We start from the raw sequence: 57,671 nt of genomic DNA on the forward strand, positions 1-57,671 counted from the left end.
TCAGGGGGGTTGGTAAGCATTGGTTTTTTTATTCCCTTATCTTACCGTATCATTTGATTGCCACTAAAACTAGATTTCATTAATCCACTTCTTTCCATAAAATGGGCTCTAAGTCCTGTGCTTTATTAACAGAAAAAGAAGGTTGATTAAACTGCTCTTTATCAAACGCAATATCGCCGCCATTGATAGCCGGATCACCATGCTGTATACCTTGAAAATCAAATAACTGATTATCACACAAATGAGACGGCACAATATTTTGAGTCGCACGAAACATTGTTTCAATTCTTCCTGGAAATCGCTTATCCCAATCATTGAGCATCTCTTTAATCACCTGACGCTGTAAGTTAGGCTGTGAACCACATAGATTACATGGAATAATCGGGAACTGTTTAACCTCAGCATATTTGGCGATATCTTTTTCCTTACAATAAGCCAATGGACGAATAATGATATGCTCACCGGTATCATTCATTAATTTCGGTGGCATCGCTTTCATTTTTCCGCCATAAAACATATTTAAGAATAAGGTCTCGAGAATATCATCACGATGATGACCTAAAGCGATTTTGGTTGCACCTAATTCGGTCGCCGTACGGTATAAAATACCGCGGCGTAAGCGTGAACATAGCGAACAGGTGGTTTTTCCTTCAGGAATTTTTTCTTTAACAATACCATAAGTATTTTCTTGGACGATATGGTAGTTAATGCCCAATTGTTCAAGATAAGTGGGTAATACATCTTCAGGGAATCCAGGTTGTTTTTGATCTAGATTGACAGCAATCAACTCAAAATCAACCGGCGCGCTTAGCTTTAAACTGATTAATAAGTCGAGAAGGGTATAACTATCTTTGCCTCCCGATAAGCACACCATAATACGATCGCCATGTTCAATCATATTAAAATCAGCGATAGCCTCTCCAACTTGGCGGCGCAATCGCTTATGAAGTTTGTTTTGATTATAAAGATTCAATTTTTAACCTATTGATTTATTTGCAAAAAATATTTTTTGGTAAACAATGCTCTATTCGTGAAATAATATAATCACTGAAAGGGGTTAATAAAAACCAGCTTAGTACGATACAGACTATCGCCAACGATCCTACATACACATCAGTAAACCAGTGCGCACCCGCCATAATTCTTGGTAATGAAAAAATGATGACAATCATCGCGGCTTTAATAAAGGCATTACGTCCAAAATAGCGGCCCATAAATGCGGTAAAAATCATAAGCATCATACCATGATCGCCAGGAAAACTATCCGAAGACGCATCTTTTGTACCAAAATGGGTCAATTGAGATACACGATGAATATGGTCAAAAAATAGCGTTGGACTCGCGTGATCAAAAGGAATAAAACGACCAAGTTGTTTAATTATAATCGCCATTAATAACATGGTAATGCCAATACAGATCATATGGCGTTTCTCTGAACAGCTTTGTCCACGAAAATAAGTCAGATAAAGTAGACCCATGGCAGCAAATGAAATAACATCAAATAAGCGATGGTTAGTAATAGCCACAAAATAAAGATAGAGCGTTGATTTATCTAAAGGGGCATTAAAAAAATGAAAAACCATGGAATCGATATGAAACCAAAATCCGCTATGACCTGTTAATTGGTAACTGACTAATAAAGCAATTCCAATTAGATTAAATAAAATTATTTTGGTTAAGTTTTGCATCTGCTTACTCCATGATACTTAATTGAACGCAATCTTAAAACATTGGCTATTCAGCACGACTCATATAACGTTTTTCAGCGATATGAATTTTAACTCTTTCTTCATTGTTAATATATTCAGGTACTTGTACGACAAGACCGGTTGATAAAGTAGCTGGCTTGGTTCTAGCACTGGCTGACGCCCCTTTTATTGCGGGTGCGGTTTCAATAATTTGGAGCTCAACGGTCTGTGGTAATTCTAATGCGATGATCTGATCATCAACCAGTAACACGGAGATTCCTGGCATGCCACCCTCTGGAATAAATTGCAGCTCATCTTCAATCTGCTCTTTTTTGAAAATATAAGGTGAATAGTCTTCATCATCCATAAAATTATATTCATCGCCATCAATATAGGAAAAAGTCACAGGGCGACGATTAAGTTGTACGGTGTCAAGGATATCATCCCCTTTAAAACGCTCTTCAACTTTTAATCCCGTTTTGACATCAGAAAAGCGCATTTTATAGAGGGTACTTGCACCACGCGCGCTTGGACTCTGTACTTCAATTTCTTTAACTAATAGTAATTTGCCATTATAATGAATGGCATCACCACGTTTAATTTCATTTGCTTTTGCCATAGTGTTGTCTCGTATACAATATCAAGTTAATCAATAAAATAATAATTTTAGCTGGTCATTTTAACGCTAAGTTGCTATTGTCTCCATCATTATTTTTGCTAACTTGATAAAAAACAATGAAATGTCGTGATAATTGTGGGGCTTGTTGTATTGCACCGTCTATTTCAAGTCCACTCCCTGATTTGCCTAATGGTAAGCCTGCCAATATGGCTTGCCCCCATTTAGATGATAACTACCGTTGTCAATTGTTTCATCATCCAGAACGACCAAAAGTGTGTGGGCAATTACAACCAAATTTAGAAATGTGTGGTACTGATCGAACCTTTGCCCTAAGATTTCTAGCTGATTTAGAACAACAAACTGCGCCGTAAGTAATTGAAAATAATTGTCCAATTTTGGCAGATTTTTGGTACAATCTGCGGTTTCGAAAAACTAAAGCTGATTTTTTACTATGCAAAAGAAATTAAAACGCGATTTAAAAGCGCGACATCTCACGATGATTGCCATCGGTGGATCTATTGGTACGGGGCTTTTTGTTGCTTCGGGTGCGACTATCGCCAAAGCAGGACCGGCGGGTGCTTTACTTTCCTACATGATAATTGGTTTGATGGTCTATTTCCTAATGACTAGTTTAGGCGAATTAGCCGCTTTTCTACCTGTTTCTGGAACTTTTGCAACTTATGGTTCTCGTTATGTTGATGAAGCATTTGGATTCGCAATTGGGTGGAATTATTGGTATAACTGGGCGGTAACAGTGGCGGTAGATTTGGTTGCCGCACAATTAGTTATCTCCTATTGGCTCGATACATCGACGATTTTATTTCATTTTTATGGTTTTAATATCAACGTCGGCTTTTTGTGTAGCTTTGTGTTCTTAGCTGCTATTTTCCTCCTTAATTATATTTCAGTGAAAGGTTTTGGTGAAGCAGAGTTCTGGTTTTCTTTAATTAAAGTTGTAACCGTTATTTTATTTATTGCTGTTGGTACCTCAATGATTTTTGGTATTTTAAGCGGCGGTGAAAGAGCGGTATGGCATAATTGGATGATCAATGAGGGACCTTTTGTTGGTGGTTTTTCATCAATGATTGGGGTGGCTATGATTGTTGGCTTTTCCTTTCAAGGTACTGAACTGATTGGTATTGCCGCTGGTGAATCAAAAGATCCAGAAAAAAATATTCCCAAATCAATGAAACAAGTGTTTTGGCGTATTTTGCTCTTCTATGTATTGGCTATTTTTGTGATCAGCTTGATTATTCCTTGTGACGATCCTAATCTGTTACGTAATGAAAAATCCGATATTAGTATTAGTCCATTTACGTTAGTATTCCAAAATGCAGGTTTACTATCAGCAGCAGCTATTATGAATACAGTCATTTTAACCTCTGTATTATCGGCGGGTAATTCTGGTCTATATGCTTCAACGCGCATGTTGTACGCATTGGCAAAAGAAGGCAAAGCGCCTAAAATATTTACGCGTTTATCCACATCTGGCGTACCACGTATGGCGTTACTTGCGACAACGTTTATCGCTATGTTATGTTTCTTAACATCAATGTTTGATAATAAAGACGTCTACATATGGTTACTAAATTTATCAGGTATGACTGGTTTTATTGCTTGGTTAGGGATTGCAATTAGTCAGTATCGATTCCGTAAAGGACTAATGATTCAAGGCTATGATTTATCAACCTTACCTTATAAAGCAAGTGGTTTCCCATTTGGTCCAATTTTTGCCTTTATTTTATGTTTGATCATTACCTTGGGGCAAAATTATGAGGCATTTTTAGCGGATAAAATTGATTGGTATGGGGTAATTGCCACCTATATCGGTTTACCACTATTTTTTACAATCATGTTTGGTTATAAACTGATCAAAAGAACCCGATTTGTTCGTTATAAAGAGATGAATTTTTCACGGGAATAAGTTTAATGTTGTAATGGCTAAGTAAAAAAGGCGAGTGTAAGACTAGCCTTTTTTATTAGAAAAGTGTTGTGGTATGACTGTATCAATGATGACTTGTTTAGCATTTTCGCTTAGATTTTTTCCTGTCCAAGTTTTAAATTGAGCTTCGGCTTGCCCAATAAACATATCAAGTCCAGAAATAGTTTGCCAGCCAGCTTTTTCGGCCTCTTGAAGGAAAACAGTGACATAAGGGGTATAGACAATATCATAAGCGATACCTGTTCTACCTTTAAATCCATCATAGTTATAAGCGGTTTGAGTTTGAAATTGTCCTTGCATGCCAAGTGGTGTGGCATTGATGACCAATTGCGCTTTAAGTGTGTAGCGCTTATCCCATTCAATTACCTTTAAATTAAATTGTTGAGCAAGCAACTGTGCTGATGTCGCATTTCTATTAGAGACAGTGATATCGGTGTAACCTAAACGTTGTAATCCAACAATAATTGCACGCGCAGCGCCACCCGCACCAAGTAATAACACGTTGTCTTGTGCAGTAGCCCTAGGAATATTCATTAATGGTGCCATAAAACCACGTACATCGGTATTGTCACCACATAGAAGTTCCCCTTCACGATATATTAAGTTCACCGCCCCTGTTTCTTTAGCCTCTAATGTTATTTTATCGAGAAAGGGGATAATCGCTTGTTTATGGGGAATGGTGACACAGCTTCCTTGAATATTGAATAAACGCATTGCTTCAACAAAAACAGCTAATTTTTCGGGTGGTGTTGACCATGGTAATAGTACAGCAGGAATACCAAGATCATGAAAGGCGGTGCTATGCAATAAAGGACTTAAACTATGACCAAGCGGATAGCCGATAATGCCATATAATGTCGGTAATGTAATCTGATTCATAACAATACTTTTATCCCCTATTTCTAAATATAATTTGCCTATTTTAACGTGATGCTCGTACTATTTTTAGCGCAATTTATTGTTACTGAATTATAATCTATTAAATGCTAAATAAAGTAAATTAAATTTAAAATGGATCAGCATTAAATAAATTGTTATGTGTTAAATTTTATTGTATCCCGCTAGGAAACAATAGATAGACTTTAAGCGTAATGTAATGATTTAAGTCATGAAAAAGTATATTTATCATGATATCTCACACTAAACAGTGAACATTATTGAGTATTGATACGTTACTCTATTTCACATTACAAATAGCTCGGTTTTATTTTGCTAACAATAATCAATAACGTAATATGCTATCTATATTAATGTCAATGTTGACATTAACGCTGTCTTTTAGGGGAATTAAACTATGAAAAAAAACCATGCCCACGCTATAGCAGGATCGATCTATGCTAACTATATTATTCAAAGTATTGCAGTGATTGTGGTCATGCAATTTTCATTTGTACTAACTCAACAATTTGATACAACGATTGAAGGTTTAGGTAAAATTGCTTCGGGTATTGGAATGGGTAAAATCTTATTTATGTTTGTATCGGGTTTACTTTCTGACCGCTATGGGCGTAAACCGTTTATTTTGATTGGTATGCTATGTTATGTTCTATTTTTTGTAGGATTAATATTTTGTACTAATATTCATCTCGCTTTTTTATTAGCTGTTCTTGCCGGTGCGGGGAATGCTGGATTAGATACTGGATCAATGCCAGTATTAACTGAATGTTTTCCACAATCAGCTGGCTCCGCAAGTATTTTAATTAAAGCTTTTATCTCAATAGGGAGCTTTATTCTACCCTTCATTGTCACCTATGTTTATGATTATCAGGTTTGGTATGGCTGGATTTTTCTCGCTTTTGCGATCTATATGCTGATCAATATGCTGTTTCTATTGCCTAAATCGTTTCCATCAACAGCCAATGTTATTTCACCAGTCAATAACGGAATGAAGGATAATGGCAGTTATTTTATTGGCAAACCCAAATTATCTGTTGAAGGTATACTTTTAGTGTTAATGGGATTTACCACCTCAGCGACATTCGTCGTTATTATGCAATGGATGCCTGAAATAGCTAAGCATGCTGTTAGCATGGCAGAAACCGATGCGCAACAATTAATTAGTTATTATAGCCTTGGTTCGATTATTTCGGTTTTTTCCATGGCTTATATCGTGAAAAAATGGCTAAAACCAATTCAATGCGTTATTATTTTGCCATTACTATCGTCGATAATATTAATAATTTTTTTATTAGATATGACACCATTCATGTGTAGATTTACGGCATTCACAATGGGGTTCACGGCGGCGGGAGGCGTGCTACAATTAGCTTTAGTTGTTATGCAACAACTATTTCCATCACGTAAAGGTGGCGCTGTGGGGGTGATGTATACGCTAAGTGGGCTAGCGTTTGTGGTTACCCCAAACGTTGTACCCAAATTAGCGATAATCGATGTACGTTATGCAATTATCTTTGATTTGATAATGGCACTATTAAGTGTCATATTTGCCCTTATTGTCTATTCACGGTTTAAAAAAGTAATTGATATGCAAAAGATTTAATCTAAATCAAACTCATTATAAAAAGTGCTTAGTATGGCCAGTCAGTGGCTGGCATTGAATGTATAAATATTATGATACAGAATGCAATTTTTTAGTCAGTGCTTTAATTTACTCATGATAAACAGAAATGGTGAATTAACCGTTTTAGTAGTAAGTCCGTTGGTGTAATAAAATCTAAAGCCATAAACTCATCGGGTTGATGGGCCTCTTTGATTGAGCCAGGTCCTAATACAATTGTCGGGGCAATTGCATGGAGATAAGGCGCTTCAGTACAATAATTCACCGTTTCTGCTTGCTGACCAACTAACTGTTCAATGGCTTTTAGTGCGGAAGTATTCGTACGACATTCATAACCTGGTGTAGGGCTATGTTCATAAGCTAAACTTAGTCGATTTGGCCATTGTTGCATAATCGGTAATAAAGTTTGCTGCAATAAAGCGTGAAGCTCATCTAATGACATGCCAGGTAGAGGACGGATATCAATAACTAATTCACAGCAACCACAAATACGATTGGCCGCATCACCACCATGTATATGGCCTAGATTTAATGTAGGATAAGGAATAGCAAAACTGGTATTATGATAACGTTGTTGTAATTGTTGGCGTAAGCGCAACAGATGTGAAATGACTTCATTCATAATTTCTATGGCATTAATCCCTTTACTCGGATCGCTAGAATGCCCAGAACGACCAATAATTTTAATAACATTGGCAACATGTCCTTTGTGAGCGCGGATGGGGATAAGTGAGGTGGGTTCACCAATGATAGCGCAATCAGGTGCAAGCGACGAGGTTTTAGAAAAATAGATCGCGCCCGCCATGGTGGTTTCTTCATCTGCAGTCGCTAAAATATGGATAGGCTTTTTCAGCTTATTTAGCTCAATATGGTTTAATGTTTCTAATAAGAATGCAAAGAAGCCTTTCATATCTGCTGTACCTAAGCCGTACAGTTTACCATCACTTTCGGTCAACTTGAATGGATTTTTTTGCCACTGATCTACATCAAAAGGCACCGTATCAGTATGCCCACTGAAAAGTAACCCACCCGTTCCATGACCGTAACTAGCGAGGAGATTAAATTTGTTACGTGTATCGGGGACGGCATTAATCGTGACAGCAAAATTTAATGCTTCAAACCAAGTGGCTAATTTATCAATCAGTAAACGGTTACTTTGATCGAGGCTTGGATCGGTAGCGCTAATCGTTGGTAGACTAATAAGTTCACTATAAAGCGTTAAGAACGATGGAATGGCCATACTATTGCCCAGTAATAGTAAATAATGATCAATATTAAATACCATAATTCGTCATGATTATAATTATAAATTTTTATAATAACTAAAAAATAAAAACTTTTATTAATTTGCATAATTTGTCATTTGTTATATTTTTTGATAATTGATTAATAGAATAAGTTATCTTGCTAACATCCTATACTGATAAAGTACAATAAATATTATTTGTCTCAATTTTTAGATTCACCAAACAAATTAAAATGAAATTAAATTCATTTTAAGTGAATAAAAATTCATTTAGCATTTGAAAAAATAAATTTAATCGTTTATGCTATAACGCATAATAAATAGTTATTAATTTAAATGGGTAATTTTTATGTTAAGAGCATTAATTATCGGAGCAAGTGGTTACGCTGGGGCTGAATTAGCTAATTACTTATCTCATCATCCTGAAATTGAAATAGCTGGACTTGTTGTTTCTGAAAATAGTGCCGATAAAAATAAATTACTTTCAAATAACGATTTGTACCCCCAACTAAAAGGCAAAGTGGATTTACCACTTATCGGTAGTAGTGATTATTCTACACTAGGTCATAATATTGATATCGTTTTTTTAGCTACTGATCATGCTGTTAGTCATGATATTGCCCCTTATTTTTTACAGAAAGGTTGTGTCGTTCTTGATTTATCTGGTGCATATCGAGTAAATCAAGCCGAATTTTATACGTCTTATTACCATTTTACCCACCAGCAATTATATTGGCTATCACAAGCGGTTTATGGACTTGCAGAGTGGAATGCTGAAAAAATAAAACAAGCTCAACTTATTGCTGTACCAGGTTGTTATCCGACGGCTGCGCAACTAGCGTTAAAACCGCTGTTAACAGAAAAATTACTCAACACCAATTATTGGCCTGTCATTAATGCGATTAGTGGCGTGAGCGGCGCAGGTCGTAAAGCAAATTTAAAAAATAGTTTTTGTGAAATAAGCTTACAGGCTTATGGTTTATTTTCGCACCGTCATCAACCCGAAATCGCCGCACATTTGGGACAAGATATTATTTTTACACCTCACCTTGCTTCTTTTAAACGCGGCATTTATGAAACCATAACTTGTCAGGTCAATCAGGGTATTACACGTGATGATATCTTAACCGTTTTTAATAACTATTATGCGCATAAACCATTAGTTAGAGTTTATTCGGAAGGGTATCCCGCCCTCAAATCGGTTATTGGCTTACCTTATTGTGATATTGGTTTTGAGCTTGATCAGCAGCACCTGATTTTAATTGCAGTAGAAGATAATTTGTTAAAGGGCGCGGCTGCTCAAGCTGTGCAATGTATGAATATTCGTTTTGGTTTTAATGAGACATTATCACTTTTATAAGAGAGAGAATCGATGACCCCTTTAGTGATTAAACTTGGCGGAGTAATACTGGATAATCCTGATGCCATAACTAATTTATTTACAGCGATTCAACAAGTTAAACAACGTTATTCTCGCTCCATTATCCTTTTGCATGGAGGAGGGTGTAAGGTTGATGAAATGATGCATAAATTATCTTTACCAGTAGTGAGACGAAATGGATTAAGAGTTACCCCTGAAGATCAAATTCAAGTTATCGTTGGTGTGCTTGCTGGTAGTGCCAATAAAACATTATTGGCGGAAGCCATAAAACAGCACCTGCCTGCGGTAGGGCTTTGTTTAGCTGATGGTGAGACGACACAAGTGCAGAACATTGACGCTAGTCTTGGTCATGTCGGGGAGGCAAAACCGGGTAATCCCTTATTTATCCAAAAATTATTGGCGGACGGGTATTTACCTATTATCAGTTCAATTGGAATTACCAATGAAGGCCAAATGATGAATGTTAATGCCGATCATGCTGCAGTTTGCTTAGCACAAACGATGGATGCCGATTTATTGCTATTATCAGATGTTGCAGGCGTACTTGATGCAAATAAACAACTTATCAAACAGTTAACTGAATCAAAAGCCAAGCAGCTTATAGAGCAAGGCGTCATTACCGACGGCATGGCTGTAAAAGTGAATTCCGCTTTTGGCGCAGCCAAAGCCCTCAAACGCCCGGTTAATATTGCCAGTTGGCGGCAAGTTGAGACATTAATCACCCTATTTGAAGGCAAAGAGGAAGGGACGCGTATTATAGTATAACGATATTTAATCGTTAGTTTATTTATTATCTTAGTCATTTTAACTCGTCGTTATCTTATCGTTTAATCAGAACCAATAAGGATCTAACATGAAAAAAGGTGGAATTAAAAAAGTCGTTCTTGCATATTCAGGGGGATTAGATACATCGGCCATTATTCCTTGGTTAAAAGAGAATTATGATAATTGTGAAGTGGTGGCTTTTGTTGCCAATGTCGGACAAAATCCTGACGAATTGATAGATGTAGAACAAAAAGCATTAATATCTGGCGCTTCATCATGTTATGTTGTTGATTTACGTGAAGAGTTTGTCAAAGATTATGTTTATCCCGTATTAAAAACAGGCGCTTTATACGAAGGTAAATACCTATTAGGTACGTCAATGGCTCGACCTATTATTGCTAAAGCACAAGTAGAAATCGCACTGAAAGTGGGCGCTGATGCGGTTTGCCATGGTGCGACGGGTAAAGGTAACGATCAAGTTCGATTTGAAACAACTTATGCGGCTTTAGCGCCACAATTAACTGTTATTGCGCCTTGGCGAGAATGGCAACTTCGTTCACGTGAAGCATTAATCGATTATTTGAAACAACGTAATATTCCAACGACGGCCACTCTAGAAAAAATCTATAGTCGTGATGAAAATGCGTGGCACATTTCAACCGAAGGCGGTGTATTAGAACACCCTTGGAATGCCGCTAATGCTGACTGTTGGGCTTGGACAGTCGCACCTGAAGATGCACCTGATGAAGCTGAATTCGTTACCATTGGTATTGAAAAAGGGGAGGTTGTTTCAGTAAATGGTCATAAACTTTCTCCTTATGCTTGCGTGGCCACCCTAAATAAAATAGGCAGTAAACATGGAATTGGGCGAGTTGATATCATCGAAAATCGTCTAGTTGGCATTAAATCGCGCGGCTGCTATGAAACACCCGGTGGAACGATTATGATGGAAGCCTTACGTGGACTTGAACAGCTGGTATTAGATCGGGACAGCTTTAAATGGCGTGAACAACTTGGATTAGAAATGGCGTATGTGGTTTATGATGGTCGTTGGTTTGCCCCATATCGTAAATCATTACAAGCAGCCGCAGAATCATTAGCTGAAGATTTAAGTGGTGAAGTTGTGCTTAAACTCTATAAAGGTAGTGTAGTTGCGATACAAAAACAGGCGAATAATAGTTTGTATAATGAAGAATTTGCGACATTTGGTGAAGATGAGGTTTATGATCACCGCCATGCAGGTGGTTTTATTCGCTTATATTCTTTATCTTCACGTATTCGGGCAATTAATACCAATAATCAGAAGCGTAGTTAAGCTGGATCTGGTTATTCCAGATCACGGGTAATACTTTTCTGGTATAAATAATAAGGGCGCTAAGCGCCCACTTAGTTCCAATTATGGCAATTAATATTGAGGTTTTTATGGCATTATGGGGTGGGCGTTTTACACAAACCGCAGATAAACGATTTAAACAATTCAATGATTCATTAGTTATTGATTATCGTCTAGCTAAGCAGGATATTATTGGCTCAATTGCTTGGACAAAGGCACTGGTCACGGTGAAGATACTTACATCGGATGAACAGAGAAGTTTACAACAAGCATTAGAGCAGGTATTAAAAAGTATAGAAACGAATCCAGCGCAAATTTTGCAAAGCGATGCAGAAGATATTCATAGTTGGGTTGAACAAAAACTGGTAGAGCAGCTTGGCGATTTAGCTAAAAAACTTCATACGGGGCGTAGCCGTAATGATCAAATCGCTACAGATATCAAATTGTGGTGTAAAGCAGAAATTATCACACTTCTTAAAGCCATAAAAGCGCTGCAAGCACAATTAGTGCTCACAGCAGAAAGACATCAAACCGCGGTCATGCCTGGTTATACCCATTTACAACGTGCCCAACCCATTACCTTTGCTCATTGGTGTTTAGCTTATTTTGAAATGTTACAGCGAGATAGCACACGTTTAGACGATGCCTATCAACGCTTAGATGTTTGTCCTTTAGGTTGTGGCGCATTAGCTGGTACTGCTTATCCGATAGACCGTGAGCTTTTAGCTGATTGGCTTGGTTTTGCTAGTGCAACTAATAATAGTCTTGATTCCGTATCCGATCGTGATCATATTATGGAGCTCCTTTCTTGCGCTGCAATGAGTATGAATCATTTGTCACGTTTTGCGGAAGACTTAATTATGTTTAATAGTGGTGAGGCAAATTTTATTTACCTTTCTGATAAGGTTACCTCTGGTTCTTCATTAATGCCTCAGAAAAAAAATCCGGATGTATTAGAGCTGATTCGAGGTAAAAGTGGTAAGGTTTTCGGCGCACTTAGTGGTGCGATGTTAACCTTTAAAAGTTTACCCTTAGCTTACAATAAAGATATGCAAGAAGATAAAGACTATCTGTTCAGTGCTCTTGATAGTTGGCAACAATGTTTAGAAATGGCAAAGTTAGTACTGGAAGATATAGAAATTAATTATTCACGCTGTCGAGAAGCCGCTTTACAAGGTTATTCTAATGCCACTGAATTAGCGGATTATCTCGTTGCTAAAGGCGTACCATTCCGAGAAGCCCATCATATCGTGGGAAAAATAGTGGTTTATGCAATTGGGAAACAAAAAGCGCTAGAAACGTTGACGTTAGATGAATTTAAACAGTTTTCAGTTAAAATTGATGCAGATGTCTATCCAATATTATCTTTAGCATCTTGTTTAGCTAAACGTAATGCGAAAGGCGGGGTTGCGCCAGAGCAAGTCTCTTATGCTATCGAACAAGCAAAGCAAAAATTAAGATGAATTATATAAATAGAAGCAATAACATTATCCAATATATTGCTTCTATTACCGAAAAATTAATCTTTTATTTCGGTAGCTAAAAATTCTTGCATTAATCTATCAAAAGGTAATTTCCTACTGATAATCACTAATTGTGACCGTTGTTGTTCATCATCTTGCCAAGCCTTACCATAATCAAAACCAACCACCTTATGTACGCCTTGAACAATTAATTTGGCTGGATTGTCTTTAATTGCAAGTATGCCCTTGTAACGCAACATATCATTACCGTGTATTTCAATCAGACGTTCAACAAATTGTCCCACTTTTTTTATATCAACGCAGCCCGCCTCAAAAAGGTAAGAATAAATATCATCATGTGGTGATATAGTCGACGAAGTATGCATAATCGGTTGATAATTTGCTATTTGCTGATTTGGATTAGCAATAATAAAGAAGCCTTTATTAATGGTCAATTCCTCACTTAGTTGAAACGCGTGAATATCTAACCAATGTGCTTTAGCGATTTCGCCATTAACGGCAACAAATAATATTGCTTTATTATTGATAAGTTGGAGTCTTGATAATACCGTATGCAATTGTTGTTCGGTGAGACGATCCGATTTGGTCAAAATCAATCTATCAGCAAAGCCAATTTGTGAACGAACAACACGATGTTGCGCCAATTGTTGCAAAATATGCTCACCATCAATTAATGTGACTACTCCATCGAGTTCGAAGGTATTGCGGATTAATTCATCGATAAAAAAAGTTTGCAAGATTGGCGCGGGATCAGCTAATCCCGTTGTTTCGATAATTAATCGATCAAAAGATAACGTTCCATTTAAACGTTTCTGATTGAGTTGATGTAGCGCCGTTGTTAGCTCGCCTTGCACACTACAACAAATACAACCATTAGTCATCTCCATAATTTCAATATTGCTTGCTGTTGGTAATAAACAACTATCAATATTAATTGGACCAAACTCGTTTTCAATGATCAGAATTTTTTCGGTTGTTTCTTGCGTTAATAAATGATTAATAAGTGTGGTTTTCCCCGCACCTAGAAAACCAGTTAAAATGGTTACCGGTAATAAATCGTTTTTCATTATTTAATCCATCAGCTAACAGCAGCGAGTGCCGCCTTTGCCACTATAGCGCGCGTCCTGTCTTTCTTTAAAAAATTCTTCATAAGTCATGGGTGTTTGTTCTGGATGGGTCAATTTCATATGTTGAACATAGGTATCATAATCTGGAATACCTACCATCAACTTTGCGGCTTGACCTAAATATTTTCCTGCTTTAGCTAAATTTTCAAACATGTCTTAACCTTTTATTCATCCCTAATACGGTAAAAGCCGTCGTTATTATGGCGACTAGTCTCTACAATGACACTATGATATAAACCATTCAACAAATGGCGATAGTTAGGTTAAGCATAATAAACTTAAAGATTGGTCAATGGAAACGTTTATCTTCTGATATGCTAATAAAATAAACAACAGCATATCTTAAATAGCATTAAGAAGTGGAATATAACAAAAACTTTATCGCCATATATTGAATAAATATCATTTTTTATATTAACAATCGTACAACATAAATAAGTAATGAAAAAAATTTATAAGTAAATTATTGTTAAGTTTAATTTTACTGATGATATCAATCGGAAAAATCGATATACTTATGACAATAAAAATAATGTTTAAAGTCTTGAAGGATTAAATTATGAATATTCGTGATTTAGAATATTTTGTCGCACTGGCAGAACATCGTCACTTTCGTAAAGCTGCCGATGCGTGTAATGTCAGTCAGCCAACACTTAGCGGGCAGGTTCGTAAGTTGGAAGATGAGCTCGGTGTAATGTTACTCGAAAGAACAAGTAGAAAGGTCCTTTTTACTCAAACAGGTTTAATGTTAGTTGAACAGGCGCGTGAAGTATTACGTAACGTACAAATCTTTCGTGAAATGGCAAGCAAACAAGGCGAAGAGATGTCAGGGCCAATGCATATTGGTTTAATACCAACGGTTGCACCTTATCTATTACCTCATATTATTACGATATTGCATGATGTTTATCCTCAATTAGAAATTTATCTGCATGAAGCTCAAACCAATATTATTGTTTCCCAATTGGAACAAGGTAAATTGGATTGTGCGATACTTGCTGCAGTAAAAGAAAGCGAACCTTTTATTGAATTACCGCTATTTGATGAACCTATGTGTTTAGCTGTACCACAAAATAATCGATTAGCAACAGAAAACGTGATCAAATTATCCCAACTTAAAGGTGAAAAATTCTTAATGCTTGAGGATGGTCACTGTCTACGTGATCATGCTATGGGTTATTGTTTTCAAGCTGGCATTGATGAAGACAAACGCTTTCGCGCCACCAGTTTAGAAACCTTACGCAGTATGATTTCGGCGGGGCGTGGAATTACCTTATTTCCTGAACTTGCGGTGCCTAAAGAACGCATACGCGATAATGTGTGCTATATTCCTTGTGTGGATCCGGTGCCTGTTCGTACTATTGAACTTATTTATCGACCTGGATCTCCGTTACGTTCGCGTTATGAACAATTAGCCAAAACCATTAAAAAAACGATGCCAGCCGTTTTAGCCGAAAGACATATTGAAGTGTGAAAAAAGTAAAGCTTAAAAATGCTTCTGTTGGGACAGGTATTCGGGCCCAACAGAAGGAGCGTACACGACGTTCATTAATTGAGGCGGCATTTAAACAGCTGAACGCAGAACAAGGATTTGCGAGTTTAAGTTTACGTGAAGTAACCCGAGAAGCAAATATTGCGCCAACCTCTTTTTACCGCCATTTTCGTGATATGGATGAGTTAGGTTTGGCCATGGTTGATGAAAGTGGCTTAACCTTAAGACAGTTAATGAGACAAGCGCGCAAAAGAATAAAAAAAGGTGGAAGTGTGATTCAAACTTCTATCACGACGTTTATCGAATTTATTGATAAAAATCCTAAAGTTTTCTTATTATTATTACGCGAACGCGCAGGAACCTCTGCGGCATTCCGTTCTGCTATTGCACGTGAAATTCAACATTTTATTGTTGAATTAGCCGATTATCTTGATGAAGCTAATAATATGCCGCGTCATTTTAATGAAGCACAAGCCGAAGCCATGGTGACTATTGCGTTTAATTCAGGGGCTGAGGCACTCGATTTTGAACCTGAAAAACGGCAGAAATTAATAGATAAACTTATTTTTCAATTACGAATGGTATCACGTGGTGCTTATTATTTATATCGACGAGAACAAGAATGCCAACTAAGTAAAGAGAAAGAGTAATTAACTAATCTGTTATCGAAAGTACATTATTAATTTGTTATTATCTCTTGTTAATTTATGAAGGTGCGAGACTTTCGTTCATTCGGTCACAGATTACCCTTACATTCGATTATGCTACATGATTAAATATCATTAAAAACATTAATTAATAAACATCGTTTTAAACCATATTGATGTTAAATAGTTAATTGCAAGCGGTTAATGATAGTTTATATATTTGTACTTCGATAAGTATAAAATAAAGCAAAACTAGGCTCAGGTTTATAATCGATAATTTAAGGGAAGATGATGAAGTGATTGAGCCAGACTTACCGACCGACGTCATGGTGTGTGCTGGGTATATTGATTGTAATGATAAAACCTTAGTTCTTGCTGGTGTCAACAGTGCAGCCCGCCTTGAGAATGGAGAGTGGGATATCTTAATTGATTGTTTTGAAGGTGAAGAGAATTCAGATAATCAATAATGCATTGAGCAAAATAATAATATTATATCGTTATGGTTGTTGTTAACTAATAGATAGCTCTAATTGACGGTTATAACAGTATAAGCTTTGCTAGATTATCAAAAGACATTAGCTTACATTGATGATTTTCTCACTTGCCACCGAGTTTTAAATGGATAGAGCCTAACATTGAGTTGTATTGCATTGTGTGCTTTTACGACCATTAATTTGTTGTCTTTTTTGACCTATCTTTCATTAATATTTTCTATATTTCATAAATAAAATTATTAAGCAAGTAAATAAATGGAAATAATTTTTTAAAATTGATATAATTATCGAAATTTCATTATGTTAATAAGGATTATTATGATACCTCAATTGAATTTTTGGGGAGGTTTTATGTTATCAATGATTTTTCTCTGGTGGGTGTATTTGATTATTTTTGTAGTCGGTATCGTTATTATTTTTATAAATAAACATATTTTTTTTAAGGTGCTTGGTGGGCTAATAGCAATGTTTCCAGTGAGCTGTTATTTTGTGATGTTTATTCTTTATTTTATTTATTAAGCCGTAAAACCTCGTCGTTCATGGCGAGGATGTAAGGCTTAAGCGACGGAGTCGTTTCAATACTTTAAATTGGAGTATGTTGCTGTTCTATATATTGTCTAATAATAGCAATAGGAGCACCGCCACAGCTAGCCGCAAAATAGGATGGAGACCATAAAGAGCCACCCCATAATTTGTTTTTAATTTGAGAGTGATATTTTTTTCTAATCATTCGGCTAGAAACGCCTTTTAGGCTGTTAACCAGTGAAGATAACACAACTTTAGGAAGATAATTAACTAACAAATGAACATGATCATCTTCTCCGTCAAATTCGATAAGTTCTGCTTCAAAGTCTAAACATACTTTTTCAAATATCGGTTTTAAATCATTAATCATATTTTTAGTAAATACATCCCTACGGTATTTAGTAACAAACACCAAATGAGCATGTATGTTAAAGACACAGTGTCTTCCGTGCCTAATTTCATCTTGTATATTCATAGACCAATAGTATAATGGACGTATGATAATACGCAAAGCGTTTAAATTTGAACTAATGGCCAACGGTGAACATATCCGTAAACTTAAGCAGTTTTGCGGATGTTCTCGTTTTGTTTTTAATCAGGCTTTAGCATGGCAAAAAGAGCAATACGAACAAGATAATACACTCAAGTTCAGTTATACTAAAATAGCTAATTTACTGCCTGAGTGGAAGAGACAGCATGAATGGTTAAAAAACTGTCATAGCCAAGTATTACAGCAATCATTAAAAGACCTTGAAAGTGCCTACCGTAATTTTTTTCGTAAACAATCAGATTTCCCTAAGTTTAAGAAAAAAGGAGTTAAAGAAAGTATTCGTTTTCCTCAAGGTACAAAATTAGACGAAAATAATAAGCGTATTTTCATTCCTAAAGTTGGTTATATTCGTTACAGACAAAGTCAATTAATTGTTGGTACTATAAAGAATGTCACAGTCAGTTTAGTTTGTGGTAAATGGTTTGTCTCTATTCAGACTGAATATGAACAAGCAGAGCCAATACATTGCTCAATGACCGAAATCGGTATTGATATGGGAATTAGCCGTTTTGCGACATTAAGCAATGGTACTCACTTTGAACCATTGAATATATTCAAGCAAAACCAATTGAAACTAAAAAAATTACAGCAACAACTTAGTCATAAGAAAAAATTTAGCCAAAATTGGCTAAAATCGAAACGAAAAGTATCTAAACTTCATCATCAGATAGCGAATACCAGAAAAGATTACTTACACAAAATCTCTCATGCAATCAGCCAAAACCACGCCATGATATACATAGAAGATTTAAAAGTCAGTAATATGTCAAAATCAGCCAAAGGTAGTCAAGAACAACTTGGTCGAAATGTCAAAGCTAAATCGGGATTAAATAGAACGATACGCGATCAGTCATGGTATGAATTTCGACGTCAACTTGAATATAAAAGCTATTGGCGCGGGGGATTGGTATACAGTTACAAGCCAAACTTGTCCTTGTTGTTCTCATGTAGCAAAAGATAATCGTAAAACACAAGCCAATTTTGTATGTGTGAGTTGTGGTTACCAAGAAAATGCCGATATAGTCGGTGCATTAAATATACTCAGGGTAGGACATACCCAAAGCGTCTGTGAAGTGAACGATGCAGTAATGTCGTCATCAGCAGAAACCCATCAAAGCGAGTTAGCCATAAACTAACCACAGTAGAAATCCCCTTCCTTTAGGACGGGGAGGATGTCAATTTCAATAGTTAACGCCTACTATATTGTTTAATATAAAAAATTTAGTTTTTTCGCCAGCGGGAACACTAATATCGAAAAAAGAGTAGACTTAGAAGTAAAAAAATTGGAATCAAAATACCTATTGACCATTTCATATACCCAAAGAAATTTGGCATGGCAATATTATGCTGTAATGCAATATTTTTTATCATAAAATTGGGTGCGTTTCCGATATAAGTTAATGCGCCCATAAATACTGATCCCATGGATATTGCAAGTAAAGTGGTGGCTTTACTTGTCATCAGAGTGACGGGATCACCTGAAGCAAGATTAAAAAAGATTAAATAAGTTGGCGCATTATCCAGAAAACCTGATAAAGTCCCAGTTAACCAAAAATACATCATATTAATTGGCTGTTGATCGGTATCAGAAACTAATGATACGAGTGGCGCCAGCGCACCGTTTTTACCTGCCTTTAATATCATTAATACGGGTGAAATAGTAATAAAAATACCTATAAATAATTTCGCCACCTCAGTAATGGGAGCCCAATTAAAATGATTTTCTTGTCTAAATTGTGAGGGGGTAATATACAGCGATATAAGGGTAATCAGTAATAGTAAGCTAGCTTGAATGATTGTCGTTAGCGGAATCAGTATTCCCCAAATAGTTAATGCAGGAGCACTGGTCCAGATACCAGTGAAAAATACACAACCAATAATCGCAACCAGCAAGACCATATTCTGTTTCCCTTGAATTTCAATCGTTGCCGTTATCGTACTAGGTCTGTCTTTTATGGTACGTTGCTCTTTTTGATAATAATAATGATCAATACGATAGAAAATAGTGAGCAACAACGTAGTACAGATAACGACAGGTAATGCCATTGTTTTAATAGTCCAAGAGAAATCAATACCATTTAAAAAACCGATAAATAAAGGCGGATCACCTAATGGAGTGAGACCACCACCAATATTAGCAACTAAAAATATAAAGAAGATAATGATATGGCGCTGATATCGTCGCTGTTGATTAGCACGAATCAATGGTCTTATCATTAGCATTGCTGCCCCAGTTGTTCCCATCATTGAGGATAACAACGTTCCTATCGCTAATAATATTGTATTGTGTTTCGGTGATCCGACTAAGTTACCCGCTATGACTATTCCTCCAGAAACAGTAAAAAGTGCGAGAAGTAGTAGAATAAATGGAATAAATTCCTTCAGTATGGCATGAGCGACAATATGTAACGAGGAATCAATTCCAGCATAGTAACTCAATGGCAGTAAAAAAAGTGCCGTCCAAGTTAGAACGATTTTCCCAAAATGATAATGCCAAATTTGCGGGCAGATTATTGGTAGTAAGGCGATAGAAAATAAAATCCCTAAAAAAGGGATGGTCCAATACAATGATAATGCTGTACCGCTAAAATTAGCGGCAGTGGCTAAATTAGGTAAAAGTAAAATAAGCAATAAGAATAAGCGTAGCATAATGTTAAAAATTCGTTATTTTAGTATTAATAAAATTATCATAACAAATGCGTAGTCTAAATAGAAAACTAGCACTATTATCTAATTTAGTATAACATTTGATGTCTTTTGAATGTGATGAAATAGTAATAATAACATATAGTGAGGATATAAATGCGGCCTAATAATACTTTATGGTCTAGAAACTGCTTTACAACGTTAATTGTAACTATATTTATAATATTAAGTTTATTTTTTTCTCAATTTTCGGTTTGTGCAAATGAAGCTGATCATAAGATAGTCCTTAATGATAACTTAACCATTGCGGTAGTGAATGAGAAAGTTAATACCTCAACAATCGATGAAAACAAATATCAAAATAAACCATTAAAAGTACTTGATGTCTCAGAAGTTATCATGGATGGCGCTAGTACGTTAGTTATTACTTTCTCCATTCCATTAGATAAATCACAAGATTTTTCAAGTTTAGTCAATTTAGTTGATAAGAATAAAGGTAATGTCGATGGTGATTGGGAACTCTCGGATAATCAATTGGAATTACGGCATCGTTATTTGGAACCTAATCGTGAATTAACACTCACTATAAATAAGCGGTTAAAAGCCATCAATAATGCACTTCTTTATATTAATTATAAGACGACATTAACAACCCAAAAAAGAGAAGCCGTAGTTGGATTTGCAAGTACTGGATCGTTAATTCCTGTTGGTAGTGTCATTGGTTTACCTGTCATGACATTAGATGTCAATTTGGTTGATGTTAATTTTTACAAAATTAAATCGAACTATTTATATGAATTTCTCGCCCAAATGAGTAACGTCAATAACTCAGACTATTGGCTTACCTCTAACGCATTAAAATATACCGATCTAGTTTATACAGGACGGTTTGATTTAGAAACAAAACCAAATGTTCAAGAGACGGTATTATTAGATTTATCAAATATTGAAGCTCTGCAACAAGAAGGATTTTATTTTGCGGTAATGAATGTTGCTGGTACCTATAAATATAGTAATCCAGTTACGATGTTTTCCATTAGTAATATTGGTGTCTCAGCACATTACTATGCCAATAAATCCATCGCTTTATTCACGCAATCACTGGATGATGGAAAACCTATTACTGATGTTGAAATCAGATTGATTGGTAAAGATCAGCGTATAATTAATGCGGGTAAAACAGATAAAGACGGCTTTTTATCTTTTAATCCCAATACCAATGAAAATAATTTTATTCTCGTTGCAAGTAAAAATGGGCATAGTTCTTTTATTGAATTAGGACGTAATGCGCTTGATTTAAGTGAATTTAATATTACGGGTAATAAATATTATGATAAACAACTGGTCTTATTTGGTCCACGTAATCTATATCGTCCGGGCGAAACGGTTTTTCTCAATGCTTTATTACGTGATGCGGATGGTAAACCTGTTGCCAATCAACCTATTAAAGTTGAGATAGTCAAATCGGATGGTGAAGTTGTTTTAGACTATGTTTGGCAACCGATAAAAAATCAAGAAGGGTTTTATCAAACCCAATACATACTACCTAAAGATGCTTCCACGGGTAAATGGGCATTTCGTTTTAATACGGGTGATGATAATAAACATTATAGCTATTTTATGGTGGAAACCTTTTTGCCTGAGCGGATGGACTTAGATTTAAGATCGACCTCATCGCAACCTATCTTAAATAAAGATGACGTTACCTTTAATGTAAAAGGTTGGTATCATTACGGCGCACCAGCTAATGGTAATGAGCTAAATGGACAAGTATTCGTCAAGGCCCAACGTCAAATTGTAGGTTTAAAAGGATTTGAAATAGGACAGATTGATGATGAATCATTGAATCAATTTATCACCAATGTGGATCAACTTTTAGATCACGAAGGTTTGACTAAAGTTAAAGTAAAAAGTAATGATTGGGGAAATATTAAATCCCCAGCTAGCGTCGTTCTACAGGCGAGTTTACTTGATACAGGCGGCAGGCCTATCACCCGATATGCCTCACAAGTCATCTGGCCCGCACAAACTATGCCAGCAATTCGAGCATTATTTTCAACTAAAGATTTTTATGATTGGTCTGAAAACCGTTATGTGTCCCGTCCGACGGTGGATAAAGGCGCTATTGCTCAATTTGAAGTCATTAATGTAAATACTAACGGTCAGCGCGATAAGCAATCTGATTTTACCGCACGTATTATTAAAGAGCGCCGTGATTACTATTGGGTTTGGTCAGAAAATGATGGTTGGAAACATCATTATTCAGAAAAACAGTTTACCGTTTTTGAAGAGAAGCTCAAGTTTAATGACGGTTCAGCTCGTGTCGCTTTTCTTGCCGACGATTGGGGTTCATATCGCATTGAAGTGAAAGATAATAAAACCAATGTTGTTTCAAGTATGCGTTTTTGGAGTGGTTATTTCTGGAGTGATAATACCAATGGTACAGGATCTGTTAGACCAGATCAGGTGAAATTAAGTATTGATAAATTATCTTATAGTCCTGGCGATACGGCCAAAGTATTGATTGAGGCACCCGCTGCGGGAACGGGATATTTGGCTGTTGAATCGAATGATGGCGTGTTATGGTCGAAAGCTATTGATGTACCAGATGGTGGCATTGAAGTAGCGGTGCCTGTCGATAATTGGCAACGACATGATATTTATATTAGTGCCATTGTTGTGCGTGGTAATAGTAATGAGCTACCAACTGAAAACAATCAAACCATTAAACGGGCTGTTGGACTAATCTATTTACCGTTTAATGTCGAACAACGCCGTTTAGATTTAACTATTGAAGCTCCAGAAAAAGTTGAGCCAGAGCGTGCAATAGCGATCAAAGTTAGCTTGCCTAAAAAACAGTTAGATATAAGTAAAAAAGTGACAGTTTTATTATCAGCCGTTGATACTGGCGTGTTAAATATTACCAATTTTAGGACGCCTGATCCATTTAGTGGATTTTTAGGGCGTAAGCGTTATGAAGTGGATCAATATGATGTTTATGGAAAATTGATCGAACAAAAAGGACGCTATGCTAAGTTACGTTTTGGCGGCGATAGCGATAACTTTGCTTCATCAACCATGATCAGTAATGGTTCGCTCTCCGATGCAACGATCATTGCCCAACAATTAGAATCTATTCAATTAGATGAAAACGGTGAAGGTATTATTCACTTAACGTTGCCTGATTTTAATGGTGAACTGCGTTTAATGGCTCAGGTTTGGGATGAATCACGGTTTGGTAAGGCAGAAAAATTAATCAAAGTTGCTTCACCTATGATAGCTGAACTATCCATGCCTCGCTATTTATCGGGGGGCGATCAAAGTCAGCTTACATTAGATTTACGTAATTTATCCTTAGAGAATCAAACTATTACTGTTAATCTATCGACTGAAGGGTTGATAAATTTATCCAGTGAAAATCAATATACAATGACATTCGGTGTCGCTGAAAGAAAGCTATTACCAATATTAATTCATGCGGAGCATGGTGTTGGAGAAGGGATAGTGAAAGTAAGCATTGACGGGTTAAATAAGGATCAAAACACCTTAAATCCTTTAGAACGTCGTTGGCAAATTAATGTGCGCCCTGCTTACGCGCCAGAACAACGACATTATGATTTTATTGTTAATGAAGATAAAAAGTGGCAGTTACCAGAGCAAGCGGTGGATGGACTATTAGCCAATACTATTACCGCTCAGTTAGCACTATCTAATCATTCTGTGATTAATATTGCCCAATATATAAAAACATTAAAATCTTATCCGTATGGTTGTTTGGAACAAACTATTAGTGGTCTGTATCCCTCACTGTTTATTAATAGCCAACAATTACAAGCTTTGGGTATTTCTGGCGAAACTGATGAGCTACGTCGTCGTAATATTGATATAGGCATTGAGCGTATATTTAGCATGCAGCGCAAAAACGGCAGTTTTGGGCTTTGGTCGAAAGAGAGTGATGAAGACTACTGGCTAACTGTGTATGCTGTCGATTTTTTATTGCGCGCTAAAGAATATGGTTATAATGTCAATACTAAAGCACTAACAAAAGCCTTGGATCGTATAGCGGCTTACCTTTATGATCACTCCGCCTTTGATAGTTTACAAAGTAGTTATTATGCTCAGAATAGCGAATACTTAATTTTCTCTGTTAAGACCTATGCGGCAATGATTCTTACCCGTGAAGGCAAAATCACACCTGCGGTACGTAATGAACTTAATCATCTCTATATTAGTATTAGTAATGAAACCGATCATAAGTTAAAAGCCGCCTTGCCAGCTATTCAATTAGCTATTGCCTCTAAATATGCGGGTTACAGTAAATCAGTAAATAAATTAACTACTATTGCCCTTAATCATATTCTTGATACCAAAGCCAGCCATTATGGATTTGGCGATTATGGTAGTCCGATTCGTGATAATGCATTAATCATCTTTTTGTTGTTAGACAATGGGTTGGAATTAGGTGAGGTCAATAAATTATTACCTGTACTAGCTAATGATCTCAATGTTACTGATTATTTATCTACACAAGAACTCAATGCGGTGTTTTTAGCTGGTTGGTTGGCCAACTATAGACAGACATCAGAGACATGGATAGCAAATATAAATAATGAGATGTTTAAACAACGCAATACATTAATTAGGTTATTTGATATAGAACAAATTAAGCGGGGTGTCACTATTCACAATCCACAGCAAAACCTTGCTAACTTATATGGACGTATTGATATTACCGGTTATTCTACTCAACCACCGGTCGCGACATCGGATGATGATACATTAACTATCACACGTACTTATTATGATCTTAAAGGAAATGTGACTAGTATTGACTCATTACAATCAGGTGATTTAGTCTTAGTGCTGCTAGATGTGAAAGCCAAACGTCGTATTGCAGATGCATTAATTGTTGATATGTTACCGGCTGGTCTCGAACTAGAAAATCAAAATTTGGAAGGAAGTAGTGTGAATATCATGGCTATTCCAGGTATTGCCAATTTATTAAAAGATGAAAATAGTTATGATATCAAATATCAGGAATATCGCGATGATCGCTATGTTGCCGCCGTAGATATTAAACAATCTATTAATAATGATGATTACAGTAAAAAAATATTTTATTTGGTACGTGCAGTAACGCCTGGGAAATACTTAGTACCTGCGCCAACCGTAACCTCAATGTATAATCCATCATGGTTTGCTATAGGGAAAACGTCAAATTTAATGGAAATAACCCGATCCAAATAAGCAACTTGGTTTAAATGATTAACGCTATCCGTTTTAGTGACGGATAGCGTTAATGCTATGATAAAACATCAATGAGAGTACGGTTGTGAAACTAAAGAAAATAAGAAAGTTAAGTGGGATTATTATAATACTACTATTAAGTTTTTTTATTTTATTTCTGATCCTAGATAAATGTTTTCCCTTACCGATAAAAACCTTTAGAACAACACAGACTGTTTTAGCTGAAGATGGGCAACCACTATGGCGTTTTGCTGATGAAAACGGCATTTGGCGTTATCCAGTGACATTAGAGGAAGTGCCTGCGTTTTATATTCAAGCTTTATTAACTTATGAGGATCGTTGGTTTTATCATCACTATGGCGTTAATCCGTTATCAATCGCTCGTGCAATATTTCAATATGTAAAAAATCAACGTATTATCTCTGGAGGTAGTACGCTCACTATGCAAGTGGCTCGGATTATCGATCCGCATCAAAAAACATTCTTAGGCAAATGGCATCAAATTTTTCGGACTTTACAATTAGAATGGCACTACTCAAAAGATGACATTTTAACTTTTTATCTTAATCACGCCCCTTATGGGGGAACGTTAGAAGGTATTGGTTCGGCTAGTTGGGCTTATTTAGGTAAATCGCCTTCCCACTTAACCTATGCCGATGCCGCGTTATTAGCGGTATTACCACAAGCACCAAGTCGCTTAAGGCCCGATCGTTATCCTCAACGAGCACAAATTGCACGTAATAAAGTATTAGATCGCTTAAAGAGATATAAAGTTTGGCCAGAAAAAATCATTGATGATGTGCAGCGAGAACAAGTATGGACTTTTCCACGAAAAACCCCACAGTTAGCGCCTTTGTTAGCGCATAGATTACATCTACAATATCCAAATACGCCTATTATTCAAAGTACTATTGATATTTCGTTGCAAAGTACCCTTGAGGATATGGCAATAAATATGGAGGGGCGTTTACCTCCTAAGGGCTCAATGGCCATTTTAGTGGTTGATCATACTAATATGAAAGTAAAAGCCTATGTTGGTTCAATCGACTTCAATAATAATCAGCGTTTTGGGCAAGTAGATATGATACAAGCTTGGCGCTCTCCCGGCTCAACCTTAAAACCTTTTCTATATGGGCTTACTATGGATAGTGGTATGATACATTCAGAATCACTATTACAAGATATCCCTCGTCTGACAGCCGATTATCGACCAGCTAATTTTGACACGGGCTTTAATGGACCCGTAAGTGTCTCAGAAGCATTAACCCGTTCATTGAATATACCTGCTGTACAATTGTTAGAACTTTATGGAAGTAAGCGCTTTACAGCTAAACTACATCAAGCGGGATTAACGTTAAAATCATCTGGTAAAACCCCCAATCTTTCATATATTTTAGGTGGGGCCTCGGCGCGGTTAGATCAATTAGTGGCAGCGTATAGTGTCTTTGCTCGACAAGGGCAAGCCAGTCGATTGCGGTTTACCCCTGATGAACCACTATTGAATAAACCTATGTTATCTGAAGGTGCCGCTTGGATTATTCGACGCATTTTAGCCGGAGATAAGCCAATGATTAGCAGCAATATATCCAATATTGTTCCTTTAGCCTATAAAACTGGGACCAGTTATGGTTATCGTGATGCGTGGGCTATTGGGATAAATGCTCGTTACCTTATTGGGATCTGGGTTGGTCGCCCTGATGGCACCCCCGTTGCTGGACAATATGGTTATGCGAGTGCTGTGCCTATTTTACAGCAAGTGCATCATATTTTATTAAATCGTGAATATAATAAACAACGACTATTACCTAGTCATCCAAAACCCGATTCGGTAACTGTTCAAACCATTTGCTGGCCAACAGGTGAAGCAATTGCAAAAGACGACGCCAATTGTCATCGTCAAAGAATGGCATGGATTTTAAATGGTATTATCCCGCAAACGCTAAATACGGGTATTGAGTCGCAACATGATCAGTATCAATTTGCTAAAATGACGATTTGGATTAATCAGAAAGGTTACCGAGTGGCGCCTGATTGCCCGAATGCGCAAAAAAAACAAGTTGCTATCTGGCCGATAGGTTTAGAAAATTGGTTAATGCCTAATGAACGCCGAAAGGCATTAATTCCACAGATGGATAGTGATTGTCCAATGGTAAATGAAAATCGTGTGAACTCGCTGGTTATTAGTGGTTTATTTGATCAACAAACGTTAAGACCATTACCTGACAAAGATCAGGTACGATTAACATTAAGTAGCCTAGGGGGCAGTGGACAACGATGGTGGTTTTTAGATGGTCAATTAATTAAACTCACTTTGGAAAGAGAGTCATTTGAATTAGCGTTAAGGCAAAAAGGGCAACACAGCTTATTGTTAATGGATGAAATAGGTCAAATTGAACGTATCTCATTTACTCTTCAATAAATAGAATTTATACTTTTTCAATTGTACTTGTATTTTAATATAGGAAAACACAGGATGGTTATGGAACGAACGCTTTGTATTATCAAACCAAATGCAGTGAGAAAAAATTTAATTGGAGCCATTAATTTACGTCTTGAGCAGGCCCACTTTACAATCGTAGCGATAAAAATGATACATTTAACCACTGAGCAGGCCGCTGGTTTTTATATCGAACATGAAGGGAAACCGTTTTTTAATAATCTAATTCGGTTTATGACAAGTGCCCCTGTTGTAATACAAGTTTTAGAGGCAGAGAATGCCGTGGCTCGTTATCGTGAACTGATGGGGGCAACGGATCCATCCAAGGCGGCGGCGGGAACATTGCGTGCTGATTTTGCTGATAGCCTAAGAGAAAATGCGGTGCATGGTTCCGATTCTCATACTGCAGCTGCACGAGAAATCGCTTACTTTTTTGCCGATAGTGAGATTTGTGCTTAAGTTATATTAGCTAGAAAAAACAAAGATTAAATTTATTTAATCTTTGTTGCTCATTAAGTGAGCTTATTTAATTTTATTTTTTATTCCTTGCTTTCCTATGTTTTAATCATGTTATATCAATAGTAATGATTGTCGCTATTTTATTAACGAAGATAACGTAATTTAGCTATAATTATGCTTATTTTAGCAACTCATCTATGATTAGTTAAAAAGACATTACTATTTATCTTTATCACTAAATCCCGTTGTTGATGAAAAAAGTATGACAATTTAATTAAGTTAATGAAACAATCATTCACGGTAATTATTACCGTAATGTTCAACGAAGAGCCATAAACAAAAATAAACAATCATCAGACTAAACTATTTAAAAAGTCAATAATTAGTGATAAAATATAACGTCATAAATTTTACAGTTATTATAAAGTATTAGTCTATTGCATGCGCGCTGTCGTGTGGCGCACCACTGCGATTAAGGGAATATCATGCCAGTTATTACTCTTCCTGATGGAAGTCAACGTCATTTTGATAAACCAGTTACTGTTTTAGAAGTTGCTCAAAGCATTGGCACTGGGCTTGCTAAAGCATGTATTGCTGGACGTGTAAACGGTGAGCGTAAAGATGCTTGCGATATGATCGAAACCGATGCAACCGTTGCCATTATTACTGCGAAAGATGAAGATGGTCTAGAAATTATTAGACATTCTTGTGCACATTTGCTCGGTCATGCTATTAAGCAACTGTGGCCAAATACCAAAATGGCAATCGGCCCAACCATCGATAATGGTTTTTATTATGATGTTGATTTAGATCATTCTCTTACGCAGGACGATTTAGAATTACTTGAAAAACAGATGTTAACGCTAGCCAAAACCAATTATGATGTCATCAAAAAGGTAGGCAGTTGGCAAACAGCACGCGACGTATTTACGGAACGTCATGAGAGCTATAAAATCGCGATTTTAGATGAGAATATTGCCCAAGATGCACAGCCAGCACTTTATTATCATCAGGAATATATCGATATGTGCCGTGGTCCGCATGTTCCTAATATGCGCTTTTGTCATCACTTTAAGCTACAAAAAGTGGCGGGTGCTTATTGGCGTGGTGATAGTAAAAATAAGATGTTACAACGTATTTATGGTACGGCTTGGGCAGACAAAAAACAGTTAGATGCTTATTTATTACGTTTAGAAGAAGCAGCAAAACGCGATCATCGCCGTATTGGTAAACAACTTGACCTTTATCATATGCAAGAAGAAGCGCCTGGTATGGTATTCTGGCATAATGATGGGTGGACCATTTTCCGTGAGTTAGAAGCGTTTGTTCGTAGTAAATTAAACGAATACCGTTATCAAGAAGTGAAAGGTCCATTTATGATGGATCGGGTATTATGGGAAAAAACGGGTCATTGGCAAAATTATAAAGATCTGATGTTTACCACCTCTTCTGAGAATCGCGAATATTGTATTAAACCAATGAACTGTCCAGGACATGTACAAATTTTTAATCAAGGTTTAAAATCTTATCGCGATTTACCACTGCGTATGGCTGAATTTGGTAGTTGCCATCGTAATGAACCGTCAGGCTCATTACATGGATTGATGCGCGTGCGTGGTTTTACTCAGGATGATGCACATATTTTCTGTACTGAGTCACAAATTCGTAGTGAAGTAAACAATTGTATTAAAATGGTCTACGACATATATAGTACTTTTGGTTTTGAAAATATTTCAGTAAAATTGTCTACGCGCCCAGAAAAACGTATTGGACGCGATGAAATATGGGATATGGCTGAAAAAGATTTAGCTGAATGTTTAACGGAAAACGGAATTGATTTCCAATATTTACCGGGTGAGGGTGCTTTTTATGGACCTAAAATTGAATTTACACTACATGATAGCTTAGATCGGGCTTGGCAGTGTGGCACGGTACAGTTAGACTTTATGCTACCAGAACGTTTAGATGCAACCTACGTAGGCGAAAACAATGAGCGTCATACGCCAGTGATGATTCACCGTGCTATATTAGGTTCGTTAGAGCGTTTCATCGGTATTTTGACGGAGGAGTGCGCCGGCTTCTTCCCGACGTGGTTGGCACCACAACAGGTGGTCGTGATGAATATTACGGATAATCAAGCTGATTATGTATTACAACTAACCCAAAAGTTACAAGATATGGGAATTCGTGCACGAGCAGATCTACGAAATGAAAAAGTTGGATTTAAAATTCGTGAACATACCTTAAAACGTGTACCATATATGTTTGTTTGTGGTGATAAAGAAGTTGAAGCAGGAAAAGTATCAGTGAGAACCCGTCGAGGTAAAGATCTTGGTAGCTTTTATGTCGATGATGTTATAGACTTACTACAGCAAGAAATTCGTACTCGTCGATTAAATCAATTGGAGGAATAGAGTATTAAAGCTGGAAAACGTATACAGACAACGCGTGTACATAAAATCAATGATGAGATTACGGCGCGTGAAGTAAGACTAACAGGTGTTGATGGTGAACAACTAGGCATTGTTAGTTTAAATGAAGCTCTTAGGCAAGCTGAAGATGCTAATTTAGATTTAGTAGAAATTAGCCCAAACGCGGAGCCGCCAGTGTGTCGCATTATGGATTATGGTAAATTCCTCTATGAAAAGAGTAAAGCGACCAAAGAGCAGAAGAAAAAACAAAAGATTGTTCAGGTTAAGGAAATTAAGTTCCGACCTGGTACAGACGAAGGTGATTATCAGGTAAAACTACGCAGCCTGATTCGCTTTCTTGAAGATGGCGATAAAGCCAAAGTTACGCTACGTTTCCGTGGACGTGAAATGGCACATCAGCAGATAGGTATGGAAATGCTTGAACGCATTAAACAAGATTTATCTGAATTAGCTGTTGTTGAATCTTATCCAACTAAGATTGAAGGGCGACAGATGATTATGGTGTTAGCGCCTAAGAAGAAATAATTGGTTTGCAAGCTTATTGTCATAATTGATGATAACACCATTTATTTTATGTTATTAACAATGCGAAGTGGAAATTTTTATTATGCCAAAAATTAAAACTGTACGTGGCGCAGCAAAGCGCTTTAAAAAAACAGCTTCAGGTGGTTTTAAACACAAGCAAGCTAATAAAAGTCATATCTTAACGAAAAAATCGACTAAACGTAAACGTCACTTACGTGGATTAACCACCGTATCTCAAGGTGATTTAGGTTTAGTTAAAGCGTGTGTTCCATACGCTTAAGGTTTAATTGTTCATTATTTAATGAATATCAATAAAGAAGAGGATATGATTTATGGCTCGTGTTAAACGCGGTGTGATTGCTCGTGCACGTCACAAGAAGATTTTAAAACAAGCAAAAGGTTATTATGGTGCGCGTTCACGCGTATATCGTGTTGCATTCCAAGCAGTAATTAAAGCAGGTCAATACGCTTATCGTGACCGTCGTCAGCGTAAACGTCAATTCCGTCAATTATGGATTGTACGTATCAATGCAGCAGCTCGTCAATGTGGTTTATCTTATAGCCGTTTCATCAATGGTTTAAAGAAAGCCTCAATTGAAATCGATCGTAAGATCCTTGCGGATATCGCGGTATTTGATAAAAATGCCTTTGCAGCTTTAGTGGAAAAAGCGAAAGCAGCACTTTAATATTTTTAGTAAAGGCTGATTATTCAGCCTTTATTATCGCCAATTAACTTAGTACAATTCATTTACTTAAATAGGTAATAATAATGACTACAGTGATTTTCCGTTTCTTTTTTAGCTTTGGAGTTTAATTCATTTGAGGCGAAATGAAGAAACGGAAAATAATTGATCGGGCCTCATTTAGAGGCCTTTTTTATGTCAGATAATTTTATGTCGGATAATAATTACAAGAGGGTGCTATGTCACAATTAGCGGAACTAGTTAAAAATGCGAAAGAAGCGATTGCAAAAGCCGCCGATAGTCATGCAATCGAGCAGATTCGCGTTGAATATTTAGGAAAAAAAGGGTACTTTACACAGCAAATGGCCTCACTACGTGAGGTACCTGCTGATGAACGCCCAGTGGTTGGTCAACAAATTAATGAAGCGAAACAAACGGTTGTTAATGCTTTGAACGAACGTAAAGCATTTTTTGAACAACAAGTGTTAAATGCTAAACTTGCCAGCGAACGTATTGATGTGACTTTACCAGGCAAAACCATGCCGCAAGGCGGTTTACATCCCATTACCCGCACCATTGTTCGTTTAGAGTCTTTCTTTGGTCAACTGGGTTTTTCCGTAGAAACTGGTCCAGAAATTGAAGATGCATATCATAATTTTGATGCATTAAATATTCCAGCACATCATCCTGCACGTGCTGATCATGACACCTTTTGGTTTGATTCAGAACGTTTACTGCGTACACAAACATCAAGTGTACAAATTAGAACCATGCAAAATAGTCAGCCGCCAATTCGTATGATAGCACCGGGACGTACTTACCGTAATGATTATGATCAAACGCATACACCGATGTTTCATCAAATTGAGGGTTTATTAGTTGATAAACATATCAGTTTTACCCATCTAAAAGGATTAATTCACGATTTTTTACATTATTTCTTTGAAGATGATATGGAAATCCGTTTCCGTCCTGCTTATTTTCCTTTCACTGAACCTTCAGCAGAAGTCGATATTAAAGGTAAAAACGGTAAATGGTTAGAAGTACTTGGCTGTGGGATGGTTCATCCAAATGTGTTACGCAATGTTGGGATAGATCCTGAACAATATTCAGGATTTGCGTTTGGTATGGGTATTGAGCGTTTGACGATGTTACGTTATGGCGTCACCGATCTACGGTCTTTCTTCGAAAATGATTTACGCTTCTTAAAACAATTTAATTAAGTCAGGAGAAACCTAACATGAAATTTAGTGAAAGTTGGCTACGTGAATGGGTTAATCCTAATATTAGTAGCGAAATGCTGTCCGATCAATTAACTATGGCAGGACTTGAAGTTGAAGGGATAGAGCCAGTAGCAGGTCATTTTACCGGCGTTGTCGTTGGACGTGTTATGGAATGTAAACAACATCCTAATGCGGATAAATTACGTATTACTAAAGTTGACATTGGGCAACCAGAATTATTGAATATTGTTTGTGGTGCCCCAAATTGTCGTCAAGGTTTAGTTGTAGCTTGTGCCACGATTGGCGCAGTATTACCAGGTGATTTTAAAATCAAACCAGCAAAATTACGTGGTGAGCCATCAGAAGGCATGCTATGTTCCTATTCAGAATTGGGTATAGCTGACGATCAAAATGGTATAATCGAACTTCCAGCCGATGCGCCGTTAGGTATGGATATCCGCCACTATTTGCAATTAGATGATAATATGATTGAAATTAGTGTCACGCCAAATCGCGCTGATTGTTTTGGTATTATAGGTGTGGCTAGAGATATCGCAACCATTAATCAATTAAAATTGGCCGAACCAAACAGTTCTAAAGCCGCAGTTACGATTGATGACACGATAAAAGTTAATATTGAAGCACCGAAAGCTGCGCCAAGATATTTGGCACGTATAGTGAAAGGTATCAATGTTAATGCAGCGACGCCATTATGGATGAAAGAAAAATTGCGTCGTAGTGGTATTCGTTCTGTTGATGCTGTGGTTGATATTACTAACTATGTGTTGATGGAGTTAGGCCATCCAATGCATGCATTTGATCTCCAAAAAATTGATGGTGCTATTACCGTACGTTATGCAAAACCTCAAGAAAAGTTAGTTTTATTAGATGGCAATGAAATTAATATAAAGACCGATACCTTAGTTATTGCAGACGATAACCAACCATTAGCTTTGGCAGGTATTTTTGGTGGTAACTATTCGGGGGTTTCTGAGCAGACACAAGATGTGTTACTTGAAGCTGCCTTTTTTTCACCATTAGCGATTGTTGGTAAAGCACGTGAATATGGTTTGCATACCGATGCGTCACATCGTTATGAACGTGGTGTTGATCCAACATTACAGTACCAAGCTATGGAACGAGCAACAACGTTATTATTGGCTATTTGTGGTGGTGAAGCTGGTCCTATTATTGATGTAACCCACGATGAGCAACTACCAAAGCCATCTGCTGTGAATCTACGCCTTGAAAAAGTTAATACCATTATTGGTTATCAAATAGATCCTGAGCGTATTATTGCCATTTTAACTGGCTTAGGTTGTCAGGTTGTTAAACAGGATCAATGGCTAGAAGTCCATACACCTAGCTGGCGCTTTGACTTGCAAATCGAAGAAGATTTGATTGAAGAAATTGCGCGTATTTATGGTTACAATAATATTCCTAATTCGTTGATGAATATTGAATTAGCATTAACCGCACAGCCAGAACAGCATTTACCCTTAATTCGTGCTAAACAGCTACTGGTAGACAGAGGTTATCAAGAAGCGATTACTTATAGTTTTGTCGATCCGAAAAAACAACAATTATTACATCCACAACAAGCCTCGTTAACCTTACCTAATCCTATTTCAAGTGAAATGTCGACAATGCGACTTTCATTATGGACAGGTTTATTAGATGCTGTGGTTTATAACCAAAATCGTCAGCAAACACGCATTCGCTTATTTGAATCTGGTCTACGTTTTGTTCCTGATGAAAGTAGTGAGTTTGGTATACGTCAAGAAACGGTGTTATCAGGTGTTATTACGGGTAATGTGAATGAAGATCATTGGGATTTACCAAAGCAGCCAGTTAATTTTTACGATTTAAAAGGTGATGTTGAAGCGATTTTAGCATTAACGGGTAAATCACATGATATCGTGTTCCAAGTTTGTGAGCATTCCGCTCTTCATCCAGGGCAGAGTGCAGCCATCTATTTGAGGGATGAATTGGTTGGATTTATTGGTACTTTACATCCACAATTAGAAAAATCGTTAGAATTAAAAGGTAAAGCGATTCTTTTTGAACTTTATTGGGATAAACTTGCTAGTCGTAAAGTACCAGAATTTAGTGATATTTCACGATTCCCAGCGAATCGCCGTGATATTGCGATTATTGTTGATCGTTCGGTAAATGCAGCCGATATTTTATCTGAATGTAAACGTGTTGGCGGTGAAAATTTAGTCGGTGTTAACTTGTTTGATGTATATCAAGGTGATAATATAGCCCAAGATAAAAAAAGCTTAGCTATCAGTTTGATATTGCAAGATAATTCTCGTACACTTGAAGAGACTGATATTGCAAAGATTATTGACAAATGTATTGCTGCATTGCATCATCGTTTTGATGCCTTACTAAGAGAATAATAATTATGACATTAACTAAAGCTGATATTGCGGAGAGTTTGACTAATAAACTCGAAATCGATAAACAAGAAGCTAAAATTCTTGTAGAGCTATTTTTTGAAGAAATTAGAGTAGCGTTAGAGAATGGCGATTCGGTCAAACTATCTGGTTTTGGTAATTTTACTGTTCGAGATAAGAGTGCTCGTCCTGGTCGTAATCCAAAGACAGGAGAAAGTGTCTCTATTTGTGCTCGTCGCGTAGTAACATTCCGACCAGGAATTAAGTTTAGAGAACGAATTGAAAAATGTAGCGCTAAACTTAGCTAGGTTTTTCGTATAACACCGATGGAGAATGCAAAATATTCCTATTTTGTGTTCTCTTACTTTTGATTCGTGGTTCGAGATCCTCCCACGCAAAAAAACTAAGGAAACAAATGAACATTAATAACTCATCGATCACTTTATTAGGTGATCAAGCTGTGGCTTACCCAACAGATTATTCCCCTTCTATTCTAGAAACTTTTGATAATAAACATCCGGATAATGATTATTTCGTTAAGTTTAATTGCCCTGAGTTTACTAGCCTCTGTCCAATTACGGGTCAACCTGACTTTGCTTGCATTTATATCTCTTATGTACCTGATATAAAAATGGTTGAAAGCAAATCGTTGAAACTGTATCTATTTAGTTTTCGTAATCATGGTGATTTCCATGAAGATTGTATTAATACTATTATGAAAGACTTAATCAAACTCTTATCACCAAAATATATTGAAGTTTGGGGCAAATTTACCCCACGTGGTGGCATATCCATTGATCCTTATGTCAATTATGGTAAACCCGACACGCCGTGGCAACAGATTGCCTTTAATCGACTCGCCAATCATGATCTTTATCCCGAAAAAATTGATAATCGTTAGTTTAGGAAAAAGAACATGCAGAAAAACAAAGCATTAGTCATCTTTTCAGGTGGACAGGACTCAACAACTTGTTTATTACAAGCTATCGCTACGTATGGGGTCGAGCACGTTCAGGCTATTACCTTCGCTTATGGTCAACGACATGCAATTGAACTAGAAAAAGCCGCATTTATCGCTAAAGATCTTGGCATCAAACAGACGGTTATTGATACAACTGTATTACAACAAACGACGCATAACGCCTTAATGGATACGACATTAACTGTCCAAGCGGCTGGAGATAAACAATATCCAAATACGTTTGTTGATGGGCGTAACGCCTTATTTTTATTGCTTGCCGCTTGTCATGCGAAACAACAAGGAATTCACGATATTATTACGGGGGTCTGTGAAACGGACTTTAGTGGTTATCCTGATTGTCGTGATGTTTTTATCAAATCAATGAATGTCACGCTAAATCTTGCTATGGATTATTCATTTAATATCATTACGCCACTCATGTATTTAACTAAAGCCGAAACGTGGAAGCTTGCGGATGAATTAGGCTACTTAGACTACATTCAGCAACATACACACACTTGTTATAATGGTGTAGCAGGTGGGTGTCGGCATTGTCCAAGTTGCCAGTTACGTGAAAAAGGGTTACAGCAATATTTAGCGGAACAAGCAAAAAAAAGATAATAAAATTTATATATTCTATAATTAATTGATTTGATTATAAAAATAATCAACAGTGTAGACAGGCTTTATCAATCAATATATTTCACTTGTTGTGATTATGATGATAAATGCCTGCCATTCATCTTGATTTACATCATCATTAGGCTAACTAACTTTAAAAGTTGATAAATATGTACAATTTTACTTCAGCACAACGGACTCATGCCTTATATCGTCTTGCTTTATTTCATATTTTAATTATTATTTCTAGTAATTATTTGGTACAAATTCCATTTACTATTTTTGGCTTTAATACTACATGGGGAGCATTTACTTTTCCTTTTGTGATCCTAAGTACCGATTTAACTATACGTATTTTTGGTGCAGGTTTAGCCCGTAAAATTATTTTTGTGGTTATGATGCCTGCATTAGTACTATCTTATTTGGTATCCGTACTGTTTCTTGATGGTAATTGGATGGGATGGGAATCCTTAAATTCGTTTAATCTTTTTGTTGGACGCATTGCCTTGGCGAGTTTTTCAGCTTATTTGGTTGGACAATTAATGGATATTTTAGTTTTTAATCGCTTACGTCAAAACCAATATTGGTGGGTAGCGCCTTCTGTTGCGGCTATTATTGGCAATCTTGTTGATACGTTGGTTTTTTTCAGTATTGCATTTTATCATAGCAATGATCCTTTTATGGCAGCGCATTGGACTGAAATCGCCATGATAGATTATAGCTTTAAAATTTTGATCTGCGGATTATTTTTTCTACCACTCTATGGCGTAATATTAAATCTTCTATTGAGAAAGCTTACTGAGCTTAAATAATTGAATGCGAACAAATGAAAAAGGCATAGTGATAACTATGCCTTTTTCATATCAATAACGTTGATAATGAATGTTTAGCTCATTCCGTATTGTTTTAATTTCTTACGCAATGTACCGCGGTTAATACCTAACATATTAGCAGCACGAGTTTGATTACCACGTGTGTATTGCATAACCATATCCAAGAATGGATGCTCAACCTCAGCTAAGACTAGTTCATAAAGATCGGTTGGATCTTGACCATTTAATTGTGATAAATAGTTTCTTAAGGCTTGTTTTACTGAATCTCTTAATGGTTTTTGAGTAATTTGATCCTGTGAGTTTACAGTAGTGAATTTTAAAGCCTCTGCTGTAACGCGTGTTTCTGACATAATATGTTTAACTCTTTTATGTTTAATTTAATTTATTAAAAAATGCTTCTAATGCTATAAATTGTTCATCAGCGTGATCAATCGCATTAAATAAGCGCCTAAAATATTCGCCGTCTGTATAGCCTTTTAAATACCAGCTTATATGTTTGCGAGCGATTCTTAGTCCTTTATATTCACCATATAAAGCATGTAACGCACCCACATGTTGCATGATTAACGGTGCTTTCTGCTTTAAGGTTTTTTGTTGCAACACGATCCCATGTTGCAAATAATGTGCGATCTGCTCAAAAATCCATGGATTTCCATGTGCAGCTCTACCGATCATTAAGGCATCAGCACCCGTATAATCAAGTACCGCTTTCGCTTTTTGAGGGGAAGTTATATCTCCGTTTGCAATGACGGGGATATGAATATGTTCCTTAACCTGACGTATAGACTCATATTCTGCTTCTCCTCCAAATAAACAAGCTTTGGTACGACCGTGAATAGTTAAAGCGGCGATACCACAATCTTGAGCAATATTTGCTATATCCAGATAATTACGGTTCGCTTTATCCCATCCTGTGCGTATTTTCAATGTGACAGGCACATTTACTGATTTAACAACAGCAGATAAAATTTTTTCCACTAATTTAGGATATTGTAATAGCGCCGAACCAGCTAACTTCTTATTTACCTTTTTGGCAGGACATCCCATATTAATATCAATTAATTGGGCGCCATTAAGCTCATTAAGTTTTGCTGCTAATGCCATCTCTTGTGGATCGGAACCCACAATTTGTACCGCACGAATATATTCTTCATCTTTGGATACCATCCTCAATGCTGATTTATCCGTATGCCAGATATCGGTATTCGCTAACAGCATTTCCGATACGGCCATTGCTGCTCCCATTTGACAACATAATGCTCGAAAGGGTCGATCACTAATACCAGCCATAGGCGCAGCAATAAGACGGTTTTTTAAAGTTACATTACCAATTTTGACATTACAGTCTGACACGATAAATTCCTCTTTAGGGTCGCGTATATTACGCATTTTTTATTCCAGTTAAAAGAGGAATTTACAAAAAATGCTGTTAAATTTGAACAAAGTTAAGTTTAATAGCATTTTTTGTTAGTTTATTAAGCGATTTTTGGCTTAGATATATTGAAGTATTGTATTTTTTGAGTACATTAGTTATTTTTTTTACCTGTAATACGACACCATTCTTCTAAATCTATAACAGGATCTAAAGAAAAATCATCCATATAGGCTTTACAAACAGGTTGTGATTGAGATGATAAAATACCTGATAAACCAAGTAGGCCTTTTGCTTTTACACGTGCCGATATCTGCGGAGCAAGCTCTTTTAGAGGTCCTGCAAGGATATTTGCTACCACAATATCAGCTTGTATGTCATCGGTTAGATCTTTTGGTAGGTAAAGGGTTAATTTATCATCTACTTGATTGCGTTTAGCATTGTCTAAGCTGGCTTGTAATGCTTGCGGATCAATATCAATACCAATTGCCGCTTTAGCGCCTAATTTTAAGGCCGCAATAGCAAGGATCCCAGATCCACAACCATAGTCAATAACGGTTTTTCCTGCAAGATCAAGGCTGTCTAACCACGATAGACATAAGGCGGTGGTTGGGTGGGTTCCCGTACCAAAGGCCAAACCTGGATCTAACATCACGTTAACAGCACTGGGATCAGGGATGTCTCGCCAACTTGGGCAGATCCATAAACGTTCACCAAATTTAAGCGGATGAAAGTTATCCATCCATTCCCGCTCCCAATCTTTATCTTCTAGTTGCTCAAGTTTGTAAGTGGTCGTCTCATTAAAAAAGGGCGCAGCAATTAATGCTGAAATTAAATCATCGGTATCTGTTTCTGCATCAAATAAACCGATTACATCGGTGTTACCCCATAATGGTGTTTCCCCAAGTTGTGGTTCAAAAATTGGTACATCATAAGTATCTTGAAATGTCACTGACAGGGCACCAATATCTGAAAGCCAATCACTTAATGACTCAGCTTGTTTATCGGTCGTATTAATTTTTAATTGAATCCAAGGCATTTTTACTAACTCTGTTTATTTAATGAATTACCTATTACAAATGCAATTAGGCCAATGAGTAACGTTGGGACGATAGCGTGAAAGCCTAATATTTTTATATCCAGGCTGGATAAAGTAATGTAACTAACCGCACCACTAATCATAGATGCAAGGGCTCCAGTTGCATTAGCTTTCTCCCAATATAAACCTAATACTAATGGCCATAAAAAGACGGCCTCTAGTCCGCCTAAGGCGAGAAGATTAAGCCAAACGATCATATTAGGTGGATTCCATGCGGTGATCAATAACAATATCCCTAAAGTTGTTGTGATGACTACCGATAAATGAGTCAAATCTTGATCATCTATTTCTATTTCTGTTTTTGGTATAACACTAAGTAATAAATCTTTAATAATAACTGATGAAACTTGAAGTAATTGAGCATTGATTGTTGACATCACCGCAGCAAGTGGCGCAGCAATAAAAATACCAGCAGCAAATGGAGGTAATACATGAATAATTAATTGCGGTACGATTTGATCTGGTATAGTTAAATTAGGTAATATTGCCGGCCCTAAAGCACCCGCGAGATGCATCATCAACATAATAACTGAAACAATAATGGTACCGATAATAATTCCTTGATGTAAAGCCTTGCTATCTTTATAAGCCATACATCGCACCGCAGTATAAGGTAAACCAATGACACCAAAACAGACTAATACCCAAAATGAGGTCATAAAGGAAAAATCGAGGAAATTATCAGGACCGGTTGGCGTTAACAAAGCTGGATCAATATGGTTCAATGTTGAAACAATTTGATGAAGACCACCGCCCGTATAAATAATCGCACCTAATAGTAAAATAGCACCTACTAACATCACCATACCTTGAAAAGCATCATTTAAAATGCTCGCACGAAAGCCGCCAAAAGCGGTATAAAATACGGTACTAATACCAAAAATAAGTAATCCTTTAAAATAAGGAATACCTGCTGCAGTTTCAAGCAAACGAGCCCCGCCAACAAATTGCACTGTCATGGCGCCAATAGATGCGACAATAATAGCAATACTGGCAAACCAAACCACACAACGGCTTTTATAATGAGCATATAACATATCACTAAGTGTAATTGCATTATATTTTCTAGCTAAAATTGCAAATTTCTTGCCTAAAACACCCAGCGATAGCATAACTGTTGGGACTTGAATCATGGCTAATAATACCCAACCCAGTCCATATTTATAGGCAGCCCCTGGTCCACCAATAAAGGAACTTGCACCAATATAAGTTGCAGCCATGGTCATGGCTAATAAAAATCCCCCCATCGTTCTATTGCCAATAAAATATTCAGTCAATTGATCGGCAGATCGGCGTTTAAAATAAGCGTAGAATGACAGAGCAAAAACAAGAATTAAATATAAAATTAGTGGAATGATAATGTTAATATTCATAATGGTCATTATTTGTTATTAGATTCAGATTTGATATCCAATGGAAGATCGACAAACATATATTTAACAATCAACCAGCATAGTAACGTAAAGAATAGGGGTAAATAAATACAAGATGCTTCAAACCAAAGAGGTAAACCTAATATTCCTGATCCATTACCTAATAGATAGGCTGAGGCTATCCATAATATAAGATAGACAATAGCTAGTATAAAAGCTATTTTGGCTTCTTTCTTTGCTTGTGTAAATTTTTTATCCATAATGATTATTGCTGTTAATTAAAGTCGATATTAGTGCAGAGGCGCTGTTATGTGAACAATAGCTACTCATACTTCATTAATAAGGAACTCGCATTTTACACAAAAATGTAATTTGTACAAAATTTATCTGGTTTAGCGTTTTAATACAGGGTATATCTTAAATATTTATAGTCATTATTACCCACAATGAGTGCTATCAGTAATTACATTTTAATTTTATTTACTACTTTAAGTTGTTTAAACTATTAAATGATATACATTTATTGGTACAAGGTCTATCGGTGCTTAAATAATATAAAATATTTAATAGAGAAAATGGCTGAGTTCTATTATTAAGACTATTTTAGTCACTTTAAATAATGTTTTATCATTATTCTAGTAGAACTTTATCCATTTTTCGGTATAATAACGCGCACCCACGTTACAACAATGTTTTCCCAACATTGTTTTATATTTGGTAAATTGACTCGAAGGGGTTGATACCTAAATAAAAAGTGTAAATAAATCAGATAACTACTTTTGATTTATTAACGTGAGATTAATTATTGAAATTGGATAAATCATAGAATGAAAACTTTTTCAGCTAAACCAGAAACAGTAAAACGCGACTGGTATGTTGTTGATGCGACAGGTAAAACATTAGGTCGCTTAGCAACCGAAATCGCTAGCCGTTTACGCGGTAAGCATAAAGCAGAATATACCCCACATGTTGATACCGGTGATTACATCGTCGTGATTAACGCAGAGAAAGTAGCCGTAACTGGCAAAAAACGTACTGATAAAGTCTATTACCGTTATTCAGGGTATATTGGTGGTCTTAAAGAAGCGACTTTTAATGAAATGATTGAACGTCATCCAGAAAGAGTTATTGAGATTGCTGTAAAAGGCATGTTGCCAAAAGGTCCTCTTGGTCGTGCAATGTATCGTAAACTAAAAGTTTACGCAGGTAGCGAACACAATCATGCGGCGCAACAACCGCAAGTATTGGATATTTAAGGGGATAGAAAGATGGCTGAGAATCAATATTACGGTACAGGTCGCCGCAAAAGTTCATCTGCTCGTGTGTTTATTAAACCGGGTAGTGGGAATATCGTTATCAACAAACGCAGTTTAGATCAATATTTTGGGCGTGATACTGCTCGTATGGTGGTTATGCAACCGTTAGAGTTAGTGGAAATGACAGATAAACTTGATCTTTATATTACCGTTACTGGTGGTGGTATTTCTGGTCAAGCAGGTGCAATCCGTCACGGTATTACTCGTGCATTAATGGAATATGATGAAACATTACGTCCAGCATTACGTCAAGCAGGTTTTGTTACTCGTGATGCGCGTAAAGTTGAACGTAAGAAAGTGGGTTTACGCAAAGCGCGTCGTCGTCCACAATTTTCAAAACGTTAATTCTATTTTATGCATTAGGAAAACCCAGCAATTGCTGGGTTTTTTCTTTTTGGTCGTAAAAGATCTTTATTAAAAAGAGATATTTTTTACAAATTTGTTTATCAATTTGTTAGAATAGAATAAATCTTTAATAATTCAGTTTTGTACTATATTTGGAGTTGGCATGGCTGTTGCTGTTAATAAACGTTCGGTAATGACACTTTTTTCTGATTCAAGTAATATCTATGGTCATCAAATTCGTTTGGTGTTAGCAGAAAAAGGCGTCACCGCAGAAGTAGAGGTAGTTGAAGCTAATCATTTACCACAAGAATTACTGGATTTAAATCCGTATGGAACAATTCCAACGTTAATTGATCGTGATTTAACATTATTTGAACCACATATCACTCTAGAATATCTTGATGAGCGTTTTCCTCATCCACCATTAATGCCTGTCTATCCGATAGCTAGAGCGCAAGCACGCTTGGTTATGTATCGCATTCGTCGTGAATGGTATACGGCTTATGAAACTATCATTAAATCATCGCAATCGGCTGAAGCTGCCGCTGCTCGTAAGACATTACAGGATGATTTAACGGCCATTTCGGCACTATTTAAAGAAAAGCCATATTTTATGAGTGATGACTTTAGTTTAAATGATTGCTATATGGCACCGTTATTATGGCGTTTACCACTACTTGATGTCAGTTTACCTAAGGTAGCAGAAAAAAACTTATTGCCCTATATGAAAAGACTATTTGATCGACCTGCATTTGTTGAATCTTTATCCGAAGAAGAGAAAAAATTGAGGGTTTTATAAAATGGATATGTCGCCAGACAAGCTTTTACCGAAAAGACCTTATCTTTTTCGGGCTTTATATGACTGGATCATTGATAATGAATTGACTCCGCAAATTGTAGTTAATGCATCACGACATGGCGTCAATGTGCCACGAGAATATGTTAAAGATGAGCAAATTATATTAAATATTGCCCCTCATGCGGTTGGACAATTTGTTATGAATAATGAAGCCATTGAATTTAATGCTAGATTTAATGGTGTTATGCAAGCGATTTATATTCCCATGGCAGCCATTGAAGCTCTCTATGCCCGTGAAAATAACGAAGGATTAGGATTTCCGCCTGAGTTGTACTACGAACAACAAGCGATTAACGTCGCTGTTGAAGAAGCGCCATCAACACAACCTAAACCGAAACCTGCATTTAAAATTGTAAAATAATTAAAGTCATGGCTATTATGGACATCATCATAATAGCTATATGTTGGGGGAATCGTTGGCATGATGTTATTGATGGTCGCTATTGGTGGTGCGATCGGTTCAGTATTACGTTATTTAACCTCAAATTGGAGCACATCCTATTTTGGGATAGGATTTCCGCTGGGTACGTTGGTGGTTAATGTGATAGGCTCCTTTTTCATTGGCTTACTCTTTTCCTTGATTGAACGTCATACCTTGATTTCAAGTTATTGGCGTCCTTTTGTTAGTGTTGGTTTGATTGGTGGATTTACGACATTTTCCACCTTTTCTTTAGATACACTGCTATTCATTATACAAGCTGAATACTATAAAGCATGTCTCAATGTCGTATTGAATTTGTCATTGGGCATCTTGGCGGTAACGATCGGATATATTATTCTTAAGCCTTAAAAGGGATAGCGCGGCAATCTATTTTATATTGCCGCAACTTGTGTGTTTACTCTTCTGTGATAAGTGGACTTTGATAACTGACAATGATTTTTTGGTTTTCTATTTTCACCTCATGTAAGGTGATAGATATAAGATCAGTAACACTAAAGATAATGTGTTGTTTAACTTTTATATACCCCTCTTCTAAATTGATTTCAATTGCCTCACGTTTCGCATCGATTAATGACGTAGGTAGAAACGCGTAAGCACCATTATCAATTAACCTGACTTTAGCACCACCTTTATTAATATCAACGACTTCAGCTTGATATTGATGACCTAAATATTTGCTCAAATATTGGCAATAGAGATGATTGGCTAAATCGCGTTCGGCAAATCGTTGTAATTTTCGTTGCTCGCTGAGGTTTTTAAGTATGGCTATATCCGGTTTCTTATCATCGTGCTGTTGAATACTATTCTTTAATAACCGATGATTGATTAAATCACTGTATTTACGTAAGGGAGAGGTCCACGTTGCGTAAAGCTCAAAACCTAAGCCAAAATGGGGCGCCATATCTAATGCATATTCGGCTGGTGAGTGAAAACGTAAGAGTTTGGTTTTAATATAGGGTTTTTCATGAATGATTTGGCGTAATGCGCGATAACCATCTAGTGTCATTAAACGTTCTTTATCAAATTCAGTAATGCCGTTATCTTTGAGTAGTTTTACTATACTATCTAAATGTTTGGTCATAAAACCACTATGAGTATTAAACACAGCAAAACCAAGTTGTTGTTTTAGATGATGAGCAAAAGCCTGATTAGCCAAAATCATGGCTTCTTCAACCATTTGATGAGCTATTCGGTGCTCTTCTTTTATAATATCAATGACTTGTTTATTATCGTTCAAGATAAATCGATAATCATTTTTATCATCGAACAACAAAGCGAAATTTTTTCGCCACTGAATGCGTAATTTAGCTAATTGAGCCAATAAATGTAATTGATGTGTAATTGCTAATGGCGCAGGTGCCGAGGTTATCTTATCTTCAAGATAATCAGATACGGTGGAGTAATCTAACTTAGCTTTCGATTGGATCCAAGCGGTAGAAAAATTAGGCGATCCAACTAGATGACCTTCTATATCGACAGTTAAATGGCAGAGCACAGCTGGGCGTATTTCATTTAATTTTAATGAGCACAAGTCTTCAACAATCTCTGTCGGTAACATAGGTACCGTAAAATCAGGTAGATAAGTCGTAAACAACCGTTGGCGTGCAATATTATCTAAGTCACTATCCGGTAAGACATAAGCGCTAGGATCGGCGATAGCTACAGTGAGCTCAAATTGACCATTAGGTTGTGTTTGCAAATAAATAGCATCATCCATATCTTGTGTTTGTTTACTGTCAATGGTAAAAAAATCAAGATGAGTAAGATCTTGTCGCGTATTGTCATTGGATATGACTAGCGGTTTTGCATAGTCTGGCGCAGACCTAGGTAATTGGTAACGTGCTAATGTGATTAACCACATAGCTAAAGGATCAGTTACGGTCGTAATAAATTCGGTAATTTCAGCTAAAAAGTATGGATGATTATCTTTTAAGGGATGTGAAATTAATTTAGCAACGACCCAATCTCCAGATTGCCATTCATGATCAATAGCCTGATTGACATTTGCTTTAATGGCGACATTTATATTAGGATAACAAGGATAAATCACCAATGAATTATCGATAAACTCTACGCGAGCAATAAAACGACTTAATGCGCTTTCAGTCACTGTCTCTGGATTAAATTGTTGTTTATCCCTCTTCGTTTCTAGGATACCCGCAACCCGATCACCAGGTAGTAATTTTTTCATTTTCGCTACTGGTATAAAATAATTTTTTTTATTGTCCAGCTCTAAAAAGCCAAACCCTTTTTCATGGGCTTTTACTGTACCTTCAATACGTGGAATTGCTTGATGTAATTGTTGTTTTAGTTGAGCAAGTAATGGATTATTTTGAAACATGATATCGTACTTAATTAGGCAAATTGATGTATTAATTTTAACATAATTTTATTATTTTGGCGGTAAATGTTACACAGGTACTTTTTTATATGATAGTGCTCCTATCTATTTACTTTTATAAATATAGATACGAATAACATGGTGACTACAGCTTGGTGCTGAGATAGCTATTTTTATTTGTTATCTATAATTTGTTATCTATAATAGTAACCATTATTTTTTTATGTGAGGCTATTATGTCTAGCAGTATAGAACACATCGCTATTGTTATGGGATCAAAAAGTGATTGGTCAACAATGCGTTATGCAGCAGATATGCTTGATATTCTATTTATACCTTATCATGTTGAAATTATTTCTGCTCATCGGACTCCAGACAAACTTTTTTATTTTGCTGAACAAGCTAAACATCGCGGTTTTAAGGTGATAATTGCTGGTGCAGGTGGTGCAGCGCATCTGCCTGGTATGTTAGCGGCCAAAACGTTAATACCTGTGTTAGGTGTTCCTATTCATACCTCAGCGTTAAGTGGTCTTGATAGTTTATATTCGATTGTACAGATGCCAAAAGGTATTCCTGTTGGTACATTAGCTATCGGGCAAACTGGTGCGATAAACGCCGCTTTACTTGCGGCTCAAATCTTAGCTATTAATGACGATAAGATTCATATAGCTCTGACCCAATGGCGTCAACAACAAACCAATGAGGTTTTGGCTAATTCTAATCCTCGTATTGATTAGCCATTAATCAAAAAGGAATAATTATGAAATCAGTTTGCGTTATAGGTAATGGTCAATTAGGTAAAATGTTAAGGCAAGCAGGAGAACCATTAGGTATATCAGTTTATACTCTTGGGCAGGATGATAAACTTGAAAATGTTCCTTATCATCAATCGATTATTACTGCGGAAATTGAACGATGGCCAGATACGGAATTAACCCGTGTGTTATCTCGTCATCCACATTTTATTAATCAAGACATTTTTCCACTTATTGCTGATAGGCTGACGCAAAAACAACTTCTTGAGCAATTAAATTTACCAACAGCAGCATGGCAATTACTGGATAATCCACAACAATGGAAAGCGATATTTCAACAATTAGGTGATACAGTCATCGTAAAACGACGAACAGGTGGTTACGATGGCCGCGGACAATGGCGGATAGCGATTGAAGATAAAATTGACTTACCAAGTGATATTTATCAGTCGGCGATTGTTGAATCAACGATTAAATTTGATCAAGAAATTGCATTGGTTGGTGCGCGTAATCAACACGGAAAATGTGTTTTTTATCCTATTACGCATAATTTACATCAGGAAGGTATATTGAAAACCAGTATTGCCCATTCTTATATTTCTAATCATTGGCAAATTCAAGCAGAACAGATGTTAACTACGATCATGAGCCATTTATCTTATGTGGGAGTGATGGCGATGGAGTGTTTTGTCGTTGGCGATCGATTACTGATTAATGAACTTGCACCACGGGTGCATAATAGTGGGCATTGGACACAAAATGGTGCCTCTATAAGTCAGTTTGAATTACATTTACGCGCGATTCTTGATCTACCTATGCCTAACCTGATTGTACCCACTTCGACAGTAATGATTAATTTGATAGGCATTCCATTAAATTACCAATGGCTTAAGTTATCATGCCTGCATTTACATTGGTATGACAAACAAGTTAGAGCAGGTAGAAAAGTGGGTCATATAAATTTAGTTCATCAAAATGCGATGGAAATTCAAACTGCTTTATTCCATTTAGCAAAATTATTACCCCGTGATTATCAATCCACTATAACTTGGGTCATTAGGCAATTAACTTAATGGTAGATACGACTTATGTTAGATTTTAATACTAAAATAAATTATCAACGTCACAATGATTCGGTACCAAATAAAACCAAAAACCATTATGCTATCGTACGTTGTTTTGAAAGTGATCGGGGACGGATTTTAAATTCAGCGGCAGTACGGCGCCTACAACAGAAAACACAAGTTTTTCCTTTAGAACGTAACGCCGTCGTGCGAACTCGTCTTACGCACTCATTGGAAGTACAACAAGTAGGACGCTTTATTATTAAAGAGATGTTATTTCGTTTACAAGAAAAGCAACAACTAGCTCTGTATGGTTTAGCGGGGAATGAAGCCATCATTGAAAGTATCGTCGAAATGGCATGTTTAATGCATGATATTGGTAATCCACCTTTTGGCCATTTTGGTGAATTAGCGATAAATCAATGGTTTTACCAACGTCTATCATTAGATAAAAAAAGTCACTATCAAATATTAGATATATCGGGAAGTGAGCAAACTAAACAAAATGAGTTGCGTCGAAAAATACGTTATGATCTATACCATTTTGATGGGAATGCACAAGCAATTCGCTTAATCCATAGTCTACTTAAATTGAATCTTACTTATTCGCAAGTTGCCTGCATTTTAAAATATACCAAACCTGCTTATTGGTACCAAACCATACCGCACCAATATAATTATTTGATGAAAAAATCAGGGTATTATTTATCCGAAGAGCCCTTTATTGAAGCAATGCAACAGCAATTACATCTATCACCATTTCACCGTTTTCCGTTAACCTATGTGATGGAAGCGGCTGATGATATTTCTTATTGTATTGCTGACTTAGAAGATGCGGTTGAGAAAAAATTATTTTCGGTTGACCAGCTATATGATTATTTAAGTCAGGGATGGGGACCAAAAAATAAAGATGATTTATTTGAACAAACGGTAGAACCTGCTTATAAAGCATATCAAACTTTAAAAGAGGAAGCACTACTGCCTCGGGCTATTGATCAATTTTTTGTAACTTTACGGGTAAAGACAATTAACCGGTTAGTCCCTCATGCCGCTGAACGATTTATTGAAAATTTACCTGAAATATTTCATGGTCAGTTTAATCAGGCTTTACTTGAGGACAACGGCAGCGAATATCAATTATTGACTATGTTTAAACAGGTAAGTGAGAAATATATTTTTAATCATGAATCGGTTGAAACTATAGAGTTACAAGGGTATCGAATTATTACAGGTCTATTAGATAGCTATAGTCTACTTTTAGCCATGCCAACCGAAGATTTTTTATTATTAGTTAACAAAAACAGTCATAAAAAATATGCTATAGAAAGTCGTTTATTCCATCGATTACCCGCTAATTATTGTGTTGCTTATCAGCAAGCGATTAAAACCTATGTTGGATCGGATGATTTCGTTATTTGGGAATGCTATTATCGATGCCGGTTAATTCAAGATTATATTAGTGGCATGACAGATCATTATGCGTATGATGAATACCGGAAGTTGATGGTAGCCGATTAACCCTCACTGGATAAAACGAATAGCTAATTGAATAAGACGATTTTATCACTATCTAATCAAGTCAGTAAAATATAACTAATTATGACATGATTGGAATCAATACTTTTTTCTTAACGATCTCAATCAAATTAGACAACGTCATTGTTGTTGCTATTTGTATAAACAGGCCATCTTTTATTGAATAAGATGGCCAATTTTTATGTTAGTGTATTTAACTCACTTCACCATCGACATAAAACCAATGATCACTTTGTTTAATAAAGCGACTTATTTCATGCATTTTTTCCGCTTTACCGGATGAATTTCGATAGCGAGCGGTGAATTCAACAAATGCCTCATTGGCATTTTCTTTTTGCCACGACCCATGAATACGTAAATCAATCCATTTTGCATCATCTAAATAATCAGCAAGTTTAGTTGGCAACGTTTGTGGGTGCCATGTTGCAACTAAATAATCGACTTTCTTAAGCGCATATGCGGTGTAACGGGAACGCATTAATGTTTCTACATCTTTAGCATTTTTTTGCCAAGCATGATAAGGCTGACAACAATCTGCATAACTCTTATTATGTCCACATGGACAAAGTATAGCGTTGTTTTTTGATATTTTCATAATAATTAATAATTAAATATAGCTAATAAAATAGGAGCAAGTAAGCTCAGAATAAAACCTTGTACTACCGCCATCGGTACAATGGCACTTCCGCCGCCTTTTTGTAAAATTGGTAACGTAAAGTCCATTGATGTAGCGCCACATATGCCAACGGCAGTGAACTTATATTTATAAATAAGCGATGGAATTAACATTATTGCAATTAATTCACGAAGTAAATCATTAAAAAAGGCAATGCTTCCGATTACAGGTCCATGCGCCTCAGTAACTAAAATACCCGATAAAGAGTACCAACCAAAACTAGATGCTAAGGCTAAACCAGTTTTTAATGGAAGATCTAACATTAACGCTGAGAAGTAACCACCAATAAAGGCGCTAATAATTACCACCAGTGCTGATGTTAAACCTGCTTTATTGATTAAAATCTGTTTAATTGTTAAACCATTACTGCGAAGTTGTATACCCACCATAAATAATAATAATATCAATATAATTTCACTGATCTTACTCGCATATACGAATAAGTGGGATGGATAGAGCCCTACTAAAAAACCGGCAATCAATGCCAAACAGATTTGTAGGGATTCTACCATCATTTTTAATCGTGAAGGTAGGGGCTGTTGATTGTTATTTGTATTTTTCCTCGGCGTAAAGATATCAAAACCTATTAAACACATACAGTTACAGCCGAAAGTACAGATAAACGTGATGGCAACTGAATAAAAAATGGTCTGAAAATGTTGGTCAATATTATCAAGTTGTGCAAGGCTAACTCCCATCAAAAATAAAATGGCATAAATACACAAACTCAATAACACATTTATTTTTTCTAAATAGATTTTATTTCTTAACTTAATGGTATAACCAAAGAAAAAGGATGATAAAATAATCAACAGACTTGAATACATAAAAAATTCCAATAAATAATATATTATTCTAATTGTGATAAATGATGATGAATATCATCATTTAACTGATCAAGCAAAATATAGCGGTTGCGATATTCAGACCGTTTTTTGCTTGGAATATCTTCAATTTGCTTACGTTTAAGTTGATAAGGAATCTGATAATATTGATTATCAATCAACTCACTTTGTAGTGATTGCCAGTAGCTATCATAATCAGCTACACGCAATTTATTTCTACGACGATAACGAAAATTATTATAAATATGTGTTTTATTCGTTACTGCTAAAATATTTTTTATACCAAAATAATTTGCGAAAGATAACGCTCCTTGCAAAACTAAATGTTTAGGAAAAACACCAAAACACGCTTTTGTTGTTTTCTGGATTAATTCTCTGGCATGCTTATGATTACTACCTTGAAAACCACCAATAAATAAAGTTAACTTACCATAATAGTCAATAATGGCAAAAGTCAATGTTGCTAGTACTACATTGTCACTGTTACATATCGAAAACGTTAATTCACCTTCACGACTATATTTATCATTGCTCTCCAATGTTAGGAAAAATGGCTGTTCAGCTTTTCCCTTTATTGTTGCCAGTATAATAGGCTCTAGCTGATATAAATTTTTTATTAGTTGTGGCGACTGTTTCGACAGGAAATCATAATGCGCGGTAATAGCGTGATGACGCATTTTTCGACTCATACTATTGGCTAAGTATGGACGATGTAACTTACAAGGCAAATTCGTCTGCTTTTTCAAAATCTCATTGAGTAGCGGATAACCTGACAAAGTATTAAGCCAAATTAATGTTTCGCGATATACTAGATAAGATCGTAATAAAAATTTTATCCGATAACTCCTTTTTTTCCAAAGAGGATTAAGGGGCAACTGGCCTTTTACTAAACGCACTAGTAACGATGAATTTTGATCTAAAACTTTCATAATTTCAATATCCGAATAAGTTAAAACGAGCAAGAATAGCTAAGTTAATCAACATAGTTATATTTCAACTTTCTTAACAAATCGTGTCTTTTATAGACACAAGATAACGGATAATTATTATTATTTTATAAAATGGAAACATTTATAAAACTTAACTTTGCGGTATTATAAATATCATATTTAGATAATACACTACGTTTAAATGTATTAGCTATATAAATTCCAAATATATAACTATTATTTTAAGATAAATTTATAAGAATAGATAACAATGTCACTATTACATAATATAAAAACGATTGATGAAAATCAAAAACAGCTAAAACCACCTTCACGATATAAGGTGATGTTACATAATGATGATTATACCACTATGGAATTTGTCATTGAAGTTTTACAACGGTTTTTTGGGCATGATGAAACTAATGCAATTAAAATCATGTTAGAAATTCACCACCAAGGGATAGGTGTTTGTGGCATCTACAGTGCTGAAATTGCTGAGACAAAAGTCATAAAAGTTACACAATATGCTCGGAAACAGGAGTTTCCATTACGCTGTACTATGGAGAAAGTTGCGGAATGATAATGAATAAGGATTTACAAATAGCCATCAATCAAGCCTTTAATGATGCGCAGTTCTTTGGCTATGAATATTTAACTACTGAGCAACTTTTAGTCGCTTTACTAAAAGATAAATCCGTTATTGAAGTCTTAACGGCGTTACAAATAAAAAAAGTAGAGACAATTATTGATGATTTAATTGTTTATATTGAACAGAATAGTACTTTTCTTCCTAACGAAGATGGCGTAGTTACCGAACCGTCCGCTGCTTTTCAACGCGTAATCCAACGTGCGGCTATTCAAGTCGAATCAGCTCAGCGTAATGAAATTGCTAGCCTTGATGTATTAGTATCTATACTCAGCGAAGAAGAATCCTATGCTTGCTATATTCTTAATCAGCATCAAATTGATCGATTTAGTGTAATTAATTATATTTCTCATCACTTTTCATCGGACACAACCGCATCGAGTGATGGTCATGGCAATGAAATGGAAAATGAAAACGGCATTCTTGAACGTTATACAACCGATCTTAATTTACAGGCAAGAGAAGGAAAGATTGATCCTTTAATCGGACGGGAAAAAGATATTGAACGCGTTATGCAAATTTTATGTCGGCGACGTAAAAATAATCCAATTTTAGTTGGTGAGGCTGGCGTGGGTAAAACAGCGATTGCTGAAGGTTTAGCTTGGTTAATTGAGCAAAATAAAGTGCCTGAAGTTTTAAAACAAACCACGATTTATTCATTTGATATGGCCGCATTACTTGCTGGCACCACATATCGTGGTGATTTTGAGAAAAGATTCAATGAATTAGTTACTGTTTTGGAGAAACAAGAAAATACGATTTTATTTATTGATGAGATTCACATGATTATCGGCGCGGGTGCAACTGGCGAGAGTAAAGTGGATACCGCTAATCTCTTTAAGCCATTATTATCATCAGGTCGAATTCGCGTTATGGGCTCAACAACCTATCAGGAGTTTAGTCGAATCTTTGAAAAAGATCATGCGTTAGCCAGACGTTTCCAAAAAGTTGATGTTATTGAACCTACATTTGATGAAACAGTAAAAATACTTAATGGCTTAAAATCACGATATGAAAAATATCATCAAGTTCATTATACCAGTGGCGCATTACATAGCGCGGTAGAACTCTCAGTCAAATATATTACGGATCGTTTTTTACCGGATAAAGCGATTGACTTAATTGATGAAGCCGGCGCTAAAAATGCATTATTACCTATCTATCGTCGCAAAAAAACCATAGGTGTACATGATATTGAAAATATTGTCGCGAAAATTGCTCGTATTCCAGAAAAAACGGTTTCAGTTAGTGATAAAACACGGTTACAACAATTATCGACACAATTAAAAGCACAAGTGTTCGGTCAAGATAAAGCAATTGATGTTCTTTGTGATGCAATGACATTAAACCGGGCGGGATTGGGTAGAGAAAATAAACCGATAGGCGCTTTTCTATTTGCGGGGCCAACTGGAGTAGGAAAAACTGAGATTACCCTTCAATTAGCCAAAGCACTGAATATTGAACTATTACGATTTGATATGTCTGAGTACAAAGAACCTCATACCATTAGTCGCTTGATTGGATCGCCGCCAGGCTATGTTGGTTTTGAACAAGGCGGATTGCTTACAGATGCGGTAATTAAGCACCCCTATGCGGTATTATTATTAGATGAAATTGAAAAAGCCCATCCTGATATTTTTAATCTATTACTACAAATTATGGACAATGGCACGTTAACAGATAGTAATGGACGTAAGGTTGATTTTCGTAATATTGTCTTAGTCATGACGACGAATGCGGGCGTACAAGAAACAGTACGTAAAAGTATTGGCTTTGCTCAGCAAGATAATAGTAGCGATGCGATGCAGGAGATTAATAAACTATTTAGTCCTGAATTTAGAAACCGTTTGGATAATATTATCTGGTTTACGCATTTATCATCGGTCATTATTTTACAGATTGTGGATAAATTTATTGATGAATTATCTAAACAACTTAGGGCAAAACACGTTGAGTTGCATGTAAGTAAAGAGGCAAAAATATGGCTTGCTGATAAAGGCTATGATAAGGCAATGGGAGCAAGACCAATGAATAGAGTAATTCAAGAAGACATTAAAAAACCTATCGCACATGAGCTATTATTTGGAACCTTACAGCAGGGGGGAATGGTCAATGTTCATATTAAACAAAAACAATTGACCATTGATTACCAAACATCATCGCTAATAAAATAAGTTTATATATGCTTGTTATTTCAATTTAAAGAAAAAAGGTAATAATTAAATATTACCTTTTCTTTTTTATTATCAAGGTTTGGTGATATAAGCAATATAATTGGTATCAATATTAGGACCAAGCTCGAAATGGTTGCTTAATAAGCGATACTCCATTCCTACCAACTCAATGGGTTTTAATCCCGATTTTTCAACCCAATCGATTAGCTCTGATGGACGAATGAATTTATTAAAATCATGCGTACCTTTTGGAATAATACGGGCAACATATTCCGCTCCTATAATTAACAATAACCGAGATTTATGGGTACGATTTATAGTGGATAAAAATAGCTGACCTTGAGGTTTTAGTAATGCAGCACAACAACGAATAATCGATGATGGTTCGGGAACATGCTCAAGCATTTCCATACAGGTTATTATGTCATAACGTTGTGTTGTATGCTGTAGATGGTGTTCGACTGATTCTAATCGATAATCAATATTGAGTTGATTTTGCTGTGCATGTATTTTAGCAATACTTAACGATTGCTCAGCCATATCTATAGCAGTAACATTAGCACCAGCTTTAGCTAAACTTTCTGATAAAATTCCGCCTCCACAGCCAACATCTAATAGATGTTTACCTTGTAAGTTACCCGTTTTATTTAATATATAATCAAGGCGTAGTGGGTTAATCGTGTGCAATGGTTTAAATTTGCCATCCGGATCCCACCATTCTGATGCTATTGCTGAAAATTTATCAATTTCCTGTTGATCAACATTTAAATTATGATGGTTAATTGACATTACGTGTCCTTACTTATTTAATCATTATCCGTTAAGTTTAAACTGTTTTTGGGTATTTTGGCAGTTATTTCTCATCAATTAAGTACATAACCGCAATAGATAGCGTCTAGTGCTTATTCGGTATAGCTGCTTATATCATTAAATAAATTTTATCATCACTCAATTAGTTTATATCATGATGATATAAACATTGGATATAAATTAACTAAATAAAAATCGTGATGTAGTATGATTAATTACGTTAGCGATTATCCATAGTGTTCTTAATTTTAAAGATGAATAATGTATTTTTTCACAAGAAGTAAAAATATGAATATCTTAAGAAAAATTTTTATTTTAACTAATATTATCTTCTTGCTTTTATTGCGTTGATAAATCTAACCCTATTATAGGGTTAACCAACACATTCATTGCGTTATTATGTAAAAACAGCCATTTAACTATTTTATGTTTTCATCATCAACTTTATCAACGTACAACTAATCCACTAAACTGTAACATTTTTTATGTAAAGTACTTTAAATAAAAAATGTGATAGATGTTGCAATATTTGTATTAAATATAAAAATTACTGTTTATTGTTTTTAATTTTTGCCATTATTTTACTCCGTTCATACTTTTTTGATATGATGGAATTGATTACGAATTAAGGTATTAACCATAAATTTTGGTAAGATTAATCCATTTAATAACGTAGAAAGTAGTGAATATTTAACTTAATTAAATAGATAGTTGTTCATTTAAATCCATACTCACCAAATAAAAACATACGCGATAACCCAATATTGCCTTAGTTTTAATTGACGCAGGTTTAGTCGTAAGAGGGG

Annotated in this window: 52 protein-coding genes, 1 pseudogene and 1 riboswitch; of the genes and pseudogenes, 34 read left to right on the top strand and 19 right to left on the bottom strand. The window is 36.1% G+C overall.

Annotation, left to right across the window (positions count from 1 at the left end; genetic code table 11):
* Window positions 1–79: 79 nt before the first annotated feature.
* From ttcA to yeiP, 3 genes are read right to left on the bottom strand one after another with little or no spacing between them, the layout of a single operon-like run.
* Window positions 80–973: a tRNA 2-thiocytidine(32) synthetase TtcA gene (gene ttcA / locus O970_RS05645; RefSeq protein ID WP_024496164.1), complete on the bottom strand. Its 894-nt coding sequence runs from the start codon at window positions 971–973 to the stop codon at window positions 80–82.
* 16 nt (window positions 974–989) lie between these two features.
* Window positions 990–1,688: a phosphatase PAP2 family protein gene (locus O970_RS05650; RefSeq protein WP_024496165.1), complete on the bottom strand. Its 699-nt coding sequence runs from the start codon at window positions 1,686–1,688 to the stop codon at window positions 990–992.
* 46 nt (window positions 1,689–1,734) lie between these two features.
* Window positions 1,735–2,307: an elongation factor P-like protein YeiP gene (gene yeiP, locus O970_RS05655; protein WP_024496166.1), complete on the bottom strand. Its 573-nt coding sequence runs from the start codon at window positions 2,305–2,307 to the stop codon at window positions 1,735–1,737.
* A gap of 116 nt (window positions 2,308–2,423) precedes the next feature.
* On the opposite strand from yeiP, the gene O970_RS05660 reads away from it, so the two are divergent.
* Together O970_RS05660 and O970_RS05665 are read left to right on the top strand one after the other, a co-directional pair.
* Window positions 2,424–2,678, top strand: coding sequence for a YkgJ family cysteine cluster protein (locus tag O970_RS05660; RefSeq protein WP_024496167.1), 255 nt, complete (start codon window positions 2,424–2,426; stop codon window positions 2,676–2,678).
* An 80-nt stretch (window positions 2,679–2,758) separates the two neighbouring features.
* Window positions 2,759–4,231 carry an amino acid permease gene (locus tag O970_RS05665; RefSeq protein ID WP_024496168.1) on the top strand — a complete coding sequence of 491 codons (1,473 nt, stop codon included), beginning with the start codon at window positions 2,759–2,761 and terminating at the stop codon, window positions 4,229–4,231.
* Window positions 4,232–4,273: 42 nt separating this feature from the next.
* Here the strand turns inward: O970_RS05665 and aroE are convergent, their stop codons facing one another.
* Window positions 4,274–5,128, bottom strand: a complete 855-nt coding sequence (gene aroE, locus O970_RS05670) for a shikimate dehydrogenase (protein WP_024496169.1) — start codon at window positions 5,126–5,128, stop codon at window positions 4,274–4,276.
* A gap of 415 nt (window positions 5,129–5,543) precedes the next feature.
* Between aroE and O970_RS05675 the strand changes: the two genes are divergently transcribed.
* The gene (locus O970_RS05675; RefSeq protein ID WP_024496170.1) at window positions 5,544–6,749 is read left to right on the top strand and encodes an MFS transporter; all 1,206 of its coding nucleotides are present in this window, start codon (window positions 5,544–5,546) and stop codon (window positions 6,747–6,749) included.
* Window positions 6,750–6,861: 112 nt separating this feature from the next.
* On the opposite strand, the gene argE is transcribed toward O970_RS05675, so the two are convergent.
* Window positions 6,862–8,007 carry an acetylornithine deacetylase gene (gene argE / locus O970_RS05680; RefSeq protein WP_105291843.1) on the bottom strand — a complete coding sequence of 382 codons (1,146 nt, stop codon included), beginning with the start codon at window positions 8,005–8,007 and terminating at the stop codon, window positions 6,862–6,864.
* 355 nt (window positions 8,008–8,362) lie between these two features.
* Here argE and argC point away from each other — a divergent pair, with 355 nt between their 5' ends.
* From argC to argH, 4 genes are all read left to right on the top strand, one after another.
* Complete coding sequence (gene argC / locus O970_RS05685) at window positions 8,363–9,373, top strand: N-acetyl-gamma-glutamyl-phosphate reductase (RefSeq protein ID WP_024496172.1); 1,011 nt, start codon at window positions 8,363–8,365, stop codon at window positions 9,371–9,373.
* A 12-nt stretch (window positions 9,374–9,385) separates the two neighbouring features.
* Window positions 9,386–10,159, top strand: coding sequence for an acetylglutamate kinase (argB, locus tag O970_RS05690; protein WP_024496173.1), 774 nt, complete (start codon window positions 9,386–9,388; stop codon window positions 10,157–10,159).
* A gap of 88 nt (window positions 10,160–10,247) precedes the next feature.
* A complete protein-coding gene (locus O970_RS05695; protein WP_024496174.1) occupies window positions 10,248–11,474 on the top strand; it encodes an argininosuccinate synthase in 1,227 nt (408 codons plus the stop codon).
* 107 nt (window positions 11,475–11,581) lie between these two features.
* The gene (argH, locus tag O970_RS05700) at window positions 11,582–12,955 is read left to right on the top strand and encodes an argininosuccinate lyase (RefSeq protein ID WP_024496175.1); all 1,374 of its coding nucleotides are present in this window, start codon (window positions 11,582–11,584) and stop codon (window positions 12,953–12,955) included.
* 56 nt (window positions 12,956–13,011) lie between these two features.
* Here the strand turns inward: argH and O970_RS05705 are convergent, their stop codons facing one another.
* Together O970_RS05705 and O970_RS05710 are read right to left on the bottom strand one after the other, a co-directional pair.
* Window positions 13,012–14,043, bottom strand: coding sequence for a CobW family GTP-binding protein (locus O970_RS05705; RefSeq protein WP_024496176.1), 1,032 nt, complete (start codon window positions 14,041–14,043; stop codon window positions 13,012–13,014).
* Window positions 14,044–14,058: 15 nt separating this feature from the next.
* Complete coding sequence (locus O970_RS05710) at window positions 14,059–14,256, bottom strand: YbdD/YjiX family protein (RefSeq protein ID WP_024496177.1); 198 nt, start codon at window positions 14,254–14,256, stop codon at window positions 14,059–14,061.
* 406 nt (window positions 14,257–14,662) lie between these two features.
* Here O970_RS05710 and oxyR point away from each other — a divergent pair, with 406 nt between their 5' ends.
* The 3 genes from oxyR to O970_RS09875 all read left to right on the top strand — a co-directional run bounded on the left by oxyR (window position 14,663) and on the right by O970_RS09875 (window position 16,709).
* Window positions 14,663–15,577: a DNA-binding transcriptional regulator OxyR gene (gene oxyR, locus O970_RS05715; protein WP_024496178.1), complete on the top strand. Its 915-nt coding sequence runs from the start codon at window positions 14,663–14,665 to the stop codon at window positions 15,575–15,577.
* A complete protein-coding gene (gene fabR, locus O970_RS05720) occupies window positions 15,574–16,245 on the top strand; it encodes an HTH-type transcriptional repressor FabR (protein ID WP_024496179.1) in 672 nt (223 codons plus the stop codon). The genes oxyR and fabR overlap by 4 nt, the downstream gene beginning before the upstream one ends.
* Window positions 16,246–16,538: 293 nt before the next feature.
* Window positions 16,539–16,709: a hypothetical protein gene (locus tag O970_RS09875; RefSeq protein WP_166667085.1), complete on the top strand. Its 171-nt coding sequence runs from the start codon at window positions 16,539–16,541 to the stop codon at window positions 16,707–16,709.
* A gap of 610 nt (window positions 16,710–17,319) precedes the next feature.
* On the opposite strand, the gene tnpA is transcribed toward O970_RS09875, so the two are convergent.
* Window positions 17,320–17,736 (bottom strand): IS200/IS605 family transposase, encoded by a 417-nt coding sequence (tnpA, locus tag O970_RS05725; protein ID WP_024496181.1) that lies wholly within the window; start codon window positions 17,734–17,736, stop codon window positions 17,320–17,322.
* 22 nt (window positions 17,737–17,758) lie between these two features.
* On the opposite strand from tnpA, the pseudogene O970_RS05730 reads away from it, so the two are divergent.
* Window positions 17,759–18,947, top strand: a pseudogene (locus O970_RS05730) (RNA-guided endonuclease InsQ/TnpB family protein).
* Between the two features lie 109 nt (window positions 18,948–19,056).
* Here O970_RS05730 and O970_RS05735 read toward each other — a convergent pair.
* A complete protein-coding gene (locus O970_RS05735; RefSeq protein WP_036562812.1) occupies window positions 19,057–20,460 on the bottom strand; it encodes a sodium:proton antiporter in 1,404 nt (467 codons plus the stop codon).
* A gap of 153 nt (window positions 20,461–20,613) precedes the next feature.
* On the opposite strand from O970_RS05735, the gene O970_RS05740 reads away from it, so the two are divergent.
* The 13 genes from O970_RS05740 to O970_RS05800 all read left to right on the top strand — a co-directional run bounded on the left by O970_RS05740 (window position 20,614) and on the right by O970_RS05800 (window position 38,259).
* Window positions 20,614–25,704: an alpha-2-macroglobulin family protein gene (locus tag O970_RS05740; protein ID WP_024496183.1), complete on the top strand. Its 5,091-nt coding sequence runs from the start codon at window positions 20,614–20,616 to the stop codon at window positions 25,702–25,704.
* Window positions 25,705–25,789: 85 nt separating this feature from the next.
* Window positions 25,790–28,123 (top strand): peptidoglycan glycosyltransferase PbpC, encoded by a 2,334-nt coding sequence (pbpC, locus tag O970_RS05745; RefSeq protein WP_036562814.1) that lies wholly within the window; start codon window positions 25,790–25,792, stop codon window positions 28,121–28,123.
* Between the two features lie 54 nt (window positions 28,124–28,177).
* On the top strand, window positions 28,178–28,600 hold the full coding sequence (ndk, locus tag O970_RS05750; protein WP_024496185.1) for a nucleoside-diphosphate kinase: 423 nt from the start codon (window positions 28,178–28,180) through the stop codon (window positions 28,598–28,600).
* A gap of 485 nt (window positions 28,601–29,085) precedes the next feature.
* Window positions 29,086–31,014 carry a threonine--tRNA ligase gene (gene thrS, locus O970_RS05755; protein WP_024496186.1) on the top strand — a complete coding sequence of 643 codons (1,929 nt, stop codon included), beginning with the start codon at window positions 29,086–29,088 and terminating at the stop codon, window positions 31,012–31,014.
* A gap of 3 nt (window positions 31,015–31,017) precedes the next feature.
* The gene (gene infC, locus O970_RS05760; RefSeq protein ID WP_081685270.1) at window positions 31,018–31,557 is read left to right on the top strand and encodes a translation initiation factor IF-3; all 540 of its coding nucleotides are present in this window, start codon (window positions 31,018–31,020) and stop codon (window positions 31,555–31,557) included.
* A gap of 82 nt (window positions 31,558–31,639) precedes the next feature.
* The gene (gene rpmI, locus O970_RS05765; protein WP_024496188.1) at window positions 31,640–31,837 is read left to right on the top strand and encodes a 50S ribosomal protein L35; all 198 of its coding nucleotides are present in this window, start codon (window positions 31,640–31,642) and stop codon (window positions 31,835–31,837) included.
* Between the two features lie 52 nt (window positions 31,838–31,889).
* Window positions 31,890–32,243, top strand: a complete 354-nt coding sequence (rplT, locus tag O970_RS05770) for a 50S ribosomal protein L20 (protein ID WP_024496189.1) — start codon at window positions 31,890–31,892, stop codon at window positions 32,241–32,243.
* Between the two features lie 236 nt (window positions 32,244–32,479).
* Window positions 32,480–33,463 (top strand): phenylalanine--tRNA ligase subunit alpha, encoded by a 984-nt coding sequence (gene pheS, locus O970_RS05775; RefSeq protein WP_024496190.1) that lies wholly within the window; start codon window positions 32,480–32,482, stop codon window positions 33,461–33,463.
* 17 nt (window positions 33,464–33,480) lie between these two features.
* Window positions 33,481–35,868, top strand: coding sequence for a phenylalanine--tRNA ligase subunit beta (pheT, locus tag O970_RS05780; RefSeq protein WP_024496191.1), 2,388 nt, complete (start codon window positions 33,481–33,483; stop codon window positions 35,866–35,868).
* Between the two features lie 5 nt (window positions 35,869–35,873).
* Window positions 35,874–36,173 carry an integration host factor subunit alpha gene (locus tag O970_RS05785; RefSeq protein ID WP_024496192.1) on the top strand — a complete coding sequence of 100 codons (300 nt, stop codon included), beginning with the start codon at window positions 35,874–35,876 and terminating at the stop codon, window positions 36,171–36,173.
* Between the two features lie 60 nt (window positions 36,174–36,233).
* A riboswitch (PreQ1 riboswitch) is annotated at window positions 36,234–36,278 on the top strand.
* Window positions 36,279–36,280: 2 nt separating this feature from the next.
* Entirely contained in the window at window positions 36,281–36,766 is a 486-nt protein-coding gene (queF, locus tag O970_RS05790; RefSeq protein ID WP_024496193.1) for a preQ(1) synthase, read from the top strand.
* A 15-nt stretch (window positions 36,767–36,781) separates the two neighbouring features.
* Window positions 36,782–37,447: a 7-cyano-7-deazaguanine synthase QueC gene (queC, locus tag O970_RS05795; protein ID WP_024496194.1), complete on the top strand. Its 666-nt coding sequence runs from the start codon at window positions 36,782–36,784 to the stop codon at window positions 37,445–37,447.
* 170 nt (window positions 37,448–37,617) lie between these two features.
* On the top strand, window positions 37,618–38,259 hold the full coding sequence (locus O970_RS05800) for a 7-cyano-7-deazaguanine/7-aminomethyl-7-deazaguanine transporter (RefSeq protein WP_036562816.1): 642 nt from the start codon (window positions 37,618–37,620) through the stop codon (window positions 38,257–38,259).
* A gap of 74 nt (window positions 38,260–38,333) precedes the next feature.
* Here the strand turns inward: O970_RS05800 and fis are convergent, their stop codons facing one another.
* The 5 genes from fis to O970_RS05825 form a co-directional block, all read right to left on the bottom strand.
* Window positions 38,334–38,630: a DNA-binding transcriptional regulator Fis gene (gene fis, locus O970_RS05805; protein WP_024496195.1), complete on the bottom strand. Its 297-nt coding sequence runs from the start codon at window positions 38,628–38,630 to the stop codon at window positions 38,334–38,336.
* Between the two features lie 22 nt (window positions 38,631–38,652).
* Complete coding sequence (dusB, locus tag O970_RS05810) at window positions 38,653–39,669, bottom strand: tRNA dihydrouridine synthase DusB (protein ID WP_051318609.1); 1,017 nt, start codon at window positions 39,667–39,669, stop codon at window positions 38,653–38,655.
* Window positions 39,670–39,806: 137 nt separating this feature from the next.
* Window positions 39,807–40,691 carry a 50S ribosomal protein L11 methyltransferase gene (gene prmA, locus O970_RS05815; RefSeq protein ID WP_024496197.1) on the bottom strand — a complete coding sequence of 295 codons (885 nt, stop codon included), beginning with the start codon at window positions 40,689–40,691 and terminating at the stop codon, window positions 39,807–39,809.
* 5 nt (window positions 40,692–40,696) lie between these two features.
* Complete coding sequence (panF, locus tag O970_RS05820) at window positions 40,697–42,124, bottom strand: sodium/pantothenate symporter (protein WP_024496198.1); 1,428 nt, start codon at window positions 42,122–42,124, stop codon at window positions 40,697–40,699.
* Between the two features lie 8 nt (window positions 42,125–42,132).
* Window positions 42,133–42,384 carry a YhdT family protein gene (locus tag O970_RS05825; protein ID WP_024496199.1) on the bottom strand — a complete coding sequence of 84 codons (252 nt, stop codon included), beginning with the start codon at window positions 42,382–42,384 and terminating at the stop codon, window positions 42,133–42,135.
* 567 nt (window positions 42,385–42,951) lie between these two features.
* On the opposite strand from O970_RS05825, the gene rplM reads away from it, so the two are divergent.
* The 5 genes from rplM to crcB all read left to right on the top strand — a co-directional run bounded on the left by rplM (window position 42,952) and on the right by crcB (window position 45,434).
* Window positions 42,952–43,380, top strand: a complete 429-nt coding sequence (gene rplM, locus O970_RS05830; RefSeq protein WP_024496200.1) for a 50S ribosomal protein L13 — start codon at window positions 42,952–42,954, stop codon at window positions 43,378–43,380.
* Window positions 43,381–43,392: 12 nt separating this feature from the next.
* Window positions 43,393–43,785 carry a 30S ribosomal protein S9 gene (gene rpsI / locus O970_RS05835; RefSeq protein ID WP_024496201.1) on the top strand — a complete coding sequence of 131 codons (393 nt, stop codon included), beginning with the start codon at window positions 43,393–43,395 and terminating at the stop codon, window positions 43,783–43,785.
* 163 nt (window positions 43,786–43,948) lie between these two features.
* The gene (locus O970_RS05840; protein ID WP_024496202.1) at window positions 43,949–44,584 is read left to right on the top strand and encodes a glutathione S-transferase N-terminal domain-containing protein; all 636 of its coding nucleotides are present in this window, start codon (window positions 43,949–43,951) and stop codon (window positions 44,582–44,584) included.
* A gap of 1 nt (window position 44,585) precedes the next feature.
* The gene (locus O970_RS05845) at window positions 44,586–45,005 is read left to right on the top strand and encodes a ClpXP protease specificity-enhancing factor (protein WP_024496203.1); all 420 of its coding nucleotides are present in this window, start codon (window positions 44,586–44,588) and stop codon (window positions 45,003–45,005) included.
* A gap of 60 nt (window positions 45,006–45,065) precedes the next feature.
* On the top strand, window positions 45,066–45,434 hold the full coding sequence (gene crcB, locus O970_RS05850) for a fluoride efflux transporter CrcB (protein ID WP_036562818.1): 369 nt from the start codon (window positions 45,066–45,068) through the stop codon (window positions 45,432–45,434).
* A gap of 46 nt (window positions 45,435–45,480) precedes the next feature.
* On the opposite strand, the gene O970_RS05855 is transcribed toward crcB, so the two are convergent.
* A complete protein-coding gene (locus O970_RS05855) occupies window positions 45,481–47,427 on the bottom strand; it encodes an exoribonuclease II (protein ID WP_024496205.1) in 1,947 nt (648 codons plus the stop codon).
* Between the two features lie 236 nt (window positions 47,428–47,663).
* Here O970_RS05855 and purE point away from each other — a divergent pair, with 236 nt between their 5' ends.
* From purE to dgt, 3 genes are read left to right on the top strand one after another with little or no spacing between them, the layout of a single operon-like run.
* Entirely contained in the window at window positions 47,664–48,164 is a 501-nt protein-coding gene (gene purE / locus O970_RS05860) for a 5-(carboxyamino)imidazole ribonucleotide mutase (RefSeq protein WP_024496206.1), read from the top strand.
* Window positions 48,165–48,187: 23 nt separating this feature from the next.
* Window positions 48,188–49,255, top strand: a complete 1,068-nt coding sequence (purK, locus tag O970_RS05865) for a 5-(carboxyamino)imidazole ribonucleotide synthase (RefSeq protein WP_024496207.1) — start codon at window positions 48,188–48,190, stop codon at window positions 49,253–49,255.
* A 15-nt stretch (window positions 49,256–49,270) separates the two neighbouring features.
* Window positions 49,271–50,764 carry a dGTPase gene (dgt, locus tag O970_RS05870; protein WP_024496208.1) on the top strand — a complete coding sequence of 498 codons (1,494 nt, stop codon included), beginning with the start codon at window positions 49,271–49,273 and terminating at the stop codon, window positions 50,762–50,764.
* A gap of 211 nt (window positions 50,765–50,975) precedes the next feature.
* Here the strand turns inward: dgt and O970_RS05875 are convergent, their stop codons facing one another.
* Genes O970_RS05875 through O970_RS05885 form a run of 3 tightly spaced genes read right to left on the bottom strand, consistent with a single transcriptional unit; the run spans window position 50,976 to window position 53,232 of the window.
* A complete protein-coding gene (locus O970_RS05875; RefSeq protein ID WP_024496209.1) occupies window positions 50,976–51,377 on the bottom strand; it encodes a YchJ family protein in 402 nt (133 codons plus the stop codon).
* Window positions 51,378–51,382: 5 nt separating this feature from the next.
* Window positions 51,383–52,285 carry a LysO family transporter gene (locus O970_RS05880; RefSeq protein ID WP_024496210.1) on the bottom strand — a complete coding sequence of 301 codons (903 nt, stop codon included), beginning with the start codon at window positions 52,283–52,285 and terminating at the stop codon, window positions 51,383–51,385.
* Window positions 52,286–52,308: 23 nt separating this feature from the next.
* A complete protein-coding gene (locus O970_RS05885) occupies window positions 52,309–53,232 on the bottom strand; it encodes a VirK/YbjX family protein (RefSeq protein ID WP_024496211.1) in 924 nt (307 codons plus the stop codon).
* Window positions 53,233–53,503: 271 nt separating this feature from the next.
* Here O970_RS05885 and clpS point away from each other — a divergent pair, with 271 nt between their 5' ends.
* Both clpS and clpA read left to right on the top strand, forming a co-directional pair.
* Complete coding sequence (gene clpS, locus O970_RS05890; protein ID WP_024496212.1) at window positions 53,504–53,815, top strand: ATP-dependent Clp protease adapter ClpS; 312 nt, start codon at window positions 53,504–53,506, stop codon at window positions 53,813–53,815.
* Complete coding sequence (clpA, locus tag O970_RS05895; protein ID WP_024496213.1) at window positions 53,815–56,055, top strand: ATP-dependent Clp protease ATP-binding subunit ClpA; 2,241 nt, start codon at window positions 53,815–53,817, stop codon at window positions 56,053–56,055. The genes clpS and clpA overlap by 1 nt, the downstream gene beginning before the upstream one ends.
* Window positions 56,056–56,127: 72 nt before the next feature.
* Here clpA and ubiG read toward each other — a convergent pair whose 3' ends face one another.
* Window positions 56,128–56,844 carry a bifunctional 2-polyprenyl-6-hydroxyphenol methylase/3-demethylubiquinol 3-O-methyltransferase UbiG gene (ubiG, locus tag O970_RS05900; protein WP_024496214.1) on the bottom strand — a complete coding sequence of 239 codons (717 nt, stop codon included), beginning with the start codon at window positions 56,842–56,844 and terminating at the stop codon, window positions 56,128–56,130.
* Window positions 56,845–57,671: the final 827 nt, after the last annotated feature.

This window comes from Candidatus Schmidhempelia bombi str. Bimp, from assembly GCF_000471645.3.
In the GTDB taxonomy this organism is placed as follows: Bacteria; Pseudomonadota; Gammaproteobacteria; order Enterobacterales; family Orbaceae; genus Utexia; species Utexia bombi.

Excerpts from the sequence above, each read along its gene's own strand:
- O970_RS05650 (WP_024496165.1), bottom strand. The coding sequence starts at position 1,688 with ATGCAAAACTTAACCAAAATAATTTTATTTAATCTAATTGGAATTGCT.
- yeiP (WP_024496166.1), bottom strand. The coding sequence starts at position 2,307 with ATGGCAAAAGCAAATGAAATTAAACGTGGTGATGCCATTCATTATAAT.
- O970_RS05660 (WP_024496167.1), top strand. The coding sequence starts at position 2,424 with ATGAAATGTCGTGATAATTGTGGGGCTTGTTGTATTGCACCGTCTATT.
- O970_RS05665 (WP_024496168.1), top strand. The coding sequence starts at position 2,759 with ATGCAAAAGAAATTAAAACGCGATTTAAAAGCGCGACATCTCACGATG.
- aroE (WP_024496169.1), bottom strand. The coding sequence starts at position 5,128 with ATGAATCAGATTACATTACCGACATTATATGGCATTATCGGCTATCCG.
- O970_RS05675 (WP_024496170.1), top strand. The coding sequence starts at position 5,544 with ATGAAAAAAAACCATGCCCACGCTATAGCAGGATCGATCTATGCTAAC.
- argE (WP_105291843.1), bottom strand. The coding sequence starts at position 8,007 with ATGGCCATTCCATCGTTCTTAACGCTTTATAGTGAACTTATTAGTCTA.
- argC (WP_024496172.1), top strand. The coding sequence starts at position 8,363 with ATGTTAAGAGCATTAATTATCGGAGCAAGTGGTTACGCTGGGGCTGAA.
- argB (WP_024496173.1), top strand. The coding sequence starts at position 9,386 with ATGACCCCTTTAGTGATTAAACTTGGCGGAGTAATACTGGATAATCCT.
- O970_RS05695 (WP_024496174.1), top strand. The coding sequence starts at position 10,248 with ATGAAAAAAGGTGGAATTAAAAAAGTCGTTCTTGCATATTCAGGGGGA.
- argH (WP_024496175.1), top strand. The coding sequence starts at position 11,582 with ATGGCATTATGGGGTGGGCGTTTTACACAAACCGCAGATAAACGATTT.
- O970_RS05705 (WP_024496176.1), bottom strand. The coding sequence starts at position 14,043 with ATGAAAAACGATTTATTACCGGTAACCATTTTAACTGGTTTTCTAGGT.
- O970_RS05710 (WP_024496177.1), bottom strand. The coding sequence starts at position 14,256 with ATGTTTGAAAATTTAGCTAAAGCAGGAAAATATTTAGGTCAAGCCGCA.
- oxyR (WP_024496178.1), top strand. The coding sequence starts at position 14,663 with ATGAATATTCGTGATTTAGAATATTTTGTCGCACTGGCAGAACATCGT.
- tnpA (WP_024496181.1), bottom strand. The coding sequence starts at position 17,736 with ATGAATATACAAGATGAAATTAGGCACGGAAGACACTGTGTCTTTAAC.
- O970_RS05735 (WP_036562812.1), bottom strand. The coding sequence starts at position 20,460 with ATGCTACGCTTATTCTTATTGCTTATTTTACTTTTACCTAATTTAGCC.
- O970_RS05740 (WP_024496183.1), top strand. The coding sequence starts at position 20,614 with ATGCGGCCTAATAATACTTTATGGTCTAGAAACTGCTTTACAACGTTA.
- ndk (WP_024496185.1), top strand. The coding sequence starts at position 28,178 with ATGGTTATGGAACGAACGCTTTGTATTATCAAACCAAATGCAGTGAGA.
- thrS (WP_024496186.1), top strand. The coding sequence starts at position 29,086 with ATGCCAGTTATTACTCTTCCTGATGGAAGTCAACGTCATTTTGATAAA.
- rpmI (WP_024496188.1), top strand. The coding sequence starts at position 31,640 with ATGCCAAAAATTAAAACTGTACGTGGCGCAGCAAAGCGCTTTAAAAAA.
- rplT (WP_024496189.1), top strand. The coding sequence starts at position 31,890 with ATGGCTCGTGTTAAACGCGGTGTGATTGCTCGTGCACGTCACAAGAAG.
- pheS (WP_024496190.1), top strand. The coding sequence starts at position 32,480 with ATGTCACAATTAGCGGAACTAGTTAAAAATGCGAAAGAAGCGATTGCA.
- pheT (WP_024496191.1), top strand. The coding sequence starts at position 33,481 with ATGAAATTTAGTGAAAGTTGGCTACGTGAATGGGTTAATCCTAATATT.
- O970_RS05785 (WP_024496192.1), top strand. The coding sequence starts at position 35,874 with ATGACATTAACTAAAGCTGATATTGCGGAGAGTTTGACTAATAAACTC.
- queF (WP_024496193.1), top strand. The coding sequence starts at position 36,281 with ATGAACATTAATAACTCATCGATCACTTTATTAGGTGATCAAGCTGTG.
- queC (WP_024496194.1), top strand. The coding sequence starts at position 36,782 with ATGCAGAAAAACAAAGCATTAGTCATCTTTTCAGGTGGACAGGACTCA.
- O970_RS05800 (WP_036562816.1), top strand. The coding sequence starts at position 37,618 with ATGTACAATTTTACTTCAGCACAACGGACTCATGCCTTATATCGTCTT.
- fis (WP_024496195.1), bottom strand. The coding sequence starts at position 38,630 with ATGTCAGAAACACGCGTTACAGCAGAGGCTTTAAAATTCACTACTGTA.
- dusB (WP_051318609.1), bottom strand. The coding sequence starts at position 39,669 with ATGCGTAATATACGCGACCCTAAAGAGGAATTTATCGTGTCAGACTGT.
- prmA (WP_024496197.1), bottom strand. The coding sequence starts at position 40,691 with ATGCCTTGGATTCAATTAAAAATTAATACGACCGATAAACAAGCTGAG.
- panF (WP_024496198.1), bottom strand. The coding sequence starts at position 42,124 with ATGAATATTAACATTATCATTCCACTAATTTTATATTTAATTCTTGTT.
- O970_RS05825 (WP_024496199.1), bottom strand. The coding sequence starts at position 42,384 with ATGGATAAAAAATTTACACAAGCAAAGAAAGAAGCCAAAATAGCTTTT.
- rplM (WP_024496200.1), top strand. The coding sequence starts at position 42,952 with ATGAAAACTTTTTCAGCTAAACCAGAAACAGTAAAACGCGACTGGTAT.
- rpsI (WP_024496201.1), top strand. The coding sequence starts at position 43,393 with ATGGCTGAGAATCAATATTACGGTACAGGTCGCCGCAAAAGTTCATCT.
- O970_RS05840 (WP_024496202.1), top strand. The coding sequence starts at position 43,949 with ATGGCTGTTGCTGTTAATAAACGTTCGGTAATGACACTTTTTTCTGAT.
- O970_RS05845 (WP_024496203.1), top strand. The coding sequence starts at position 44,586 with ATGGATATGTCGCCAGACAAGCTTTTACCGAAAAGACCTTATCTTTTT.
- crcB (WP_036562818.1), top strand. The coding sequence starts at position 45,066 with ATGATGTTATTGATGGTCGCTATTGGTGGTGCGATCGGTTCAGTATTA.
- O970_RS05855 (WP_024496205.1), bottom strand. The coding sequence starts at position 47,427 with ATGTTTCAAAATAATCCATTACTTGCTCAACTAAAACAACAATTACAT.
- purE (WP_024496206.1), top strand. The coding sequence starts at position 47,664 with ATGTCTAGCAGTATAGAACACATCGCTATTGTTATGGGATCAAAAAGT.
- purK (WP_024496207.1), top strand. The coding sequence starts at position 48,188 with ATGAAATCAGTTTGCGTTATAGGTAATGGTCAATTAGGTAAAATGTTA.
- dgt (WP_024496208.1), top strand. The coding sequence starts at position 49,271 with ATGTTAGATTTTAATACTAAAATAAATTATCAACGTCACAATGATTCG.
- O970_RS05875 (WP_024496209.1), bottom strand. The coding sequence starts at position 51,377 with ATGAAAATATCAAAAAACAACGCTATACTTTGTCCATGTGGACATAAT.
- O970_RS05880 (WP_024496210.1), bottom strand. The coding sequence starts at position 52,285 with ATGTATTCAAGTCTGTTGATTATTTTATCATCCTTTTTCTTTGGTTAT.
- O970_RS05885 (WP_024496211.1), bottom strand. The coding sequence starts at position 53,232 with ATGAAAGTTTTAGATCAAAATTCATCGTTACTAGTGCGTTTAGTAAAA.
- clpS (WP_024496212.1), top strand. The coding sequence starts at position 53,504 with ATGTCACTATTACATAATATAAAAACGATTGATGAAAATCAAAAACAG.
- ubiG (WP_024496214.1), bottom strand. The coding sequence starts at position 56,844 with ATGTCAATTAACCATCATAATTTAAATGTTGATCAACAGGAAATTGAT.